The organism is Leisingera sp. S132, assembly GCF_025144465.1.
In the GTDB taxonomy this organism is placed as follows: Bacteria; Pseudomonadota; Alphaproteobacteria; order Rhodobacterales; family Rhodobacteraceae; genus Leisingera.
The window spans coordinates 3,652,287-3,706,976 of record NZ_CP083553.1 but is presented as its reverse complement, the minus strand read 5'-3'; the positions used below and the strand labels follow the sequence as shown (position 1 = coordinate 3,706,976).

The window sequence follows — 54,690 nt, the reverse complement described above, 5'->3', positions numbered from 1 at the left end:
AGGCCGAGGACCACATCAGGGCAAAGGCAAGCCCCATGGCAATTGCGCGTGCATCCATTGTCCCAACCCTTTCTGCTGAGGCGGACCTTCGGGGAAGCGGGCGGCGGGATCAAGCCCCGTTATTCAAGCCCTGTCAGCTGAGGCGGGCTGCAAAGATCTGCCAGCTGGCAGCGCCAAAGGCGGCGGCAAACAGGGCTTCGAACACGCGGCGCAGGCGGATGTAGACGCGGCTGGCGGCGGCGCTGGAAAACAGGAGCGCATAGCCATGGAAGACCAGCGTGCTTTGCACCGCGATGGCGGCAATCACCACCAGCAGCGCTGAGGGCGCGGTGCCGGGCGGAATGCCAATGGCGTAGAGCGAGCCGAAGAACAGGATCGCCTTGGGATTGGTCAGATGCAGTGCCAGCCCCTTGGCATAGGCGGTGCGCAGCGAGTGTGCGGAGGAGGGGCGCAGTTCCGGGGCGCCGGAGCGCAGGGCAGAGCGGGCGGAGCGGACCGCCAGATACATCAGGTAGGCGGCGCCGAAGTAGCGGACCACCTCGAACATCCAGGCATTCGCCAGCATCACCGCGCCTAGGCCAAATGCGGCAGAGACCGACCAGATCAGCGAACCGCTGCTGACGCCGGCTGCCAGTGACAGCCCGGCGGCGCGGCCGCGCTGCATGGCGGTGCCGGCGATGGTCAGGGTGGCGGGGCCGGGGCTGGCGCCGGCCAGCAAAGCGGCACCCAGGATCAGCAGCAGATTTACGTTCTCCATGGTGCAGGCTCCCTTGTGCGTTGGCCTCAGCCTGCGCCGCCGGGACCGGCTTTGCAATCAGCAACGCTGCGGCGGCGGGCGAACTGTCGGCTGTATGTGCAGTGCAAAAGAAAAGGGCCGCCCGCAGCGGGCAGCCCTCAAACCGTCCGTATCACATCCGGTATCAGCCGTTCACGCTGTCCTTCAGCGCTTTGGCGATGGTCATTTTCACCACCTTGTCGGCTTCCTTGGTGAACTTCTCACCGGTAGCCGGGTTGCGCACTTCGCGCTCGGGACGCTCGCGGCAGTAGATTTTGCCGACGCCCGGCAGGGTCACGGCACCGCCGCCCGACACTTCGCGGGTGATCAGCGAGCAGACCGCTTCCAGTGCGGAGCCTGCGACTTTCTTGTCGCTGCCCATTTCCTCTGCCAGAGCGGCAACAAGCTGGGTTTTGGTCATCGGTTTGGACATTCTTCGTCTCCTTAAACTGCCCGAACTGTGGGGCCTCATCGCGTGACATTATCGTTATGTTGTATGATAACACAACTTCTTGTGTGCTCCGCGCAGGCCAAAATGGGCATTTTTTCTAGGAAAACTGCAAAAAACCGCCTTAGAGGAAGGCTGTTTCGTCGAACGAGCGCAATTTCCGGCTGTGCAGACGCTCCAAAGGCATGCCGCGCAGGCGTTCCATAGCTCTTATGCCGATTTGCAGATGGCGCGCAACCTGGGTCTGATAAAAGTCCGACGCCATGCCCGGCAGCTTCAACTCACCATGCAGCGGCTTGTCCGAAACACAGAGCAGCGTGCCGTAGGGCACCCTGAACCGGTAGCCGTTGGCGGCGATGGTGGCGCTTTCCATGTCCAGCGCGACGGCGCGCGACTGGGACAGGCGCTGGACCGGACCGGACTGGTCGCGCAGCTCCCAGTTGCGGTTGTCGATGGTGGCGACGGTGCCGGTGCGCATGATCCGCTTGAGATCGAAGCCCTCGTACTCGGTGATCTCGGCCACCGCCTCCTCCAGCGCGACTTGGATTTCCGCAAGCGCCGGGATCGGGGTCCAGATCGGCAGGTCGTCGTCCAGCACATGATCCTCGCGCAGGTAGCCGTGGGCCAGCACGAAATCCCCCAGCGCCTGAGTGTTCCGGAGGCCCGCGCAATGGCCGACCATCAGCCACGCATGCGGGCGCAGCACCGCGATGTGGTCGGTTGCGGTCTTGGCGTTGGAGGGGCCGACACCGATGTTGACCAGGGTGATGCCGTTGCCGTCCTCGCGCTTCAGGTGGTAGGTGGGCATTTGCGGCAGCTTGCCTGCTTCGGGGATCACCTCGTCAGGGCCGGTGATCTCGTGATCGCCGGTGCTGACAAAGCTGGAGTAGCCGCTGTCCGGGTCGGCCAGCCGGGTGCGGGCATAGGCTTCGAACTCCGCCACATAGAACTGGTAGTTGGTGAACAGCACGTGGTTCTGAAAATGCTCGGCACTGGTGGCGGTGTAATGGCTGAGCCGCGCCAGCGAGTAATCGACGCGTTGGGCTGTGAACAGCGCCAGCGGGCCGGTGCCGTTGGCTGGCTGGTATGTGCCGTTGACGATGTCGTCATTGGTGGTCGACAGATCCGGAACGTCAAACACATCCCGCAGGGTGAAGCCCGCCGCACCCTCCTGCGGCACCGTCAGGTCCGGGCGTGAGGCCACTGCGAAATGCACCGGGATTGGGGTGTCCGAGACGCTGATGGTGACCGGCTGGCCGTGGTTCCGGATCAGCAGGCCAATCTGCTGGATCAGGTAATTGCGGAACAGGTCCGGCCGGGTCACCGTGGTGGCATAGGTGCCGGGCGATGAGACATGGCCGAAGCTGAGGCGGCTGTCCACCTGGGCGAAGGTCAAGGTGGAGAACCGGATCTCCGGGTAATAGGCGCGGATGCGCTGGTTGTCAGGCGCGCCGTCGGCCATCGCGCGGATGAACTCATCGCACAGGAACCCGGTGGCCTGATTATAAAGCAGCTCCAGCCGGTTCACGGCCTCGGTTGCGTCATTGAAGCTTTCGTCCGGCGGATGGCCGGGGTGTTTTGTTGTTATCATTGGGCAGGCTCGATTACCGGGATTTTCTGGAATGTGCGCACGTCGACAAGGCCCAGGTCAGAAATCCTCAGTTCCGGGATCACCACCAGCGCCAGAAGCGAGTGCTGCATGTAGGCATTGTTGAGCGCGCAGCCGCAGGCCTGCATCGCCTCCATCATCACCTGTGCCTTGGCGGCAACCTCGGTGGCGGGGCTGTCGGACATAAGGCCGGCAATCGGCAGCTCGACCAGCGCCAGCTCCTGCCCGTCTTTATAAAGTGTGATGCCGCCGCCAACCTGCGCCAGCCGATTGGCCGCCAGCGCCATCTGCACGCGGTCGGTGCCGACAACAATCATGTGGTGGCTGTCATGCGCCACGGTGGAGGCCATCGCCATTTTACCGCTGTAGCCGAAACCCGAGACAAAGGCGTTGGTGACGCCGCCGGTGGCCCGGTGGCGTTCGACCAGGGCGATCTGGCAGACCTCATTGGTGCCCTCGACCAGACCATCCACCACCGGCAACTCCGCCTGCAGCGCCTTGGTCGGGGCCTGGTTTTCGACCACGCCGATCACATTGGCAGTGACCGCATTGGCGCCTTCCGGCGCGGCCAGTTCGAAATCCTGCTCTGTCATTTCATGACCCAGATGCACAGTGCCGCGGGCGCTGGCGGGCCAGTCGTAGTGCGGGCAATCCACTTTGATAGAGCCGGATTCTGCCACGATCTGCCCTCGGGCGATCACCACCTCAATCGGTAGTTCGCGCAAATCGGAGGTCAGGATCACATCGGCGCGGCGGCCCGGAGTAATGGAGCCGATCTCCCGCTCCAGCCCGAAATGGGTAGCGGTGTTGATGGTCGCCATCTGCAATGCAATCACCGGGTCGCAGCCGCAGGCAATCGCATGGCGCACCACCCGGTTCATGTGGCCGTCGTTGACCAGCGTGCCGGAATGGCAGTCATCGGTGCAGAGGATGAAGTTGCGCGGATCCAGCCCCTTCTCGGTGACGGCGGTGATCTGGTTTTCGACATCATACCAGGCAGAACCAAGCCGCATCATCGACCGCATCCCCTGGCGCACCCGGGCGATGGCATCCGCCTCGCATGTACCCTCGTGATCGTCCGCCGGGCCGCCGGCCACGTAGGCCGCGAAATCCGGGCCAAGGTCGGGGGAGGCATAGTGGCCGCCCACGGTCTTGCCTGCGCGCTGGGTGGCGGCGATTTCGGCCAGCATCTTGGGGTCGGCATTGGCCACCCCGGGGAAGTTCATCATCTCGCCCAGACCGATGACGCCGGGCCAGCTCATCGCCTCTGCCACATCTTCGGCGGAGATTTCATAGCCGGTGGTCTCCAGTCCTGGTGCCGAGGGCGCGCAGCTGGGCATCTGAGTGAAGATGTTGACGGGCTGCATCAGCGCCTCGTCATGCATATAGCGCACCCCGTCCAGACCCAGAACATTGGCAATCTCATGCGGGTCGGTGAACATCGAGGTGGTGCCATGCGGGATCACTGCACGCGCGAATTCCGCCGGCGTCAGCATGCCGCTCTCGATATGCATGTGGGCGTCGCATAGGCCCGGGATCATGTAACGTCCGTTTGCATCGATGATCCGCGTCTCCGGCCCGGTGCAATAGGAGGCATCCGGCCCGACATAGGCGATACGCCCGGCCTTGATCGCAATATCATGGCCCGGCAGCTGTTCGCGGGTGTGGACATTGACCCAGATGCCCTGCCGGATCACCGTGTCGGCAGGCGCGCGGCCCGCGGCTACTTCGATCAATTGCGGGGCGGTGTCGGGCCAGCTCGGAAAAATGTTTTCTGACATAATCCAATTGTTCCGATTGCGGGCGGGAAGGCAAGCGGATTGCCGGCTTTGCCATCAAAGCTTCATGCGGATGGTGAAAAGGCGCCGAAGGCTGACGCATTTGGCGTTGCCTGGCGGGCGGCTTCCGGGGAAGACTGTGGAATATGGATTACGAAAAAACAGATGCCGACAGTTTCGGCCGCTCCCTGCGTGGGATCGGGATCAACCTGCTGGTGCGGGATGTGCCAGCAGAAATTGCCTTCTTAGAGACTGTTTTCGCCATGAAAGGCCATCAGGTGACACAGGATTTTGCCATTGTCACCTATGACGCTCAGGTGTTTCAGCTGCACAGTGACGGCACATATGCGGAAAATCCGCTGCTGGGGCTGCTGCCGGAAAACCCGCCGCGCGGGGCCGGGATCGAGATCCGGCTTTACGACACCGATCCGGATGCGGCCGTGGCCCGGGCGGAGGCAGCAGGGTTCACCATCCTTCAAGCGCCCAAGGACAAGCCGCATGGCCTGAGAGAGGCCTACATCCTGTGTGAAAACGGCTATGCCTGGGTGCCGAGCCGTCCCAAGGGGTAAGGGCTGGGAAATCCTCCCCTTTCCCCTTGGCGAAGGCCGGTCCATGTTGCGCTGAACTGTTAGGATGCTGCGAGGGACCGCTGATGCACGCCATTGCTGATACAACTGCCCTGGTTGAAGAGGGGGTGCTGACCCCGGATCAGGCCCGCACCATCGAGGCGCGTTCGCGCGAGGTGATGGTATCGCTGGCGGTGAACGCGATCCTGTGTTTCGGGATCATCGCCGCCACCGCCGGGTTCATCTTCTGGCTGGCGGATCCGCTCGCGGTGGCGGTCACCGGCATTCTGATGCTAGGCGGCGGGCTGGCTGTTCTGGCGCGCAGCAGCGATACGCTGCGGATGTTCGGCAACTCCGCCACGCTGATCGGCGCGGGCATGCTGATGGGCGGCGCCTCGATCGAGCTGGTCGACAAATACGAGGACATCGCCGGCTGGGTGATGCTGCCTGCCGGCGCGCTGGTGGCGCTGATCTGCAGCTGGCGCTGGCGGCACGGGGCCTGGTCCGCGGGCTTTGTGCTGGGGGCGGTCCTGCTGATGGGGCTGGCGATGCATCTGGGCGGCATCGAGCTGCTGCTGCAGCAATATGAAATCGGCTCGCCGGTTCGCAACGTGGCGCTGCTTTATTATGCCGCCGCGCTGGCTGCTGCCGGCTGGCTGGTCGATGTGCGCTTTGTCACCGCGCTGGCAATCGCGCCCTTTGCGCAGATGCTGGAGACCGGCACCAGCTATTTCCACGCGGCCTATGTGTTCTATTCGCCGGAATCGACGCTGACGATCCTGCAGATGGTGCTGCTGATCGTGCTCTGCCTCTGGGGTGCAGCCAAGCTGGCCGAGCGTGACGCTAGGCACCTGCGCATTCTGGCGATCCTGGGGTTTGTGGTCTCAAACCTTTGCGCGCTGGTTGGATCGCTCTGGGGTGATGTGGTTGGCGAAACCGTGTGGGGACCGGGCCGCTACTACGGCAGCGAGTACGACGATTGGGACAGTTTCCATGCCGCACGCGATACCTTCCGCGACAGCGCGCTGTTTATCTCCGAGCATGTATATTCCGTCCTCTGGGCAGCGGTGCTGGCGGCAGTGATCTTCTGGGCAGCGCAGCGGCACCAGCGCGGGTTGTTCAACTCGGCGCTGACCTTTGCCGCGATCCACGCCTATACCCAGATGTTCGAATCCTTTGCCGATGAGCCGCTGGCTTATGTGATTGGAGGTCTGGCGGCGATCCCGCTGGCCTGGGGATTGTGGCGGCTGAACCAATGGATGGCGGCCAAACAGGCCTAGCCGCTGCTGCGCAGGCTGCGCGGGGTGGTTCCGAACTCTGCCTTGAAGGCCCGGGTCAGCGCGCTCGGGTCGTCATAGCCGCAGCGCAGGGCAATCTCGGAAACGCTCAGAACAGTCTCCAGCACGAGCTTTCTGGCCTGTATCAGACGCAGCCGCCGGTAAACGGCCTGCGGCGTTGCACCCAGTTCCCCCTTCATCCGCGCCTCCAGATCCTTCTGGCTGCGGCCGGCTTTCCTGGCCACGGCAGCAATCGGCAGGGGCGTTTCCAGATTGGCCTGCATCACCGCAACCGCGCGGGCAACCGATTTGCTGCGCACCAGGATCGGGTCCTGTGTTTCGGTTGCCTCAGGCGCCATGAACAGTGCGGCAACCTCCAGCCGCAGCGCGGCGCCATGCTGATCGCCGATCAGCTCCATCATGGTGTCAAAGGCGGCCAGCGCGCCAGTGCATGTGATGCGGTCGCCGTCCCGGACCAGCCGTGCACGCTCGGCCTGAACCTCGGGGAATGCCTCGGTGAAACGGCCCAGCTCTTCCCAGTGGATGGTCGCCTGCCGCCCGTCCAGCAGCCCGGCCTGCGCCAGCAGCCAGGCACCGGTGTCAAAGCCTGCCAGTCTCTTGTAGCGGCGGGAGGCGGATTTCAGCGCGCGGGCGGTGGCCACGCTGGCATGGCGAAGGAAGTCATAAGACGGCATTGCAATCAGCAGATCGCCGCTGCAATCGCCGAGCTTGCCATGCGCCCGCACCTCCATGCCCGATGACGACACCGCCGGTTCGCCGTCCAGCGTCAGGAACCGCCAGGCATAAACCTGCCGCCCGGCAAAGGTGTTGGCTGCGCGCAGCGGTTCCACCGTGTTGGCCAGGCAATGGGCCGAAAAGGCATCAAACAGCAGCACATCCAATTGCTGCGCCGCAGCGGCAACTTTTGTCCAACTTCGCATGATTATTTCTAACCTTGCATGATGAGTGCCTGCAAGCGGCGTAGTCTGATGTGCAACAGATTTGCCGAAGGAAGACCGCCATGCAGTTCGGGATGACCGAAGAACAGTCGATGATCGTTGAGACCACCCGCGCCTTTGTGGAAAAGGAGCTCTATCCGCATGAGGCGGAGATTGAGCGCACCGGCCACCTGGACATGGATGTGATCCGTGAGGTGCAGAAGAAGGCGATGGAAGCGGGGCTTTATGCTGCCAACATGCCCGAGGAAGTGGGCGGTGCCGGCCTCGATACCCTGACCTGGCTGATGTATGAAAAGGAATTGGGCCGCGCCAATTACGCGCTGCACTGGACCGGCGTTGCGCGGCCGTCGAACATCCTGCTGGCAGGCACTGAGGAGCAGAAAGAAAAGTACCTGTTCCCCTGCATGAAGGGCGAGAAATGGGATTGCCTGGCGATGACCGAGCCGGACGCGGGTTCCGACCTGCGCGGCATGAAAGCCACCGCGCGCCAGGACGGCGATGACTGGATCCTGAACGGCACCAAGCATTTCATCAGCCACGCGGACATCGCTGATTTCGCCATCTGCTTCATGGCAACCGGGGTGGAGGACACGCCGCGCGGGCCGAAAAAGAAGATCACCGCCTTCTTTGTCGATAAGGGCACGCCCGGGTTTGAGGTGCGCGACGGCTACGGCAACGTCAGCCACCGCGGCTACACCAATGCGGTGCTGGAATTCGACGACTGCCGCCTGCCCTCCTCGGCCATTCTGGGCGAGGTCGACAAGGGGTTTGAGGTTGCCAACACCTGGCTGGGCGCCACCCGCTTGCAAGTGGCCGCTACCTGCCTGGGCCGCGCGGAACGGGCGCTGGAACACTCGATCAGCTACGCAGCTGAGCGCAAGCAGTTCGGCCAGCAGATCGGCAAGTTCCAGGGTATTTCCTTCAAGCTGGCCGACATGGCGCTGGAGCTGAAGGCGGCGAACCTGCTGACCTGGGAAGCCGGCTGGAAATTCGACCAGGGCACCGTCACCGAGAGCGACATGTCGATGGCCAAGCTGAAGGCGACCGAGATGCTGGCGATGGTAGCCGATGAGGCGATCCAGATTCACGGCGGCATGGGCCTGATGGACGAGCTGCCGCTGGAACGCATCTGGCGCGACGCGCGGGTCGAGCGTATCTGGGAAGGCACCAGTGAAATCCAGCGGCACATCATCAGCCGCGAAATGCTGCGCGCCGTCGGAGGCTGATCCATGACCCAAACCGGGAAACCCATTGTTACTATTACCTACTGCATCGGCTGCAACTGGCTGCTGCGGGCGGGCTGGATGGCGCAGGAGCTGCTGCAGACCTTCCAGGACCAATTGGGCGGGGTGACACTGGTTCCCGGAGATTTGGGCGGGATCTTTGAGATCCATGTTGATAAGGAGCTGGTCTGGGAACGCAAACGGGACGGCGGCTTTCCTTATGTGAAAGAGCTGAAGACCCGCGTGCGCAACCGGATCAACCCTGAACAAGACCTCGGCCACCTGGACCGCGGCAAGACCGGTGAATAAGATCAAATGCACTCTCTAAAAAGGCTTTTCCGCCCGAAAACCATTGCTGTGATCGGCGGCGGCGCATGGTGCCGTTTGGTGATCGAGCAATGCCAGAAGATGGGGTTCGAGGGCACCATCTGGCCCGTCCACCCCAAAGCCGAAGAGGTCGCGGGCATGCGTGCCTTCAAGGATGCGGACAGCCTGCCGGAGGCACCTGACGCAGCCTTCATAGGGGTCAACCGCTTTGCCACGATCGAGGTGGTGCGGGCGCTGTCCGCCCGCGGCGCGGGCGGGGCCGTGTGCTTTGCGTCCGGCTTCCTGGAGGCTGCGGCCGAGGACGCCGAAGGCGCGGACCTGCAGGCGCAGCTTCTGCAGGCGGCGGGGGATATGCCCTTCCTTGGCCCCAATTGCTACGGCTTCATCAACTACCTTGACGGCGCCCTGCTGTGGCCGGATCAGCATGGCGGCGCTCGGGCAGAGAAAGGCGTGGCGCTTGTCACCCAAAGCTCCAATATCGCCATCAACCTGACCATGCAGAAACGCGGCCTGCCGCTGGCCTATGTGGTGACGGCGGGCAATCAGGCGCAGTCGGGCATTGCGGCGATTGGCGAGGCGCTGCTGGAGGATGACCGGGTGACCGCGCTGGGTCTGCACATCGAGGGCTTCGGCGATCTGCGCGCTTTTGAGGCGCTGGCCGCGCGGGCGCGGGAACTGGGCAAGCCGGTCATTGCGCTGAAAGTCGGCAAATCGGCCGAGGCCCAGGCCGCAACTGTTTCTCATACCGCCTCGCTTGCGGGCGGTGACGCGGGTGCGGGGGCTTTGCTCTCACGCCTTGGCATTCCGCGTCTGGAAGACCTGCCGTCCTTTCTGGAGACGCTGAAGCTGCTGCATGTGGCAGGGCGGCTGCCCTCGAACCGCATCGCAACCATCAGCTGCTCCGGCGGGGAGGCAAGCCTGGCCGCGGATACCGGCCATGCGCGCAACGTTGAATTTCCGCCTTTGAACGACCGCCAGAAAACGGACCTGCGTGACGCGCTGGGCCCGATGGTTGCGCTGGCAAATCCGCTCGACTATCACACCTATATCTGGCGCGACACCGAGGCGATGACCAAGGCGTTCTCGGCGATGATGGATCCGCAGCTGGCGATGACCATGCTGATCGTGGATTTCCCGCGTGACGACCGCTGCGATGCCTCGGACTGGGAATGCACCATTCAGGCCGCTATCGGCTCGCGAGAGCGGACCGGCGCCAACGTCGGTCTGGTGGCAACCCTGCCAGAGCTGCTGCCGGAGGATGTGGCGGCCCGGCTGATGGACGCAGGCGTGGTGCCGTTCTGCGGTCTCAGCGAAGCGATTGCCGCTTGCGAGGCGGCCAGCCTGCCGCTGCCGGAAGCGCCTGCGCCGCTGCTGCTGCCAACCCCGGTTGTGGAGCCTGATCTGGTGCCGGAAGCCGAAGCGAAATGGCAGCTTTCCAGCTATGGGCTGCGCACGCCGCGCTCCAAACGGGCGGCGTCGGCCACCAATGCCCGCGCGGTGGCGGTGGATGTCGGCTTCCCGGTTGTGCTGAAGGGCGAAGGCGTCGCGCATAAGACCGAGGCGGGGGCAGTGGTTTTGAACCTGAACTCAGGCCAGGAGGTGAGCGATGCCGCGTTCAACATGCCTGCGGAGCGTTTCCTGGTGGAGGAGATGGTCACCGGCGCGGTGGCGGAGCTGCTGATCGGTGTGGTGAAAGATCCTGCGCATGGCTTTGTCATGACGCTGGCGGCGGGCGGCACCTTGACCGAACTGATGGCGGACAGCGCGTCCTTCCTGCTGCCGGCCTCGGATGCGGAGATTGAGGCGGGGCTGAAATCCTTGCGGGTTTCCAAGGTTCTGGATGGCTACCGCGGTGCCTCGGCGGCAGACCGCGAGGCGATCCTGCGCGCCATCCGTGCAGTTGAGGCCTATGTGGTGGAGAACGCGCTGGGGCTGGAGGAGATCGAGATCAACCCGCTTCTTTGCACGCCAACGGATGCTGTGGCAGCGGATGCGCTGATGCGACGGAAATACTAGGGCTGCGGCCCTGAGACAGGAACGGCATGCCAGATGCCAGGAGGAGTTGAGATGAGCGACAGCACCGAAAACAGCCCAGTGAAAACCCGCCGCGACGGCGCCATTCTGGAAGTCACGCTGGACCGGCCCAAGGCCAATGCCATTGACCTGGCCACCAGCCGGGTGATGGGGGAGGTATTCCGCGGCTTCCGGGATGATCCGGAACTGCGGGTGGCGATCCTGACCGGCGGCGGCGGGAAGTTCTTTTGCCCGGGCTGGGATTTGAAGGCTGCGGCTGACGGCGATGCGGTGGATGGCGACTACGGTGTCGGCGGCTTTGGCGGGCTGCAGGAACTGCGCGACATGAACAAGCCGGTGATTGCGGCGGTGAACGGCATCGCCTGCGGCGGCGGGCTGGAGCTGGCGCTGTCGGCGGATATGATCATCGCTGCTGGTCACGCGACCTTTGCACTGCCGGAAATCCGCTCCGGCACCGTGGCGGACGCCGCCAGCGTGAAGCTGCCCAAGCGCATCCCCTACCATATCGCCATGGAACTGCTGCTGACCGGGCGCTGGTTTGATGCCGAAGAAGCCAACCGTTGGGGCCTGGTGAATGAGATCGTTCCTGCGGATCAGCTGATGGACCGCGCCAGGGAGCTGGCGAGGCTCTTGGCCTCCGGCCCGCCGCTGGTTTATGCGGCGATCAAGGAAATTGTGCGCGATGCCGAGGACAGCAAGTTTCAGGATGCGATGAACCGCATCACCCAGCGCCAGCTCAAGACGGTGGATGTGCTTTACGGCTCCGAGGACAACCTGGAAGGCGCCCGCGCCTTTGCCGAAAAACGCGATCCGGTCTGGAAAGGCCGCTGACGATGTTCTCCCGCCTGCTGCGGGACATCTGAAGATGCCCCTGCACAGTTGGGCCGAGCGCTGCGCTTTGCGCGGCGTTTTCTTCGCGCTGATAAGCTCTTGAGGAGCAGGTCTGCTCCTCAAGAAGCCAGGCCGATTGTATGCCCCGCCATCGCCGCCTCAAGGGCAAGCCGCGCGTGCCGCGCGGAGGCTGCGCCTCCCTTGACCCGGCGAAAGCGGAACAGTGCTACACCTTCTGGAACAGAGCAATCAGCGCGGTGTCGTCCTTGTGCGCGCCGGTGGCCCGGGCGCCATAGATGCGCAGCTCCGGCAGGGTGAGGCCCTTGATCCATTGACCGCTGAGCAGCCGGTCAAAGGCCGCGGCAAATCCTGCTTTTTCGTAGAACCCGGCATTCACTGACAGTGCAAACCAGGCACCGTGCGCAGCCGCGCGCAGCAGGGCGGGCAGCACTTCGGGGCCTAGGTGGCCGTGGGTGAATGTGCCGGAGGAAACCACCCCGCGGTAAGAGCCGCGCGGCACCGGGATGCCTTCCAGCAGGTCGGCCTCTATCACGTCGCGGTAGGCATCCTTGCGCAGCGCCTCGGCCAGCATGGCGGCGCTGATATCGGTGGCGTCCACAGGCTCAACCCCAAGCGCCCGCAACGCCTGGCCGCAGAGACCGGTGCCCGCGCCTGCATCCAGGACCGGGCCCGATCCCCCGGCGGCGGCAAAAGCCTTGGCCGTTAATCCGGGCAGAAGGTAGTCCTGCCCGGCGGCAAAATCCTGATCGTAGGTGCCGGCCCAGTCCGCATAAAGCCGCCGCGAATCCTCAGGCGTGCTCAGTTCATAGGCATCGGCCAATCCGGGTGTCTGCTTTTTCATCGGGCCATCAAAGCCGCGCACAGGATTCGAATCAACCCTTGCACCCCGGCCGCGGCCAACGCATCTAGGAGGCATGAGAAAAACGCTGCTTTGTCTTGGATTTGGCTATACCGCCCGGGCGCTTGCCCCGCGTCTGCTGGCGCAGGGCTGGCGTGTCATCGGCACCTCGCGCGAGGTGGCGGCGGGGGATGGCGTGGAGATGATCACCTGGCCCGGGCAGGACGTTCTGCTGGACGGGGTGACGCATGTGCTGAACTCGATCAGCCCCAATGCGGATGGCGATCCGGTGCTGGCAGCCATGGGGGACCGGATAGCCGCCGCGCCGGATCTGGAGTGGGCAGGCTACCTGTCAACCACCGCGGTCTACGGCCACCATAATGGAGCCTGGGTGGATGAGGGCACGCCGGTGACGCCCTCCAGCCAGCGCGGCGACTGGCGCGCCTTGGCAGAAGCGCAATGGCAGGCGATCCCCGGCCTGCCGCTGCACATCTTCCGGCTGGCCGGCATTTATGGGCCCGGCCGCGGCCCCTTTGCCAAGCTGATGGCGGGCAAGGCGCGGCGGATCATCAAGCCGGGGCAGGTGTTTTCCCGCATCCATGTGGACGATATCGCCCAGGTGCTGGCGGCCTCCATTGCGCAGCCGCGCCCGGGCGCCATCTACAACGTCTGCGACGACGACCCGGCGCCGCCGCAGGATGTGCTGGGCCATGCCGCGGAACTGCTGGGCCTGCCGATGCCGGCCGAGGTGCCCTTTGACGAGGCCGGCATGACCCCGATGGCGCGCAGCTTTTATGGCGAGAACAAGCGGGTCAGGAACCGCCGGATCAAGGATGAGCTGGGGGTGGAGCTGCTCTATCCCACTTACCGCGAGGGTCTGCGGGCGGTGCTGGAAGCCGAGGATATGGAGAGCTTTGTACCGCCGGCGGAGCCGCCGGGGGTGTAACTGACCTTTAGCCGGAGCTGCCAAGGCAGGCTCAACCCTTGTGCTGGCCCAGGTTACGCCCGTTTCTCGCCGATCGTTGCAACACCCAAAACCTCCAGCACCTTGGCCTCGATCTGCGGGGCGTTCATCGCGGCCACCTCGTACATATCCGCCGGGCTGGCCTGGTCGATGAAGGTGTCGGGCAGCACCATCGAGCGGTACTTGAGGCCGCTGTCGAATACGCCTTCCTCGGCCAGGAGCTGCGCCACGTGGGAGCCGAAGCCGCCCACCGCGCCTTCCTCGATGGTGATCAGCGCCTCGTGGTCCGCGGCCAGTTGCAGGATCAGATCGCGGTCCAGCGGCTTGGCAAAGCGGGCGTCGGCAATCGTCGGTGAGATGCCCTTGGCCGCGAGCGCCTCGGCGGCTTTGCGGACCTCACCCAGACGGGTGCCGAAGGACAGTAGAGCGACGCGTTTGCCGGATTGAATCATCCGGCCCTTGCCAATTTCAAGCACCTCCGGGGTTTCCGGCATCTCGACGCCTTCGCCTTCGCCGCGCGGGTAGCGGAAGGCGATGGGGCCGTCGTCATGGGCGGCCGCGGTGGCGACCATGTGCACCAGTTCTGCCTCGTCGGCGGCGGCCATTACCACCATGCCGGGCAGGTTGGCCATGAAGCCAATGTCGAAACTGCCGGCATGGGTGGCCCCGTCGGCCCCGACCAGTCCGGCACGGTCGATGGCAAAGCGCACCGGCAGGCGCTGGATCGCCACGTCGTGCACGACCTGGTCATAGCCGCGCTGCAAGAAGGTGGAATACATCGCGCAGAAGGGTTTCATGCCGCCGGCCGCTAGCGCCGCTGCAAAGGTGACGCCGTGCTGTTCGGCAATGCCGACGTCGAAGCAGCGCGAGGGGTAGCGTTCGGCCATCAGGCTGAGGCCGGTGCCATCGGGCATTGCCGCAGTGACGGCGCAGATCTTGTCGTCCTTGGCGGCCAGTTTCACCAGTTCATTGCCGAAAACAGACGTGTAGGAGGGCGCGTTGGAGGGCGCCTTCTTCTGCTCGCCGGTCACCATGTCGAACTTGGCGGTGGCGTGGCCCTTGTCGCGGGCGCGCTCAGCGGGGCCGTAGCCCTTGCCCTTTTTGGTAAGGACATGGACCAGGATCGGGCCGGTGGCGCGGGCCTTGACCGTGCGCAGGACCGGCAGCAGCTGGTCCATGTCGTGGCCGTCGATGGGGCCCAGGTAGGAGAAGCCAAGCGCCTCGAACATGGTGCCGCCGACGGCCATGCCCTTGAGCATGTCCTTGGCGCGTTTGGCGCCTTCGCGGAAGGGTTCGGGCAGCAGCGAGACCGCGCCCTTGGCAGCGGCTTTCAATTCCTGGAACGGCTCACCTGCATAAAGGCGGGAGAGGTAGGAGGACAGCGCGCCGACCGGCGGGGCGATCGACATTTCATTGTCGTTCAGGATCACGAACAGCCGCTTGCCCAGGTGGCCTGCGTTGTTCATCGCTTCAAAGGCCATGCCTGCCGACATCGAGCCGTCGCCGATCACTGCGATGGCGTCGCCGTTGCCCTCGGGGATCACACCGCCGAGATCGCGGGCGACTGCAAACCCCAATGCGGCACTGATCGAGGTTGAGCTGTGGGCGGCACCGAACGGGTCATAAGGCGACTCAGTGCGTTTGGTGAAACCGCTGAGCCCGTCCTTCATCCGCAGGGTGCGGATACGGTCGCGGCGCCCGGTCAGGATCTTGTGCGGGTAGCACTGGTGGGAAACGTCCCAGATCACCTTGTCGCGCGGGGTGTCGAAGACCGCGTGCAGGGCGGTGGTCAGCTCCACCACGCCGAGGCCTGCGCCCAGATGGCCGCCGGTGACGGAGACGGCAGAAATCGTTTCCTGCCGCAGCTCATGGGCCACCTGCACCAGCTGCGCATCCGTCAGCCCCTTCAGATCTGCAGGGCGCGTGATCTGATCCAGAAGCGGGGTTTTGGGCCGGTCGGACATGGTGTCTCCTTGGGCTGCGCCTTTTAGCGGCGTGGCGCGGGGTTAGCTGTCGCGCGCAATAACGAAACGCGCGGCAGCCTTCAAGGTTGCGGCGTCTTCACCATAAGGCGCCAGCGCGGCGCAGGCATCCTCGCAAAGCGCCTGTGCGCGGGCTTTTGCCTCTGCCAGTCCCAGCAATGAGACAAAGGTCGCCTTGCCGGCATCTGCGTCCTTGCGCACTGCCTTGCCGACCTTGGCGGCATCGCCTTCCACATCCAAGATGTCGTCGGCGATCTGGAAAGCAAGGCCGAGGGTGCGTGCGTATTGCCGCAGCGGAGCCGCGTCGCCGCCCGCCAGCACGGCACCGGCGGTGGCGGACCATTCGATCAGGCAGCCGGTCTTGCGGCTTTGCAGTTTGGTAATTTGTTCGAGAGTGAGCGGCGTGCCGGCGGTTTCCGCCGCAATATCCAGCATCTGGCCAGAGACCATGCCGTCCTTGCCGGAGGACTGCGCCAGACCGCGGATCAGCTCCAGAGCGTTGGCTCCGGCCTTCGGGCTTGCCAGCAATTCAAAGGCAAAGGTCTGCAGGCTGTCGCCCGCCAGAACCGCCATCGCCTCATCCCATTTCTTGTGCACGGTGGGCTGGCCGCGGCGCAGGTCGTCGTCGTCCATGCAGGGCAGGTCGTCGTGCACCAGGGAGTAGGCGTGGATGCATTCAATCGCCAGCGCAGCGTCAAGTGCGGCCTCGGCCGGAACCCCGTGCAGACGGGCGCTTTCCAGCACCAGGAAGCCGCGCAGCATCTTGCCGCCGGTGATGGCATAGCGCATCGCGGCGTGCAGTTCGTCACTGCCCGCCAGCCGCAGTTCCATATGCGCAGTGATTTGGCCTTGCGCGTTCTTCAGCGCCTCCGCGAAGGGGCGTGTTTGGGTGTCTGCGGCGGTCATGGTTCAGCCAGCGTCCAGCGGCTGGGTGCCCTTGGGGGTGCCGTTGGCGTCCAGGGTGATCGCGGCCACCTTTTCCTCGGCGCGTTTCAGCTCGTCTTCGCAGCGTTTCTTCAGCGCGGCGCCGCGTTCATAAAGCGCAATCGAGGCATCCAGCGCCACGTCGCCGCGCTCCAGCTGGTCCACCACGCCTTCCAGCTCGCGCATCGCCTGTTCAAAGCTCATCTGGTCTACGGGGGTCTCAGTCATGCCGGTGCCTTCATCAATTCTTCAACATGCGCGCGGGTAGCCGCGGACAGCGCGTTCAGATCATATCCGCCTTCCAAAGTCGAGACGATACGGCCCTGGCACAGCTCACTGGCAAGTTTGCACAGTTCGGCGGTGATCCAGGCGAAATCGGCGGTGGCCCAGTTGAGGCTGGCGAGCGGGTCGTCCTGATGGGCGTCAAAGCCGGCCGAGATGATGATCAGCTCCGGCTTGAAGCCGCGCAGACGGGGGAAGGCCTGGGTTTCATAGGCCGCCTGCATTTCTGCCCGGCCCGATTCTGGCGGCAGCGGCATGTTGAGGATCTGGCCATGGGCGCCGTCCTCATCCGGTCGGCCAGAGCCGGGCCAGAGCGGCATCTGCTGGCTGGTGATGACCAGCGCGCGCGGCTCATCCCATAGCAGGTCCTGGGTGCCATTGCCGTGATGGACGTCGAAATCCACCACCGCGACACGGCTGAGCCCGTGGTGATCAAGCGCGTGCTTGGCTGCCAGTGCGGCATTGCCGAACAGGCAAAAGCCCATTGCAGTGTCTGTTTCGGCGTGATGCCCCGGCGGGCGCACGGCGGCAAAAGCATTCTGCACTTCGCCTCCCAGCACCATGTCCACTCCGCGCACTACGGCTCCGGCTGCGCGGAAGGCGGCATCCAGCGAACCGGGGGACAGGAAGGTGTCGCCGTCGATCTGCGCCCAGCCCTCCGGCGGGGAGGATTTGCGCAGGTCCGACAGGTAGCCGGCCGGGTGGATGCGCAGAATGTCATCCTCGGCGGCCATCGGGGCCGTCACCCGCTTCAGATCCAAGGATTCCAGCGCGTGCAGGATGTGTTCCAGCCGCGCAACCCGCTCCGGGTGGCCCTCAGGTGTGACGTGATTGAGGCAATCCGCGTGGGTGATCAGGGCGGTGGTCATGGGCGCGTTCCTCCGGCTGCGGGACTTGGCGCGACACTAGGTGGGGGCGGTGTCCGGCTGCAAGGGAAAACCGGGGGTGACATGCGTGCACCGGGTGTGCACCCCCTGTGCACCGGCCTGGCAGTATTTAGGCGAAAAGGGAGGGATGCCGGCCCGTCACCGCCGGAGCGGGCCGCCCCCCCCGCCGGGATATTTTCAGCCAGATGAAGAGGCGGGAAGGGTCTCAGTCCGGCGCCAGCATGTAGCCCGCGCCGCGGACGGTTTGCAGGTATTGCGGCTGTTTCGGGTTCGGCTCGATCTTGCGGCGCAAGCGGGTGATCTGCACATCCACCGCACGTTCCTGCGCCTGGCCGCGGTCACGGCCCAGGTCCTCCACCAGCTTGGTGCGGGAAACCGGCTCACCCGGCTGGGCGGAGAAGATCTTCATCAGCTGGCTTTCGGTGCCGGTCAGGCGGATCAGCTCGTCACCCTGCCACATCTCGCCGCGTTCGATGTCATAGCGGATGGCGCCCAGATGCAGCACCTTGGGTGCGGCCTCCTGCGCAACGGTGTCCGGCATCCGCCGCAGGATCGCGTTGACCCGCAGCAGCAGTTCCTTGGGCTCGAAGGGTTTTGACAGATAATCATCCGCCCCGGCCTCGAGCCCCGCGATCCGGTCCTCTGTCTCACCCTTGGCGGTCAGCAGCAGGATCGGGGTGGTCATGGTTTCGCGCAAGGAACGGGTCAGGGACACGCCGTCCTCACCGGGCATCATCACATCCATGATGATGAGGTCGAAATCCAACCCCGCCAGCACCCGGCGCGCATGGGCGGCGTCGCGCGCCGCCGTTACCAGAAAGCCGGAGCGCATCAGGAATTTCTTCAAGAGGCCGCGGATGCGTTCATCGTCATCGACGATCAGCAGATGGGCGTCGTGCGTGCTCATGGTGGTTTAGTCCCGCAGCTTGGCGTAGGCGCGGCGCATGTCCGCGTCCATCATTGCTTCAAGAACTGTCTTGAAACCCTGTACGGCCTCTGGGCCTGCGTCCTTGTAGGCGGCGCGCATCCGGGCGCGCTGGGCGTCCGACAGCGTCGCCTCCAGCGCCTGGCCCTGATCTGTCAGATAGAGGTGGCGTTCGCGCTTATCCAGCTCCCCCACCTTGGAGATCACTAGCCCGTCGCCGATCAGCGTGCGCAGCACCCGGTTCAGCGATTGTTTGGTGACACCCAGGATGCTGAGGAGATTGTTCACCGTCGTGCCCGGGGAGCGGTTGATGAAGTGAATGGCGCGGTGATGCGCCCGGCCATAGGACATTTCGGCCAGGATCCGGTCCGGATCGGCGGTAAAGCCGCGGTAGGCAAAGAACATTGCCTCGATTCCCTGGCGCAGCTGCTCATCTGTCAGAAACAGCAGGCTTTCGCCGCTGTATCCCTGCCCTGTCCGGCCTTCAGGCATGTGGTGCCCCCTCGTCTGTATTACCTGCCAGTTTATGTCAGTGTTGTTGACATTCCAAGGGTGAAGATGTATCGAATCGCAGCTTTGACGCAAGATTGTGTCCGCTTCGGCCTCAACTTGCGCAATAAATGAAAATCACCGCAGAAATCAGGAGGGTGCGGCATGGCTGGTTACGACGACCGCGACGGTGTGATCTGGATGGATGGGGAGCTGGTCGACTGGCGGGATGCCAAGGTGCATATCCTGACCCATGCGATGCACTACGCCTCCTCTGTTTTTGAGGGCGAGCGCGCCTATAACGGCAAGATCTTCAAGAGCCGCGAGCACTCCGAGCGTCTGATCGCGAGCGCAGAAGCGCTGGACATGCCGATGCCCTATACCGTCGATCAGATCGAGGCGGCAAAGGAAGAGACGCTGAAAGCCTCCGGCCTACAGGACGCCTATGTGCGGGCGCTGGTCTGGCGCGGCTCGGGCGAGGACATGGGCGTGGCGTCGGCCAAGAACCCGGTGCGCATGGCGGTCGCGGTCTGGGGCTGGGGCGCCTATTACGGCGACGCCAAGATGAAGGGCGCCAAGCTCGACATCGCGGAATGGAAGCGCCCAAGCCCGGAAACCATCCCGGTTCACGCCAAGGCGGCAGGCCTTTACATGATCTGCACCATCTCCAAGCACAAGGCGGAGGCCAAGGGCTGCTCGGATGCGCTGTTCATGGACTGGCGCGGCTATGTGGCGGAGGCGACCGGCGCCAACGTGTTCTTTGTGAAGGACGGTGAGGTCCACACCCCGCTGGCCGATTGCTTCCTCAATGGCATCACCCGGCAGACCGTGATCCAGATGCTGAAGGACAAGGGCATCACCGTGCACGAGCGCCGTATCAAGCCGGAAGAGATGGAAGGCTTCGAGCAGTGCTGGCTGACCGGCACCGCGGCCGAGGTCACCCCGGTCGGGCAGATCGGCGACTATACCTTTGAAGTTGGTGATCTGACCCGCGAGATCGCCGAGGATTATGAGAAGCTGGTGCGCGCCTGAGGCGGATCACGCCTTGAACATAAGATACGGGCGTCCCGATGCGGGGCGCCCGTTTTCGTTGCAGCCTGTCACGCGGTGACGATCACTTGCGCTTTCATCTTTGGATGAAAGGCGCAGAAGTAGGCATATGTCCCCGGTGTATCAAAGGAGAGAGTGGCAGACCCGTTCCTTTCCAGTTCGCCTGTGTCCCACAGATGATTATCTTCGGTCGCCGTATGCGGGGCTAAGTCCTCATTGACCCACTCGATACGTTCACCAGCCTTGATAGAGACTGTTTCCGGGTCAAAGGCGAACTTCCGGATCCGTACCCGGACTGGTGGTGCGGCCGCTGCGGGCAAAGCTGCTGCAGCCGCAGCCAGCCCGGCCGCTGCGATCAGCCGCCGCCGTGTCAGCCGCATTGCAGATTGCTGACCATTTGTTCCGCATGGCCCTCATGCACCTTGAATGTCGCCAGGGCATCCGTCAGCAGCTCTTTGAGTGGCGCAACCGTGACCGCCGGGATAAAGCTCTCCTCGACGGTCGTGTTGACAACCTGATGGTAGCCCAGCTCATTCTGGGCATAGGCGCAGTCGAAGGCGTCGCCGGAGAGGCCCATCAGCTCTGCGCGCTTGTCTGCGGCCCCCTGCACCAGGGCGCGGCTGAGGTCGTTGTCCTGAGGCGTGACGTTCAATTCGGTGATCAGGTCAACCGCAGCTGCATTGACCGCAGAGTGGTCGCGGATCATGGTTTCAGCAAAGCTGCGCACGTCGGCATTTTCAGATACCGCCAGGGCGAGATGGGCATAGCGTATGTCCAGCTGGCCTGCAGTATAGGCGGTATGGGCGATTTCGAGGTCATTCATCGGCTCTGCGGCATGGGCCAGCTGAGCCAGGGCGCCGGCGAGAACGGCGGCGGAAAGCAAACGGAATGTCATTTAGCGACTCCTTGTTTTGTCGGTCCCACCTTGATCCGTGAAAACGCCGTGGCGTTGAATGTGAGATAGACCGAAAGATATTGCAGATCGTCCAGCACTCTGGACGCCTGGCGCCGAAGGGGTATCCTCCTGCCATGCTGGATCTGCTAAGCGACATTCTCACGCGGCTTTCCCTGAAGGGGACGCTCTATTTCCGCACCTCGTTCACGCCGCCGTGGGGGGTGCATGTGCCGTCTTTCCAGAATGTGGCGCGGTTCCATTTTGCCCATCGCGGCGAATGCCTGGTGCATCTGCCGCAATCCGGTGACACGATCCGGCTGGCACAGGGCGATCTGGTGGTGATTCCGCATGGGGCGGAACATATGCTGTTTTGCTCCACCACCGGCAAAGAGGCAGTCCTGACACTGGACCGGGTGCTGGAGCTGTCCGGATACCGGGGCGAAGGCGTGCTGGTTTACGGCGGCGATGAGGACGACCGGGATACGCAGCTGATTTGCGGGCATATTTCTTATGGTGCGCAGGGACATGCCGGTGCCGGGCATATGCTTTTGGACCGTTTGCCGCCCTATATGCATATTCAGGATTATGGCGAAGCCCGCGGTGCCTGGCTGGAGGCAACGTTGCGGGTCATTGCCGCCGAAGCCGGGCAGGCGCGCATGGGCGGCGACCTGATTGCGCTGAAGATGTCCGAGGCGATCTTTGCGCAGGCGATCCGGGTGCATCTGGAAAGCCTGACGTCGGATGACAGTGCCTTGGCCGGTTTTGCGGACCCCCGGCTCCACCGCGCCTTGACGGCGTTTCACAAGAATCCGGCAGCAAACTGGTCGGTAGAGGACCTGGCCCGGACGGCGGGAATGTCGCGGACCGGGTTTGCCCAAACCTTCACAGCCAAGATGGAGGTGACGCCGATGCAGTATCTAACGTCCTGGCGGATGCAAATTGCCTGCCAGGGGCTGGCGGAGCAGGGATTGAATGTCGCCGACGCGGCGGAACTGGCGGGCTACGCCTCTGAAGCTGCTTTCTCCAGGGTATTCCGCAAGCAGGTTGGCCTCTCTCCGGCGGCTTACCGGCAAAAGCATGCCAATGTGGATTTGCCTGAAGCGTCACACATGTGAACGATCTGCAAGGTTTCTTGTCTGAACTAGAGTTATTCGTTCCTGATTTTGACTCCATTCTGGGTTCATGGCCGCAACACCTGCGGCCCTGGCAACCAGAAAAGGACCTGACCCATGCCCCTCCGTTTTGTGACCCGCACCATCCACGCCTATCTCGACTACCCGGTGGCCATTGCCTTGATGGGGTTGCCGTTTCTGCTGGGCCTCGGCGAAAGCAATCCGCTGGCGCTGTGGCTGTCGGTGGCAACCGGTATTGCCGCCTTTGTCCTGACGGTGCTGACGGACCATCACCTCGGCCTGATCCGGGTGCTGCCCTACAAGCTGCATCTGACCGTTGACCTGATTGTTGGCCTCTGCTTTCTGGCAGCACCCTTCCTGTTCGGTTTCGCCGGGCTGGATGCGGCTTTCTATTGGCTGAACGGCGCCGCGGTGGTCGCGGTGATCTCGCTCAGCGCGCCGGAAGGGGCTGAGGCGGCCTCCGCCTGACCCTCATTGGCGCAGCAGCCAGTCCACCACCGTCTTGGCCCGGCCCTGCGCGCTGGGCCAAAGCACGTAAAAGCCCTGATCCCCCAGCCGCGGCGCCTGCCACAGCTCTGCCAGCGGCTGGCTGCCCAGGAAAATGCGGGGCACAAGGGCAATGCCCTGGCCGTTCATTGCCGCGTCCATCGCCAGTGCGGTCTGGTTGAATTGCAGGACCCGGCCCTTGGCCGTGAGGCCCTGCTGCCGCAGCAGAAGGTCCCAGTGACGGTGCCCGTCCTGGATCAGCGTGTGCTGCGCCAGATCCGCCAGTTCGTGTGAATCCTTTTTTGTTAGAGCCGAATCCTGGCGTGCCACGGCCACCAGATCCACCAGCGACAGCAGCGCAGAGTTCAGGCTGCTTGCCTGCGGTTTGCCGCCCTGGCGGATGGCGATGTCGATGCCGCCGCGCTTGAAATCCGTCAGGCTTTCCTCCGCCACCACCCGCAGGTCGTTGTCTGGATGCCGGGCCTCAAACTCCGGCAGGCGTGGCACAAGCCATTTCGAAGCAAAGGAGGGCGGCACCGACAGCGTCACCCGCTGCACCGCGGGTGCCAGCTGGTCTGTGGCCTCGCGGATCAGCATCAGCGCCTGCTGGACCGGCGCGTGGTACCTGCGCCCGGTGTCGGTCAGTGTCAGCCCGCGGGCGTGGCGGTGGAACAGCTTGTGCCCCAGATCCGCTTCCAGCCGCCGCACCTGCTGCGCCACGGCGCCTTGGGTCAGGTGCAGCTCCTCTGCCGCGCGGCCGAAATTCAGGTGGCGGGCGGCGGCGTCGAACATCCGCAAGGCGTTGAGGTTGGGCAGGCGCATCAGATCTCAGCCAGTAGTTTTGCTACAGTCTGGCGCGATGAGACATGATTGGTCAAGCGTGGCCCGGCCAGCCATCCTGGAGGCAAGCAAAGGAGTATGGATATGACCAAGGTTGCTCTCTTCACCGCCGCAGGCAGCGGCATGGGCGCGGATGCCGCCCGCCACCTTCATTCGCAGGGGTATGAGGTCGCGATCCTCTCTTCCTCGGGCAAGGGCGAGGCCCTGGCGCAGGAGCTGGGCGGGGTGGGCCATACAGGCTCTAACCTAGTGCATAGCGATCTGCAGGCGCTGGTGGACAAGGCAATGGACCGTTGGGGGCGGATCGACGTGCTGGTCAACTCGGCAGGCCACGGGCCCAAGGGCGACATCATGGAGATCAGTGATGAGGACTGGCATCTGGGGATGGAATACTACCTGATGAACGTGATCCGCCCGGCCCGGCTGGTGGCGCCTATCATGGCAGCTCAGGGCAAGGGATCGATCGTCAACATCTCCACCTTTGCGGTGTTTGAACCGGACCCGCTGTTCCCGACTTCCGGCGTGTTCCGGGCGGGGCTGGCAAGCTTCACCAAGCTGTTTGCCGACAAATTCGCGGCCCAGGGCGTGCGGATGAACAACGTGCTGCCGGGCTTCATTGACAGTCTGCCGGAGACCGAAGACCGCAAGGCCCGCATCCCGATGGGCCGCTATGGCTCTGCCCGTGAAGTGTCGGCGCTGATTGCCTATCTGGCCTCGGATGATGCGGCCTATACCACCGGGCAGAACATACGCGTGGATGGCGGTTTGACCTGCGCGATCTGAGCCGGGTTGATTGGGGCGCAGGCTCTACTTTCGTAGAGCCTGTTATCCGCCCTTTGGGTCGATCAGCGGCTTGGCCTTGCCGCGCCGCAGGCCCAGCCGGTGCTCGCGCCAGATCACCAGCACATTGCCGGCAATCACCAGCGCTGCGCCGGCCAGCATCACCAGCGTTGGCCATTCGTCGAACCAGATGTAGCCGATGACGATGGCAAAGATCATTGAGGCATAGTCATAGGGCGCCAGCATCGAGGCCGGCGCAAAGCGGTAGGAGGAGGTGACGAGGATCTGCGCCACCCCGCCGACCAGCCCGGCGCTGACCAGCAGCGCGGCGGTTTGCGCATCCGGCATCACCCAGCCGAAGGGGGCGGTCAGCAGCGCCAGGCCCGAAGCGGTCAGCGAGAAATAGAACACAATGGCCGCGGTATGTTCGGACTGCACCATGCGGCGGATGTGGATCTGCACAAAGCCGCGGGCGACGGTGGCGCCGACCACCAGCAGCACCCCCAGCATGGCGCCATCGCCCAGATCGCTACCCAGTCGCGGCCAGATCATGATCAGCACACCCAACAGGCCGATCGCCACCGCGCTGATCCGCACCAGCCGTATGGTTTCTCCTAGAAACAGTGCCGCAAGGATCAGCGTGAAGATTGGGGTGGCATAGCCGATGGCGGTGACCTCCGGCAGCGGCAGCAGCGCCAGCCCCATGAAGGTCATGCCCATCGCCGATGTGCCCACCAGTCCGCGCCACACGTGAAACATCGGCTTTTTGGTGATCAGCCCGTGCCGCAGCTCTCCGCGCGTTGCCAGCCAGATGACGATCACCGGAATGGCAAAGAAGGAGCGGAAAAACACTGCCTCGCCAGCGGGCACGGTTTCCGAGGTGGCCTTGATGATCCCGGACAGCGCGGTGAACAGCGCAATGGCGGTCACTTTCAAGAGGACCGCCAGCACAGGCCGATGCGATGTTAAGGATTTTGCCATGGCGCGACCCTGCGCCCAAGCGCCGCAAAGATCAATGGCTTGATTTCGGCACATCAAGCCGCGCAAATGGCGCCGTTTGATGAAGGAGCTGCCGATGTATGACGCCAACCACCTGATCCGCCAGCTGCGCGAGTCCTCCCTGGGGCGTGAGAACGAAGTGTTTGCCCGGCTGCCGGACGGCGGAACGGTCACCTTCGGCGCATTGTTTGCCGGGGCGGAGCGGATGGCGGCGGCTTTGGCGGCGCAGGGCGTGCAGCCCGGCGACCGGGTGGCGGTGCAGGTCGACAAAACCATTCAGGCGATTGAGCTGTACCTTGGCACCGTCATGGCCGGCGGCATCTTCCTGCCTTTGAACACGGCTTATACCGGGCCGGAGGTGGCGTACTTTGTCGGCGACGCGACGCCCCGGGTGGTGGTGTGCGACCCGGCGCGGCTGGAAGAGATCAGCGCGATCTCCGGCGCGGCCAAGGTGCTGACGCTGGATGCGGCGGGGCAGGGGAGCTTGCGCGATCTGGCGGATGGCCAGTCCGGGTTTGCACCCGTGTCACGGCAGGCGGATGATCTGGCAGCGATTCTCTATACCTCCGGCACCACGGGCCGGTCCAAGGGGGCGATGCTGAGCCATGAGAATCTGGCGTCGAACTCGCTGACCCTGCGCGACACTTGGCGGTTCACCCAGGACGACGTGCTGATCCATGCGCTGCCGATCTTCCACACCCACGGGCTGTTTGTGGCGACCAATGTGGCGCTGTTTGCGGGCGCCCAGGTGGTGTTCCTGCCGGGGTTCGATGCGGATGCAATCCTGAAGGCGATGCCAACGGCGACCGTGCTGATGGGGGTGCCGACGTTTTATACCCGGCTGCTGGCGGATGCGCGGCTGACCAAGGAACGCGCCGCCAATATGCGGCTTTTCATCTCCGGCTCCGCACCCTTGCTGGTGGATACCCATGAGCAATGGGAGGCCCGCACGGGCCACCGCATCCTGGAACGCTACGGGATGACCGAAACCAATATGAGCACGTCGAACCCCTATGAGGGCGAGCGTCGCGCGGGCACCGTCGGTTTCCCGCTGCCTGGCGTGGAGGCGCGGGTGATGCAGGACGGTGCCGAGGTGCCCGCCGGCGAAATCGGCGTGCTGGAGGTGCGCGGGGCCAATGTGTTCCAGGGCTATTGGCAGATGCCGGAGAAGACAGCGGAGGAGCTGCGGCCGGACGGCTGGTTCATCACCGGCGACATGGCGAAGATCGGCGCCGATGGCTATGTCACCATTGTCGGGCGCGAGAAGGATCTGATCATCACCGGCGGCTTCAACGTCTACCCCAAGGAGGTCGAGAGCCTGATCGACGACCTGCCCGGGGTCCTGGAAAGCGCGGTGATCGGCGTGCCGCATCCCGACTTTGGCGAGGGTGTGGTGGCCGTGGTTGTACCTCATGGGGATGGTACCAGTGCCGAGGCGATCAATGCGGCGCTCTCCGGCCAGCTTGCCAGGTTCAAGCAGCCGAAAGAAGTCATCCTGCTGGACGCGCTGCCGCGCAACACCATGGGCAAGGTGCAGAAGAAAGCCCTGCGCGAGGAATACGCAGGGCTGTTCAGCTAAAAAACACTCGCCCGGGCAGCGCCCGTCCGCCCCACGGGCGGGCGCTTCGCTTCCGCCCGCGGACGGTCACTGCCCTAGTGCTGGTGCGCCGCTGAATTAGCCTCTTCCTCGCGCCATTCCCGCACCGCCTGCACCAGGATTTGGAAGGCGGAGTTCAGGAACAGCCCGCCCATGATTCCGGCCACGATCAGGTCCGGCCAGCCGGTTGCGGTGCCCCAGACCCCCAGGGCTGCAATCATCACCGCCACGTTGCCGATGGCGTCATTGCGCGAACACAGCCAGACCGAGCGCACATTGGCGTCGCCGTCCTTGTAGCGGGCCAGCAGCATGACCGAGATCAGGTTGGCCGCCAGCGCCATGAAGCCGATAACTCCCATGATCTGAGCCTGCGGCACGCCCACGTAGAAAACCTGATAGACAGTGGAGCCAAAGACCCACATGCCCATCAAGAGCAGGCTGACGCCCTTGCCCAGGGCAGCCAGCGCACGGGTGCGCAGGGTGGCGCCGATCACCGCCAGTGAAATGCCATAGGTCAGCGCGTCGCCCAGAAAGTCCAAAGCGTCCGCTTTCAGCGCCTGGCTGCCGGACATCTGGCCCGCGCCCATTTCCACCGCGAACATGCCGGCGTTGATGGCGATCACCAGCCAAAGCCTGCGTTTGTAATCGTCCGATACCCCGTCAAACCGGGCGTTGTGATTGCAGCAGCCTGCCATTGCTCTTGTCCTCATTCCTGATTCGAGATCAATGTAGGGCCTCTAGTCACTAGAGCATCAAGAGGGTTTGCGCATGTTTTCCATCGGCCAGCTGTCCAAGGAGACCGGTGTCAAAGTGCCTACCATCCGATATTACGAGGAAATCGGCCTTCTGCCGGAGCCGGGCCGCAATGCCGGCAACCAGCGCCGCTACGGGCAGGACGGCATGGATGCGCTGGGCTTCATCAAGCATGCGCGTGACCTCGGGTTCCCGCTGGAGGACATCAAGGCGCTGATGGGGCTGGACGGGCATCTGGGTGATGACTGCGCAGAGGCCGACCGGATTGCCCGCAGCCAGCTGGCCAGTGTCCGGGACCGCATCCGCAAGCTGCAGCAGCTTGCGTCCGAGCTGGAGCGGATCAGCCACCTGTGCGACGGCGGCAGCGGCGGCTGCTGCAAGGTGCTGACGGCGCTGGGCGATCACAGCCAATGCGCGGGCGAGCACGGTTGAGCGAAGAAGAAAGGCGACGCCTGCATCAGCAAACCTCGCCTTTAGACTATTCAGAAAACCCCTTATTAGAGCCGGAAGGTCAGCCGAGACGGCCCTGGTTTTCGCCGATCTGACCGCGGTGCAGCAGCAGGTGGTCCAGGATCACGCAGGCCATCATCGCCTCGGCCACAGGCACTGCGCGGATGCCGACGCAGGGGTCGTGGCGGCCTTTGGTGATCACTTCCGTGGCAGAGCCGTCCTTGCGGATCGACTGGCGCGGGGTGAGGATCGAGGAGGTCGGTTTGACTGCAAAGCGCACCACCACCTCCTGCCCGGTGGAGATGCCGCCCAGAATGCCGCCGGCGTGGTTCGATGAATACTCCGGCCCGTTTTCGCCCATGAAGATCTCATCGGCGTTTTCAGAGCCCTTGAGGCGCGCGGCATTCATGCCTTCGCCGATCTCGACGCCCTTCACGGCGTTGATCGACATCATCGCGGCGGCCAGATCGGTGTCCAGCTTGCCATAAACCGGCGCGCCGATGCCTGCGGGGACACCCCTGGCCACAACCTCAACCACAGCGCCAACGGAATCATGCGCCTTACGCAGGCCCTGCAGATAGTCTTCCCATTCCTGCACCGCGCCTGCGTCTGGGATCCAGAAGTCATTCTGCTCGATCGCGTCCCAGTCAAAGCGGCTGCGGTCGATTTCCAGCTCGCCCATCCGGGTCATGTAGCCCTTGATCTCCAGCCCCGGCGCCAGCGCCTTGATTGCTTCACGTGCAACACCGCCCGCAGCAACCCGCGCCGCGGTTTCGCGCGCAGAGGACCGGCCGCCGCCGCGGTAGTCGCGGTTGCCGTATTTCTGGAAATAGGTGATGTCTGCGTGGCCCGGGCGGAAGGTCTGGGAAATCTCGCCGTAATCCCTGGACCGCTGGTCGGTGTTTTCGATCATCAGCTGGATCGGCGTGCCGGTGGACATGCCGTCAAACACGCCGGACAGGATTTTCACCGCATCCGGCTCATTGCGCTGGGTGGTGTTCTTGTTCTGGCCGGGGCGGCGTTTATCCAGCCACTGCTGCAGCATCTCCGGCTCCAGCGGCACATTCGGCGGGCAGCCGTCGACGGTGGCGCCAAGCGCGGGCCCGTGGCTCTCGCCCCAGGTGGTGACGCGGAAGAGGTGTCCAAAGCTGTTCATCGACATGAGGCGCGGTCTCCTTTGCGGGACGTGCTTAGCGGGCAGGGGGCTGTGCCTCAAGCGGATTCCTCTGCGGCGGATGGCACAGGGGGGGGGCAGGGGACCGGTACCGGCAGCGGTCCAGTTTGCCTGAAGCGTAGGTCCTGGCATGGCTTTGGCTTGTCTTTGTTGCGGCTGGGGCATAATGTCCGCGCCACCTCGGGGTGCGCTTCGGCGCTGAGATGACACCCGTTGAACCTGAACCGGATCACACCGGCGGAGGGAAGGTACTGGACAGCCTCCACCCTTGCCCAAAGCCGCAAAGGAGGATGGCATGAAACATCTTGCATTTGCAGCGGGACTGCTTGGCGCCTCGGCCGCTTTTGCCGAAACGCCCGAACTCACCGTTTATACCTATGACAGCTTTGTGTCCGACTGGGGCCCCGGCCCGGCGGTGGAAAAGGCGTTTGAAGAGGTCTGCGGCTGCGACCTGAAACTGGTGGGTGCTGGCGACGGCGCGGCGCTCTTGGCGCGGGTCAAGCTGGAGGGCGAACGCTCGGACGCGGACGTGGTGCTGGGCCTCGACACCAACCTGACCGCGGCGGCCAAGGAAACCGGGTTGTTTGCAGACCATTCCGTGAGCGCCGACTATGCGCTGCCGGTTGCATGGGACGACGCAACCTTTGTGCCCTATGACTGGGGCTACTTCGCCTTTGTCCACAACGCCGATGCTGCGGCACCTGCGGATTTCAAGGCGCTGGCCGCCAGCGACAAGAAGATTGTGATTCAGGACCCGCGGTCCTCGACCCCCGGTCTGGGATTGCTCTTGTGGGTCAAGGCCGCCTATGGCGACGAGGCGCCGGAAATCTGGAAAGGCCTTTCAGACAACGTGGTCACGGTGACCAAGGGCTGGTCCGAGGCCTATGGCATGTTCCTGGAAGGCGAGGCCGATATGGTGCTTTCCTACACCACCTCGCCTGCCTATCACCTGATTGCCGAGGAGGACGGCTCCAAGGCGGCAGCGGCCTTTGACGAGGGGCATTACATGCAGGTGGAAGTTGCCGGCAAGCTGGCAAACACCGATCAGCCAGAACTGGCGGACCAGTTCCTGGCCTTCATGGTGTCGGATGCGTTCCAGTCGATCATTCCGACCACCAACTGGATGTATCCGGCGGTGACCCCGGCGGCAGGCTTGCCGGAAGGGTTCGGCACCCTGATCGCGCCGGAGAAATCGCTGCTGCTAAGCGAGACTGAGGCCGCAGAGGTGCGCGATGCGGCGCTGGGCGAATGGCTGGACGCGCTCAGCCAGTAAGCGCTTACCCCGGTATCAGCGCGGCCCTTTTGGTGGCGGCGCTGATTCTGGGGACGCTGGGGGCTGTGGCCCTCAGGGCCGAGGCCGGCACCGGGTTTGGCGCCAGCGACTGGGCTGCGCTGCGGTTCACGCTGACCCAGGCAAGCCTGTCGGCGCTGCTGAGCGTCGGCCTGGCGGTGCCGGTAGCACGCGCGCTGGCCCGGCGGCGGTTTCCGGGGCGGAGCCTGCTGATTGCGCTTTTGGGCGCGCCCTTCATCCTTCCTGTCATTGTGGCCATCCTTGGCTTGCTGGCGGTTTTCGGCCGCGCCGGGTGGCTGAGCAGTCTGCTGTCGCTGTTCGGGCTGGAGCCGGTGCAGATTTACGGACTGCACGGGGTGGTGCTGGCCCATGTCTTCTTCAACCTGCCGCTGGCGACGCGTCTGATCCTGCAGGGCTGGCAGGAGATTCCCGCCGAACGCTTCCGCCTGGCGGCGCAGCTGGATGCCGGGCCGCTGGCGATGTGGCGGCTCTTGGAAGGGCCGATGCTGCGGCGGGTGGCGCCCGGCGCGCTGGCGGTTGTTTTCGCCATTTGCCTGTCAAGCTTTGCGGTGGCGCTGACCCTGGGCGGAGGGCCGCGGGCGACGACCATTGAACTCGCCATCTATCAGGCGTTCCGGTTTGATTTCGACCTGGGCCGTGCGGCGCTGCTGTCCGGCCTGCAACTGGTGCTGACCGGTGCCGCCGCGCTGGTGGCGCTGCGGGTGTCGGCGGGGGAGGGCTTTGGTGCAGGCCTCGACCGCGCTGTGCAGCGCTGGGACGGGCGGACTGCCCTGGCGCGCGGATTGGACGGGGTCTGGATTGTCCTGTCCGCCGCGTTTCTGCTGCTGCCTTTGGCGGCGATTGTGCTGGCGGGTCTGCCGGGTCTGGCGGGTTTGAAGGGCTCCGTCTGGCAGGCGGCAGGGAACTCCATTCTGGTGGCGATGCTCAGCACGGTGATCCTGCTGATGCTGGCCCTGCCGATGGCCGCTGCGGCGGCTGCCGGACGCAGCGGCATCACCGAACTGTCGGGTATCCTCGGCCTTGCGGCCTCGCCGCTGGTAATCGGCACCGGGCTGTTCATTTTGATCTACCCGATCGCGGACCCGTTTGCCCTGGCGCTGCCGGTGACGGCGCTGGTCAATGCGGTGATGGCGCTGCCCTTTGCCATGCGCATCCTGGTGCCGCGGGCGCGGGAGGTGCTGGGGCGCTATGGCCGCCTGTCGCTGTCGCTGGACATGCAGGGCTGGGCCTTTGTGCGCCGGGTTTACCTGCCGCGGATGCGGGCGCAGACGGGGTTTGCTGCAGGACTGGCGGTCGCCTTGTCGATGGGCGACCTTGGCGTGGTGGCGCTGTTTGCCGATCCGGATTTCGCAACGCTGCCCTTGCAGATCTACCGGCTGATGGGGGCCTACCGGATGGAGGCGGCGGCGGGTGCGGCGCTGCTTCTGCTGATGCTGTCGATGGGCGCATTCTGGATTTTGGACCGCGGGGGGCGCTGGCATGCTGAGGCTTGAGAATTGCCGGATCATGAACGGCGATTATGCGGTGGAGGCGGACCTGGAGATCGCGTCCGGTGCCTGCGTGGCAGTGATCGGCCCGTCCGGGGCCGGGAAATCCACACTGGTTGAGGCGATTGCGGGCTTCCTGCCGGTGACCCGCGGGCGCATCCGATGGAAGGGCGCGGAGCTGACCCGCCAGGCGCCGGGAAAGCGGCCGGTGGCGATGCTGTTTCAGGACGGTAACCTGTTCCCGCATCTGACCGTGGCGCAGAACGTGGCGCTGGGGCTGCAAGCAAACCTGCGGCTAAGCGCGGCGGAGTGGCGCCAGGTTGAGGCCGCGCTGGAGCGGGTTGGCCTTGGCGGTATGGATGCACGCAAGCCCGCTGCGCTGTCGGGCGGGCAGCAAAGCCGGGTGGCGCTGGCGCGGGTGCTGGTGCAGGGGCGCGACATTCTGCTGCTGGATGAGCCCTTTGCCGCGCTTGGCCCGGCGCTGAAGGCAGAGATGCTGGATCTGGTGGCGGAATTGGCGCGCGAAAGCGGTGCCACGGTGCTGATGGTCAGCCATGATCCGAACGACGCCCGCCGGATCGCGGACCAGGTGGTGCTGGTGGCGGACGGCAGGGCGCATGAGCCGCAGGCAACGGCGGAGCTTCTGGACAACCCGCCGCCTGCCTTGAAGGCGTATTTGGGATCTGCCTGATCCGCTGCCGAGGGCGGATGCGGCGGGGTGCAGGTGAAAAGGGGTTTCGCTGCGAAACCTCTATTATAAACAGATGGTTAATTCACTGTGCAGAGCTTCGTCCTGGATACCCGCCGCGGGTGCGGCGGGCTGGTGTATGGTGTAATGCACTGTAAGTGCTGCGATTATGCGGCCAGTGCGGCCTCCCGCGTCTTGGTGATCATCAGGGCTGCACTGGCGGCTTCGTTGCCTTTTTGCACGAAGTGCGCGCGGTAGATGGCCATGTGGTGCTCGGTTTCCTGGAAATGATGCGGGGTCAGCGAGACCGACAGCACCGGCACCCCGGTGTCCATGCCGGCGCGCATCAGCCCGTCGACCACGGCCTGGGCCACGAAATCATGCCGGTAGATACCGCCATCCACAACCAGCGCGGCGCAGGCCACGGCAGCGTATTTTCCGGTTTTTGCCAGCTCCTGCGCCAAGAGCGGCATTTCAAAGGCGCCGGGCACGTCGAACACGTCGACCTGCTCCGCCGGGATCAGCTGCAGGAAGCCTTCCAGCGCGCGGTCGACAATATCGGCATGCCATTGCGCCTTGATGAAGGCATAGCGGGTGTGTGTCATATCGTAATCTCCTTGTGCTTCTGACACGTCACCCAAGGCGATCACGAGCAGACGGGCGCACGTCGTCCGTGGCTCGTATGCACGTTCTCTTCCATCCGGACTGTGACCGTCGGCTCTGGAGTCGCACCAGATCTGCTGACACTTCCAAAACCTCGGAAGCCGCTCGCGGGCTTACGGGACTGGCCCGCTTACCGCCGGTGGGGAATTCCGCCCCGCCCTGAGAACACGCGGACATTGCCAAGCGGCGCAGCCGATTTCAAGATCGGAACGCCAGACGCGCGGCCGGGACGTGAAATTGGTATTGTTCCCGAGCAGGGAAGTGGCGCTTTCAAATTGCAAAGCCGGGTTCCATGGTGTGCGGGACGGGCAGGCACAGGAGAAAGAGCATGCATCCCAATCCGGTTTTCCATGACGCTGCGACGGCGCAGAACCTGGCGTATGCCCGTACGCGGGCCTTTGGCGTGCTGGCCGTGTCCACGAAGGAGGCGCCGCTGATCAGTCATGTGCCGTTCCTGATGTCCGACGACGGGGAATGGGCGGATCTGCATCTGGTGCGCTCCAATCCGATTGTGCGGTTGCTGAAGGAAGCGCGCCCGGCCAGGATCGCCGTCAGCGGGCCGGATGGCTATGTCTCGCCGGACTGGTACGGGGTGCCGGATCAGGTGCCGACCTGGAACTATGTCGCGGTGCATCTGACCGGCGTGCTGGAGCTGCGCCCGGAGGGGGAACTGCGCGGCCTGCTGGACCGGCAGTCGGCGTTTTATGAGGCGCGGCTGGCGCCGAAGCCGCCCTGGACAACGGCCAAGATGGACGCGGAGGCGCTGGCGCGGATGATGCGGATGATTGTGCCCGCCCGGATGCGGATCACGGGTACCGATGGCACCTGGAAGCTGAGCCAGAACAAGCCGGATGCTGCGCGCGCCGCAGCGGCAGAGGCCATAGCCGGCGGCATGGGTGCAGAGCTGGAGGAGCTGGCAGGGCTGATGCGGCAGGGGCCGGTCAGGTCCTAGCGTGCTGTCATGGCCTGCAGGGCTGCAATTGCCCCTTCCCCTCAGGCCCGCTTGCAGTAGGCTGCGGCCAAACAGCGGAGGATTTCCAATGAAGCTCACATATTCCCAATCATCCCCCTTTGCGCGCAAGGTTGTGGTGCTGCTGCATGAAACCGGGCAGCTGGAAGATGTCGAGATCCTCGACGTCACCACCACGCCCCTGAAGCCCAGCCCGGATGTGAAGGCCAGCAACCCGCTGGCCAAAATCCCGGCGCTGGAACGCAACGACGGGCCGGCGCTCTATGACAGCCGGGTGATTTGCGCCTATCTGGACGACCGCGCGGGCGGCAGGCTGTATGGCCGCGGCTGGGACAGCAAGGTGCTGGAGGCCACTGCAGACGGAATCATGGATGCGGCGGTGCTGATGTCTTATGAAAAACGGCTGCGTCCCGAAGAAAAACAATGGGACAACTGGCTGGAGGCGCAGCAGGGCAAGGTGCTGGGCGGCTGCGCAGCGCTGAATGCGCGCTGGATGAGCCATCTGCAGGGGCCGCTGGATATCGGCCAGATCGCGGTGGCCTGCGCACTGGCCTATGTGGATTTCCGCCACCCCGAAACCAACTGGCGCCAGGGCAATGAGGCGCTGGCGGACTGGTTCGCTGATTTCGAATCGCGCCCGGCGATGCAGGCGACAAAACCGCCCGCGGCCTGAGCACCGGCCCTTGAAACATGCATGTGCCGCACAGATATGGGTGCGGCACTGTCACTCAGGCGTGACAGAATTGCCGTCTGCGGCTTTCTGCGCGCCTATGACCGCTGGACGAAGCGGCTTCTCCCCGCTAGACACGCGCCTGAGTCACTGCGAGCAATCGCGGTGCATGCGCATGTTTGCCCTAAACGGGCGCTGGAATTGGAGAAAACCTCGTGTCCCACGCAGAAGACCACGAAGGAACCCGGAGAGATTTCCTCTACTACGCCACTGCCGGCGCCGGGGCAGTGACCGCGGGTGCCGCCGTATGGCCCCTGGTCAACCAGATGAACCCCTCCGCCGACGTGAAAGCGCTGTCCTCGATCCTGGTCGATGTCAGCGGCGTGGAAGTTGGCACGCAAATCTCGGTCATGTTCCTTGGCAAGCCGGTGTTCATCCGCCGCCGCACCCAGGAAGAGATCGAGGCCGCCCGTGCCGTGGAGCTGTCCGAACTGATCGACCCGCGGTCGGAAAACGCCAACAAGCCGGGCACCGACGCGGCTGACGTGAACCGTACCATGGACGACGCCGGTGAATGGCTGGTGATGATGGGTGTTTGCACCCACCTCGGCTGTGTGCCGCTGGGCGACGGTGCCGGCGAATTCAACGGCTGGTTCTGCCCCTGCCACGGCTCGCACTACGACACCGCAGGCCGCATCCGCAAAGGCCCGGCGCCGGAGAACCTGCACGTGCCGGTGGCTGAGTTCACCGACGCCAACACCATCAAGCTGGGATAAGGAAACGCGCTCATGTCCGGTATTCCGCACGACCATTACGAGCCGAAGACAGGCGCAGAAAAGTGGCTGCACAGCCGCCTGCCCATCGTCGGCCTGATCTATGACACCATCATGATCCCCACCCCCAAGAACCTGAACTGGTGGTGGATCTGGGGCATCGTCCTGGCGTTCTGCCTGGCGCTGCAAATCGTCACCGGTATCGTCCTGGTGATGCATTACACCCCGCACGTTGACTTGGCGTTCGCCTCTGTCGAACATATCATGCGCGACGTGAACGGCGGCCATATGCTGCGGTATCTGCACATGAACGGCGCCTCGCTGTTCTTTGTTGCCGTCTACATCCACATCTTCCGCGGCCTGTACTATGGCTCCTACAAGGCGCCCCGCGAAGTCACCTGGATCGTCGGCATGCTGATCTATCTGATGATGATGGGCACCGCCTTCATGGGCTACGTGCTGCCCTGGGGCCAGATGTCCTTCTGGGGGGCCACCGTTATCACCGGCCTGTTCGGCGCGATCCCGTTCATCGGCGAAGCGATCCAGACATGGCTGCTGGGCGGACCGGCGGTGGACAACGCCACCCTGAACCGCTTCTTCTCGCTGCACTACCTGCTGCCCTTCGTGATCGCAGCGCTGGTCATCGTGCACATCTGGGCCTTCCACACCACCGGCAACAACAACCCGACCGGTGTTGATGTCCGCAAAGGGTCCAAGGCGGAAGCCGAGAAAGACACCCTGCCGTTCTGGCCGTACTTCGTGATCAAGGACTTCCTGGGCCTGGCCGTTGTGCTGGTGATCTTCTGGGCCATCGTCGGCTTCATGCCGAACTACCTGGGCCACCCGGACAACTACATTGAAGCCAACCCGCTGGTGACGCCCGCGCACATCGTTCCGGAATGGTACTTCCTGCCGTTCTACGCGATCCTGCGTGCCTTCACCTCCGAGGTCTGGGTGGTGCAGTTCGCGTCCTTCGTGACCGGCGGCATCGTGGATGCGAAGTTCTTCGGCGTGATCGCCATGTTCGGCGCGATCCTGGCCATGGCGCTGGCACCCTGGCTGGACACCTCCAACGTGCGTTCGGGCCGTTACCGCCCGATGTTCAAATGGTGGTTTGCGCTGCTGGTTGTCGACTTCTTTGCCCTGATGTGGCTGGGCGCGATGCCGGCGGAAGAGCCCTATGCATCGTTCTCGCTGATCGCATCGGCCTACTGGTTCGGCTACTTCTTCGTGATCCTGCCGCTGCTGGGTGTGATCGAGAAGCCGCTGGCTCAGCCTGCAACCATCGAAGAGGATTTCGACGCCCACTACGGCAAGAAATCTTCTGCAGACGCCACTCCTGCCGAGTAAGAAGAAGGAACACCTAGCAATGTTCAAGAAACTGGCAACCGGTGCCGCCTTCGCTCTGGCCCTGATCCCTGCTGCGTCTTTCGCAGCAGGCGGGGCAGGCCATGTCGAAGATTACGACTTCTCGTTTGAGGGTCCCTTCGGCACCTACGACCGCAATCAGCTGCAGCGCGGCCTGCAGATCTACACCGAAGTCTGCGCAGCCTGCCACGGGCTGAAGCTGGTGCCGATCCGCACCCTGTCCGACGAGGGCGGCCCGCAGATGCCGGAAGATCAGGTGCGTGCCTATGCAGCTGACAACTTCAGTGTCTACGATCCGGAACTGGATGAGGACCGCCCGGCCAAACCGGTCGACTTCTTCCCGGAAAACAACAACGCAGGCGCTCCGGACCTCAGCATGATGGCCAAGGCGCGTGCGGGCTTCCACGGCCCCTATGGCCTGGGCATCAACCAGCTGTTCAAAGGCATGGGCGGTGCCGAGTACATCGCCTCGCTGCTGGCTGGCTACACCGGTGAGTCCAAGGAAGAAGCAGGCACCACCTTCTATGAAAACACCGCCTTCCCGGGCGGCTGGATCTCGATGGCGCCGCCGCTGTCGGATGAGCAGGTGGAATTCGCCGACGGCCACGCCAACGATGTGGACGCCATGTCGCAAGACGTCGCGGCCTTCCTGATGTGGACCGCAGAGCCCAAGATGATGGCGCGCAAGCAGGCCGGTTTTGTCGGCGTGCTGTTCCTGACCCTGCTGTCGGTGATGCTGTACCTGACCAACAAGCGCCTGTGGGCGCCGCATAAGGGCAAGCACTGATCCCTGGCGGCTGACCAAAGCTTGGAAACATCAAACCCCCGCAAGTGATGCTTGCGGGGGTTTCTCGTTATTGCGGGGTTATGCCAGCGGGCTGACCGTCAGATGCGGGAGGCCGTTGGAGGTTTTCTGCGGCGAGCGGTCGTCAGCATTGATCACCGCGGACACCCGCTGGCGCCAGGACGAGAAGCTGTCGAACCGGACCACGTCCACCGGCGCGTCGAACTGCAGCGTAATCCGCCGGTGGCCATTGCTGCCGCAGGCCGCCAGCCCGTGGACATAGCCGGTGAACGGCTGGCCCAGATAGCGCCCCTCGACCCGCATCCCCACCTGCAGCTCCGGCGCGTTGGAGGCGCGGGCGTGCAGCGTGTTCCAGTCGCGGAAACCGTAATACTGGGCGATACGCTCCAGGGCGGTGCTGTGGGGGATGGGCTGGCTCTGGGACTTGGAATGCTTGCGCAAGAGCCGGGCTTCGGCCTTGAGCTGCGCAACAGAAGGAAGGGCAGAGTTGGTCTGCATGGATGTACCTTTCGCAAAAGGGTGCATGTGCCGTTGCAGACAGGGCTCGCGTTGCTGTCCGGGCGTGCACCCAGGCGTCAGGATAAACCTTGTCCGGATTTCACCATGGCCAGAGGCCGCGAGCGGCAGGTATCCGGGACCTGTGCTGTGAGATTTAACGGGTAGGAGCGGGGAAAGCAATTCCCCCCATGTTCAGGCCACCAGTTGGCTGCCTGCCGCACCGGTAATGGCGGCGGTGACGATCTGGCCTTCTTCCTGAGGGATCGCAAATGCCACCTCGGTGAACTGCTCGGTGCGGCCCATATGCGGGTTTTCCATCAGGATGCGGTGGGTCTTGCCGATCTGCTCCGCCAGGTGGCGCTGCACCTGCGCATCGCCTGCGGCGCGCAGCCGGGCGGCGCGGTCCTTGATCACGGTGCCGTTCACCTGGTTCGGGATCTTCGCTGCCGGGGTGCCTTCGCGTTTGGAATAGGGAAAGACATGCAGCCAGGTCAGATCGCAGTCGGTGACCAGTTTCAGCGAGTTCTCGAAATGCGCATCGGACTCGGTCGGAAAACCAGCGATGATGTCGGCGCCGAAGGTCATCTCCGGGCGCAGGCGGCGGGCCTCCTCGCAAAACGCGATGGCGTCGTCGCGCAGGTGGCGGCGAGCCATACGTTTGAGGATCAGGTCGTCGCCATGCTGCAGCGACAGGTGCAGATGCGGCATCAGCCGCGGTTCGGTGGCAATCGCCTGCATCAGGTTCTCGTCCGCCTCGATCGAATCGATCGAGGAAATGCGCAGCCGCGGCAGGTCCGGCACCAGCTTCAGGATCCGCATCACCAGATCGCCCAGACGGGGCTGTGCGGGCAGGTCAGCCCCCCAGGAGGTGAGGTCCACGCCGGTCAGAACCACCTCGTTATAGCCTCTGTCCACCAGCCGTTTGATCTGGTCGATCACCACACCGGCAGGGACCGAGCGGGAGTTGCCGCGGCCATAAGGAATGATGCAGAAGGTGCAGCGGTGGTCGCAGCCGTTCTGCACCTGAACATAGGCCCGGGAGCGGGTGCCGAAACCGTCGATCAGGTGGCCTGCGGTCTCCGTCACCGACATGATGTCGTCAACCTGGACCTTTTCCGTGGTGCCGATGAAATCCGGGCCCTTGGCGATCTGCTGCCAGGTTTCGGGCTGCATCTTCTCGGTGTTGCCGATGACTCGGGTGACCTCTTCCATAGCGGCAAAGGTTTCCGGTTCTGTCTGGGCCGCGCAGCCGGTCACGATGATTGGCGCCTCCGGGTTATCCCGGCGCAAGCGGCGGATTTCCTGGCGCGCCTTTCGCACGGCCTCGGCGGTCACGGCGCAGGTGTTCACCACCACGGCGTTCTCCAGGCCCGCCTGCTGGCTCAGCTCCTTCATCGCCTCGGTCTCATAGGCATTCAGGCGGCAGCCGAGGGTGGTGAACTTGGGCACGCTCATGCCAGGCTCTCCAGGAATTCGCGGGTGAAGGTTCCGTCGAACACATGCATGGTCGGGCCGGTCATCCAGACGCCGTCCTCGGCCCAGTCGATCCACAGGGTGCCGCCGTCCAGGTCGATCTGCACCTTGCGGCCCGTCAGCCCGCGCCGTGCGGCTGCAACGGCTGTCGCGCAGGAGGAGGAGCCGGAAGCCAGTGTAACCCCCACGCCGCGCTCCCAGACGCGCATGCGGATGCGGTCGGGGCCGGTCACCTGGGCAACCTGCACGTTGGTGCGCTGCGGGTAAAGCGGGTGGTGCTCGTAGCGGGGGCCAAACTCCGCCAGCGGGATGACCTCTGCGTCCTCGACAAAGAAGGTGCAGTGCGGATTGCCCATGCCGGTGGCCGTGGGGCCGCCCTCGATCGGCAGCTCCAGCGTGTCCGCTTCCTCGGCCAGGGGAATATCCTGCCAGTCCAGCTGCGGCGCCCCCATGTTGACGGAGGTGAGGCCGTTGCCGGCGTCGCGGGCGTAAAGGTCGCCGCGGTCGGTGGTCAGGTGCAGCTCCGGCTTGCCGGTTTCCAGGATCAGGTGGCGGGCAATGCAGCGGGTGGCGTTGCCGCAGGCCGCGGAGGTGGAGCCGTCGGCATTGTAGAAGGTCAGATGCGCGTCGCCCGGCCCGCTGGAGATCACCGTCAGCTGGTCGAAGCCGGCACCGAACTGGCGGTGCGCTATTCCCTTGGCCATAGCCGGCGTAATGACGAAGTCATGCGCGCGCGCGTCGACGACGACGAAGTCGTTGCCCAGCCCGTGCATCTTCATGAAGGGGAGATTTGTGTCTGCCGAGGTGCTCATGGCGGGCATATAGACCCGGCGCGGAGATGAATCCAGCCTTCGGTGAGAAAAGTTGAAAAAAGGGGTTGACCCCCCGCCGCACTGGCCCTAGATACGCCGCCTATCGGGACAGCGTGACACACACCGCCACGCCGGACCAAAGCGAAATAAGTGCTTGAACCTTTTGGGAAAAACACTTAGACCGCGACGAAGAAGTGGGCCGTTAGCTCAGTTGGTAGAGCAACTGACTTTTAATCAGTGGGTCGCAGGTTCGAATCCTGCACGGCTCACCACTTCCTCCCTAAACCGCTGATGACTGAACAAATCAACCGCTACAGGTAGCCCTGGGCGCGGAAGCTGAGTTCGGCGGATTTTCCGATGATCAGATGATCGTGCAGGGTGATTCCCAGCGCCGTCAGGGCGGCCTGGATCTGGTCGGTCATGCCGATATCGCTGTCCGAGGGGGTGGGGTCGCCGGATGGGTGATTATGCACCAGAATCAAGGCGCTGGCGTTCAGTTCCAGGGCGCGTTTGGCGACCTCGCGGGGATATACGGGCACGTGGTCGACGGTGCCGCGGGCCTGCTCCTCGTCGGCGATCAGCACGTTCTTGCGGTCCAGGAACAGGATGCGGAACTGTTCGGTTTCGCGGTGCGCCATGGTGGTGTGGCAATAATCCAAAAGAGCGTCCCAGCTGGAGATCACCTGGCGTTGCATCACCCGGGCGCGGGCCATGCGGTGGGCGGCGGCCTCCAGCACCTTGAGGTCGGTGATGACCGCATCGCCGATGCCCTTCACTTGCGCCAGCCGTTCCGGCGGGGCCGTCACCACGCGGTTGAAATCGCCAAAGGTATCAAGCAGTTGCCGCGCCAAGGGTTTCACGTCGCGGCGCGGGATGGAGCGGAACAGGACCAGCTCCAGCAGCTCGTAATCGGGCACCGCCGCAGCGCCTCCGGTCATGAAACGCTCCCTCAGGCGGGCGCGGTGATCTTTGATGTAGGAGGGCAGACGGCCGGGGGAGAGCGGGGCCGCAGGGGCCTCCTCGCTGCCGGGAAACAGCGGCAGGGAGACGTCCTCGAATGCGGGGTCCTGTGCCATGGCGCCATGGTGCGGCCATCATGGTTGAGGAAGTGTTAATGGGCGCCGTGCGAGAGCGGCGGAGGGGCGGCAGCAGGGGGGTGACAGGCGTGCACCCCCTGTACACCCCCTGTGCACCGCCGCGGTGCGGCGTGGGGCGTCCGGGGCTTGGAGTTGCGTAGAGGATGCGCAAAAGAAAAGCGCCCCGGATTGGGGGCGCTTTCTGTGGCGTCGTTTGCGGCTGGTGGCCGGGGCTCCGCCCGTTCAGCCCTGAAATCGTCCACCGGACGGTTTCCTAGACGGACCTCACCCCTTCATGCCATCCCAGAAGCTTTTCACCGAAGAGAAGAAGCTGCGGGATTCGGGGTTGGTGTTTTCCTCGGAGATGTCCTCGAACTCGCGCAGAAGCTCCTTCTGGCGGGCAGTGAGGTTCATCGGGGTTTCCACCGCCAGCTCGATGAACATGTCGCCGGTGGCGCCGCCGCGAAGGGCCGGCATGCCCTTGCCGCGCAGGCGCATCTGGCGGCCGGACTGGCTGCCCTCGGGGATCTGCACCCGGCCGCGGCCGCCGTCGATGGTCGGCACCTCGATGGAGCCGCCAAGCGCAGCCTTGGCCATGCTGACCGGCACCCGGCAGTAGAGGTTGTTGCCGTCACGCTCAAACAGCTTGTGCGGGCCAACCTCGACAAAGATGTAGAGATCGCCCGGAGGGCCGCCGCGCAGGCCGGCTTCGCCTTCGCCCGCGAGGCGGATGCGGGTGCCGGTTTCGACGCCTGCCGGGATGTTCACCGACAGCGAGCGGTCCTTTTCGACGCGGCCGTGGCCGTGGCAGGACTTGCACGGGTTCTTGATGATCTGGCCCAAGCCCGAGCAGGTCGGGCAGGTGCGTTCAACGGTGAAGAAGCCCTGCTGCGCGCGGACCTTGCCCATGCCGGAGCAGGTCGGGCAGGTGGTGGGCTCGACGCCGCCTTCGGCCCCGGTGCCCTCGCAGGAGGTGCAGGAAACGGAGGCCGGGACTTTGATGGTCTTGTGCAGGCCAGCAAAGGCTTCCTCCAGCGAGACGCGCAGGTTGTAGCGCAGGTCTGCGCCGCGCGATGCACGCTGGCGTCCGCCGCCGCCGCCGCGCTGGCCGCCCATGAAATCGCCGAACAGGTCGTCGAACACGTCGGAGAAGGCGGAGGAGAAATCGCCGCCGCCAAAGCCCTGGCCGCCGCCGCCGCGCTGGCCGCCGCCCATGCCGTTTTCAAAGGCGGCATGGCCAAAGCGGTCATAGGCCGCCTTTTTCTCGGCGTCCTTGAGGACGTCGTAAGCCTCGTTGGCTTCCTTGAACTGCGCCTCGGCGTCCGGATTGTCGGAATTCCGGTCGGGGTGCAGTTCCTTGGCCTTCTTGCGAAAGCCTTTTTTGATTTCGTCTGCGGTGGCGCCTTTGGCGACGCCCAGAACGTCGTAATAGTCACGTTTTGACATCGGTTACCCCATCTGCCTCAACGAAAATGGGCCGGTCCGGGGTCGGACCGGCCCGCCTTGGCCTGAGTGGTCAGGCGTTAGCGCTTGTCGTTGTCCAGGTCTTCGAATTCGGCATCGACGATGTCGTCGTCACCGGGGCCTGCGGCTTGGTCAGCGGCTGCCGGCTCGTCGTCGGATTCTTCGGCCTGCGCCTTGTAGATCGCCTCGCCCAGTTTCATCGCGGCCTCAGTGACGTTCTGGATGCCGGATTTGATCTTCTCGGCGGTCGATTTCTCGTTTTCCAGATCGTCCTTCAGCGCGGCCACGGCCAGCTCGATCACTTCGACGGTGGAGGGATCGACCTTGTCGCCATGCTCTTCCACCGATTTCTCGGTCGAGTGGATCAGCGATTCGGCCTGGTTCTTGGCTTCGATCAGCTCGCGGCGCTCCTTGTCCGCCTCGGCGTTCTCCTCGGCGTCCTTGACCATCTTTTCGATGTCGTCGTCGGACAGGCCGCCGGATGCCTGGATGGTGATCTGCTGTTCCTTGCCGGTCGCCTTGTCCTTGGCGCCAACCGACACGATGCCGTTGGCGTCGATGTCAAAGGTCACCTCAATCTGCGGCATGCCGCGCGGTGCCGGCGGGATTTCCTCGAGGTTGAACTGGCCGAGCATCTTGTTGTCGGCCGCCATTTCACGCTCACCCTGGAACACGCGGATGGTCACGGCGTTCTGGTTGTCTTCCGCGGTCGAGAACACCTGCGACTTTTTGGTCGGGATGGTGGTGTTGCGGTCGATCAGGCGGGTGAAGACACCGCCCAGGGTTTCGATGCCCAAGCTCAGCGGGGTCACGTCGAGCAGCACCACGTCCTTGACGTCGCCCTGCAGAACGCCCGCCTGGATGGCAGCACCCATGGCAACCACTTCATCCGGGTTCACGCCCTTGTGCGGCTCCTTGCCGAAGAACTTGGAGACCTCTTCGATGACTTTCGGCATCCGGGTCATCCCGCCGACCAGAACCACCTCGTCAATGTCGGAGGCGGACAGGCCTGCGTCCTTGAGGGCCGCCTTGCACGGATCCATCGAACGCTTGATCAGGTCGTTGACCAGGCTTTCCAGCTTGGCGCGGGTCAGCTTCATCACCAGGTGCAGCGGCTGGCCCGAGGAGGGGTCCATCGAGATGAACGGCTGGTTGATCTCGGTCTGCGAGGTGGAGGACAGTTCGATCTTGGCTTTTTCAGCGGCTTCTTTCAGGCGCTGCAGGGCCATCTTGTCCTTGGACAGATCGACGCCGTTTTCCTTTTTGAACTCATCCGCCAGGTAGTTGACGATGCGCATATCGAAGTCTTCGCCGCCCAGGAAGGTGTCGCCGTTGGTCGACTTCACTTCGAACAGGCCGTCGTCGATTTCCAGGATGGTGACGTCGAAGGTGCCGCCGCCGAGGTCATAGACGGCGATGGTCTGGGTGTTTTCCTTGTCCAGGCCGTAGGCCAGCGCAGCCGCGGTCGGCTCGTTGATGATGCGCAGCACTTCGAGGCCCGCGATCTTGCCGGCGTCTTTGGTGGCCTGACGCTGGGCGTCGTTGAAGTAGGCGGGCACGGTGATCACCGCCTGGGTGACTTCCTCGCCCAGGTAGGATTCCGCGGTTTCCTTCATCTTGCCCAGGGTGAAGGCGGAGATTTGCGACGGGGAGTATTTCTCACCCTTGGCTTCGACCCAAGCGTCGCCGTTGCCGCCGTTGACGATGGAGAACGGCACCATTTTCTTGTCTTTTTCGACGGCGGGGTCGTCGAACCGGCGGCCGATCAGGCGCTTGACGCCGAACACGGTGTTGTCGGGGTTGGTGACGGCCTGGCGTTTGGCCGGCTGGCCGACCAGGCGCTCGTCGTCGGTGAAGGCAACAATCGACGGGGTGGTGCGCGCGCCCTCGGCGTTTTCAATCACGCGGGGCTGGGAGCCATCCATGATGGCCACGCAGGAGTTGGTGGTACCCAGGTCGATGCCGATAACTTTGCTCATTTGCGATCCCTTTTTACTACTCAAGGCGATTACCCGAGGCCTGAACCCGTTGCGGCATCCTGGCCCCGATGGAAGTTGCGGTTTGGTCTGCACCTTGCCGCGTCCCGGCGTATATAGGGGCGTGAAAACGGCCCTGCAAGCGCCAGTGCACGCCTGGAGGCGTGAATCAATGCGGTTTTTTGCACGGGTCATGGTTAAGGATGGATGAACGGCAATGACCCTGCTGCGGGTGCGCGGATTTGATGTTCACAAGGGGTTTTTGAGCCCGTCGCGGCAGGCGGCGCTGATTGAGGCGCTGCGGCCGGTGCTGAAGGCGGCGCCCTTGTTTTCCCCCACGGTGCCCGGCGGCGGGCAGATGTCGGTGCGGATGACCTCGGCCGGGCGGTTCGGGTGGTATTCGGATGCCAAGGGGTACCGCTATGCGGAACAGCACCCGGCGGGGCGCGGCTGGCCGGCAGTCCCGGCGGAGGTGCTGCAGATCTGGGCAGAGCTGACCAGGCTGGAGCGGCAGCCGGAATGCTGCCTGCTGAACTACTATGGAGAGGGAGCCCGGATGGGGCTGCACCAGGACAGGGATGAAGCGGATTTCTCCTTTCCGGTTGTCTCAATTTCCCTGGGCGATGACGGGCTGTTCCGGATCGGCAACCGGACGCGGGGCGGCAAGACGGAATCACTCTGGCTGAGCTCGGGCGATGTGGTTGTGATGGGGGGCGAGGCGCGGCTGGCCTATCACGGTGTGGACCGGATCCGGTTCAAGTCGTCGCGGCTCTTGCCCAAGGGCGGGCGGATCAACCTGACCCTCAGGGTGGTGACGTGAGGCCGGCGGAGCGCAAAAGTTTTGAGAAAAAACTTTTGCCAAGACTTTTTCTGAAAAGTCTTGGGGGTGGCGGCTAGGGCGCCAGCGAGCAGCAGCCGGTCAGGACGTCCAGCTGACCGGCCTTTCGAAACTGAAGCAAGTCGATGGAGATGCCGTAGGCCCTGTCTGACATGCCGTCCGTGCAGAGCTGGCCAGTGAGCGTGCCGGAAAGGCTGCGGATGTCTGGAATGGATAAGGCGCTGTCTATCCGGCTGACTGCATGGAAGCCGGATTTGCCGCGGTGGCCTGCTGCCGGTTGCCGCGCCATGAGCACAAAGGGGATGGCAGGCTCGTCCTGTGTCCTCAGATAAGATGCCTCATCCAGGGACAGGGACCAGAAGGGCTCGGTGCCGAAGCATTCCAGAGCCTGGTCCGGCTGCTCGTGCCAATTGCTGGTAGAGACACGGTCCAGATACCGCAGGGCGGCCCAGCCGGATTGCTCGCTGCTGTTGATCAGGCCCCATTTGCCGCTGCCGTCCGCCAGGATCACTTCCACCCCGGTTTGATCCGGCGCCAGGGTTCCGATGATTGCAGCGCTGGCAGAGGGGGCGCTGCGGATGTTCAGCACATCATCAGCTGCAACACCGGTGACACTGTGGAGCGCGGGATACTGCTGCGCAGCGGCGGGCAGAGCCAGGAGTGCCAGGCAGAGGACGGCTGCGGCGCGCAGCCCCGTCACCGCCGCGCGTTCCAGCTGAGGGAGACATGGCGGCGGGTATAGAATTCGCCCATCAGGCCGATCACGATCAGTACCAGCGCCACCCAGGCCGCATACTGCCAGGAGCTGAAATGCGGGTTGTAGTTGATGAAAACAAAGCCGCGGGCCTGGTCAATGCAGTGAAACAGCGGGTTCCAGTCGAACATCGCCAGCATGAAGCTGGGCAGCGTGTTGGCGAGGAACATCTTGCCCGAGGCAATCATGTTGGCGCGCTGGTAGATCATCATCAGGATGCTGACAAAGCTTGGCGCCCAGGGTTTCAGCACCAGAAACACCAGCCCGACGCTGAACCCGGTGATCCAGGACAGCAGCACCATGCCGAATGCAGGAATGGGTTCCTCGATGTGCACGGGCGTGTAGGCGACGTGGTAGGCAAACAGGATGATGATCAGCGAAAGAACCTGAATATATAGCGCGCCAATGGCGGCGGACAGCAGGGCCACCATCGTGTTCATCGGCGCGTGCTGCATCATCGGGCTGCTGGGGCCCTCGGCGCCGGCAACGGCGCTGACAGTCTTGGTGTGGACCATGAACAGATAGACGCCAGACATCACATAGAGCAGGAAATCGCCGCGGATGGCCGCGCCCCTCAGGCCCAGAACTGCAAACATGACATAGAAGGCCAGCACGAACAAAATCGTCTGCAGCAGGTTCAGGCCAAGCGCGATGAAAGCATTGTTGTGCTTGGAGCGGACACTGCGCACGATGGAATGAAACACCACCTCGCACAAGGCGAAGAAGCCGGACATCCAGGAAGGCTGTGTGCGCTGCTGAAACATGAACCTGCGTTCTCTGCTCTTATCTGATGCGGCTGCTTGCCGTTCTGCTGTCTGCGGATCATAAGGGGCAAGAGGCAAATTTTCAATTAAACCCGTATCAGGGAGACCCGCGTGACCTATGAAGACCTGGTGCCCGTGATCCGCAAGCTGGCCATCGAGGCCGGTGCGAAGATCATGGAGATCTACAATTCCGACGATTTCGACGTGAAGGTGAAATCCGACGACAGCCCCGTGACCGAAGCGGATGAGGCAGCGGATGCACTGATCTCGGAAGGGCTGCGGGCAGCGTTTCCGGACATGATGCTGGTCACCGAGGAGCAGGCGGCCTCGCACAAGGAGCGCGGCGATACCTTCCTGATCGTCGATCCGCTGGACGGCACCAAGGAATTCATCCACCGCCGCGGCGATTTCACCGTCAACATCGCGCTGGTGGAACAGGGCGTGCCGACCCGTGGCGTGGTCTATGCGCCGGCACGGCAGCGGATGTTCTTCACTCTGGCCGATGGCGGCGCGGTCGAGGAGACCGGCGCCTTTGATCCGGAGACGATTGGCGAAACCCGCCCCATCCGGGTCGCCGACAGCGACAATTCGGCGCTGATGGTGGTGGCATCAAAGTCGCACCGCGATCAGGCTACGGATGACTACATCGGCAAGTACAATGTGAAGGACAGCAAAAGCGCCGGTTCCTCGCTGAAGTTCTGCCTGGTGGCCACCGGCGAGGCGGACATCTACCCGCGCGTCGGCCGCACCATGGAGTGGGACACTGCCGCGGGCCATGCGGTGCTGGCGGGTGCGGGCGGCAGGGTGGTGCGTTTTGACGATCATTCCCCGCTGAAATACGGTAAAGAGGGCTATGCGAACCCGTTCTTCATCGCCTATGCACCAGCTGTGGAACTGAAGGAAGCCTGATGTCCGTTCTGATCGTCATCCCCGCCCGCTACGCCTCCACCCGCTATCCCGGCAAGCCGCTGGTGCCGCTGACCGGTGCCACCGGTGAGGCCCGCACGCTGGTGGAACGCTCCTGGCGGGCGGCCTGTTCGGTGCAAGGCGTGGACCGGGTGGTGGTGGCGACTGATGATGATCGCATCAGGCAGGCAGCCGAAGCCTTTGGCGCCGAAGTGGTGATGACTTCGGAGACCTGCGGCAATGGCACTGAACGCTGCGCCGAGGCGCATGCAGCGCTGGGCGGCGGTTATGAGATTGTGGTGAATCTGCAAGGGGACGCGCCGCTGACCCCGCATTGGTTTGTCGAGGATCTGGTGGCCGGGCTTCGGGCGGCTCCGGGCATGGGTCTGGCCACACCGGTGCTGCGCTGCAACGGTGAGACGCTGAACAGCCTGCTGGCCGACCGCAAGGCCGGCCGCGTCGGCGGCACCACGTCAGTATTTGCCGCGGACCATAGTGCGCTCTATTTCTCCAAGGAGGTGGTGCCTTATTGCGGTCAGACATATGGCGATGGCGAAAATACGCCGGTCTTTCACCATGTCGGCGTCTATGCCTACCGTCCGGATGCCTTGGCGGCGTATCCTGATTGGGAAACAGGGCCGCTGGAACGGCTCGAAGGGCTGGAGCAGCTGCGGTTTCTGGAGAACGGGCGCAAGGTGCTGTGTGTTGAGGTGGAGGCGCGCGGCCGCGAGTTCTGGGAACTGAACAACCCGGAAGATGTGCCGCGGCTGGAAGCCATGATGAAGAAGATGGGGCTCGAGTGAGTGCTGAATGGTAATGAGAAACGGAACAAACGCAACGCTGCCCCGGAACGGCAGCAAGGGGCAGCGGGCAGTTGCTTTACATTATTTTGGAGACAGCCGGGTATGATGCGCGTCAGCTTTGCTGCGTCTGATGCAGGCGCAGGCGTCCAGTCCGGAATTTGAGTATAGAGAGAACATCATGCGTAAAAAAGTAACCAAGGCGATTTTTCCGGTTGCGGGCCTGGGCACCAGATTCCTGCCTGCAACCAAATCCGTTCCCAAGGAGATCATGACACTGGTCGACCGGCCGCTGGTGCAATATGCCATCGACGAGGCGCGCGCTGCCGGGATCAAGGAGTTCATCTTTGTCACCTCGCGCGGCAAGGGCGCGCTGGAGGACTACTTTGACCACTCGCCGGTTCTGGAACAGGAACTGCGCAAGAAGGGCAAGGATGACCTGCTGGAAATCCTCAAGAGCACCGACATGGAATCCGGTGCGATTGCCTATATCCGCCAGCACAAGGCGCTGGGCCTGGGCCATGCGGTCTGGTGCGCCCGCCGCCTGATCGCCAATGAGCCCTTTGCGGTGATCCTGCCGGATGACGTGATCGCGGCAGAGAAGCCCTGCCTGCAGCAGATGGTCGAGGCCTATGAGGAAACCGGTGGCAACATGGTTGCCGCGATGGAGGTTCCGCCGGAGAAGACCTCGTCCTACGGGGTGCTCGACGTGAAGGACGACATGGGCCAGGTGGTTGCCGCCAACGGCATGGTCGAGAAGCCCAAGATGGAAGATGCGCCGTCCAACCTGGCGGTGATCGGCCGCTATATCCTGGCGCCGTCGGTTCTGAAGAACCTCAACAAGATGAAGCAGGGCGCAGGCGGCGAGATCCAGCTGACCGACGCCATTGCCGAAGACATTGCCCAGGATGTGCCGGTCTACGGCTACCGCTTCCGCGGCCAGCGCTTCGACTGCGGCTCCAAGGCGGGCTTTTTGCAGGCTACCGTGGCTTTTGCGCTGGCGCGCGATGAGCTGCGGGACGATCTGATGAACTACATCACCGAGATAGCGCAGGTCGGCAAGGCCGCGCAGTAACCTCACGGGCCGCCCTTCGGGGCGGCTTTGTTTGCATGGGGCAGAGACAGTGACCAATATTCTCGTGACCGGCGGCGCCGGATATATCGGCTCGCATGCCTGCAAGGCGCTGAAGGCGGCGGGCTATACACCTGTGACTTATGACAATCTGGTAACCGGCTGGCAGGACGCGGTCAAATTCGGTCCGTTCGAAAAGGGCGACCTGAGCGACCGGGCGCGGCTGGACGAGGTGTTTGCCAAGTACCAGCCGGCTGCAGTGATGCATTTCGCCGCGCTGAGCCAGGTGGGTGAGGCGATGAGCGAGCCGGGCCGCTACTGGGCCAACAACACCGGCGGATCGCTCAACCTGATCGAGGCAGCGGTGGCTGCCGGGTGCCTGGATTTCGTGTTCTCCTCCACCTGTGCCACCTATGGCGAGCATGACAATGTGGTGCTGGATGAAAACACCCCGCAGCTGCCGCTCAATGCCTATGGCGCGTCCAAGCGCGCAGTGGAGGATATCCTGAAGGATTTCGGCGCCGCGCATGGGCTGCGGTCGGTGATTTTCCGCTATTTCAACGTGGCGGGCGCCGACCCCGACGCGGAGGTGGGCGAGTTCCACCGCCCGGAGACCCATCTGGTGCCGCTGGTGCTGGATGCGGTTGCGGGCAAGCGCGACGCGCTGACCATCTTTGGCACCGACTATGACACCCCGGATGGCACCTGCATCCGCGATTATGTGCATGTCTGCGATCTGGTGGACGCGCATGTGCTGGGCCTGAAGTGGCTGGAGGACGGCAAGGGCAGCCGGGTGTTCAACCTGGGCACCGGCAGCGGGTTCTCGGTGCGCGAGGTGATGGATAAGGCGGAGGCTGTGACCGGCCAGACGGTGCCATGCACCACCGGCCCGCGCCGGGCGGGCGATTGCACCAAGCTCGTGTCCGGATCCACCCGTGCGGTGACCGATCTGGGCTGGGAGCCGTGCCGCTCTACCTTGGAGGTGATGATTGCCGACGCCTGGAAATGGCATAAGACAGGCCATTACGAGAGCTGAGAATGGCACAGACCGCCGCCCCTGATCTGCCGCCGCTGGGCCTTGCCGGGGCCTACAGGCTGCGGTGGAAGCGGCGGCGGCTGCTTTGGCGGGCCCTGCGCGCGCGCCATCAGTTGCAGAAAGCGGCAGACCGCACCCGGGAGATCCCCGGACAGGGTGTTCTGGTCTTTACCGTGCTGCGCAATGAGAGCACCCGGCTGCCCTATTTCCTGGAACACTACCGGCGGCTGGGCGCGGCGCATTTCCTGATGGTCGACAATGGCAGTGATGACGGCAGTGCAGAGCTGCTGGCGGCGCAGCCGGATGTTTCCCTGTGGCAAACCGAGGCCAGCTACCGGGACACGCGTTTTGGCCTGGACTGGCTAGGCTGGCTGCTGATCCGCCACGGCCACCGGCGCTGGTGCCTGACCGTGGATGCGGATGAGCTGCTGGTCTATTCCGGGATGGAGGCGCACGGCCTAGGCGGCCTGGCGCAGCGGCTTGAGCGGGACGGCCGTGAGGGGTTCGGCGCATTGATGCTGGACCTGTATCCCAAGGGGCCGCTGGACGGCCAGACCTATGCCCCGGGTCAGGACCCTTGCGCGGTGCTGCAATGGTTCGATGACGGCCCCTACCGGGCGGTGCGGCAGCAGCCAAAGGGCAACCTGTGGGTTCAGGGCGGGGCGCGTGAAAGAGTGTTTTTCCGCGATCAGCCGGACCACTCACCGACATTGAACAAGCTGCCTCTGGTGCACTGGAACCGGCGCTATGCATATGTCAATTCGACCCATTCCATGCTGCCGCCGCAGATGAATGCGCTGTACGCCGGGCCTGGCGGCACGGCGCCTTCCGGGGTGCTGCTGCACACGAAGTTCCTGCCGGAGATTGTTTCCAAATCGGCAACGGAAAAGCAGCGGCAGCAGCATTTCCATACGCCGCATCTGTTTGACGGCTACTATGACCGGATCACCGGGGCCCCGGATATGTGGCACGCCGGGGCGGTGCGGTATCGGGGGCCGGACCAGCTGGCCGCGCTGGGGCTGATGGCGCCAATTGACTGGTGACGCGAGGGACAGGAATTCCAGACTGTTGCAGCTGCGCCGTGCGCCTGCGTAACCGTTTCTAAATCCGTTGTTAATACACTGGCCGCGTGACATATTGAGCGGAAAGTTGCCAATGGCCAGAAGGCTGTGGCAGGCGGGTGCGCTCCTTGGAAAATGGTTTGGAGTAAACGTGGGGCTTTGGGATTCTTACCGGATGCGGTTGCGGCGCAAACGCCGGCTGGTCCGTGCGGTGCGCAAATCCGGTGAGCTGACCGCGCTGCAAGACCACACCCGGGCGATCCGGCCAAGGGATATCCTGCTGGTCTGCACCATGCGAAATGAGCAGATCCGGCTGCCCTATTTCCTGCAGTACTACCGCAGCATGGGAATCGATCATTTCCTGTTTGTGGACAATGACTCGACCGATGGCACGGCGGATTACCTGCGCGGAATGGAGGATGTCTCGCTGTGGCACACCGCTGCAAGCTACAAGCGCGCGGGCTTCGGTATCGACTGGATGAACTATTTGAAGCGCAAGTACGCGCACGGCCACTGGGTGCTGGTGGTCGATCCGGATGAGTTCTTCATCTACCCGTTCTGCGATACACGGCCGATCCGGGCGCTGACGGACTGGCTGGACAATTCAGCAATCCGCAGTTTTTCGGCGATGCTCTTGGATGTGTACCCCAAGGGCCGGATCGGTGATGTGCCGTATCAGCCCGGACAGAACCCGCTGGAGATCGCCCAGTGGTTCGACAGCGGCAATTATACCATCAGCCGCAACCCCGAGTACGGCAATCTGTGGATTCAGGGCGGGCCGCGGGCGCGGGTGTTCTTTGCTGATCAACCCGGCAGGGCGCCTGCGCTCAACAAGATCCCGCTGGTCAAATGGCACCGGCGCTATGCCTATGCCAGTTCCACCCATTCCCTGCTGCCGCGCGGATTGAACCAGGTGTATGAGACCGATGGCGGCGAAAAGGCCAGCGGCATGCTGCTGCACGCCAAGTTCCTGGACACCTTCACTGCCAAGGCCGAGGAGGAACTGGTGCGCGGCCAGCATTACGGCGGATCGGCGGAGTACAAGGCCTATGCCGCAAAACTGGCGGAGCAGCCGGAGCTGTGGTGCAAATGGAGCGAGAAATACATCAATTGGCGCCAGCTTGAGATCCTGGGGCTGATGTCCAAGGGGAACTGGGCATGACTTCGGCCGGTGTGGTCATGCTGGTGCACACGGCGCTGGACCGCGCGGCGCAGGTGGTGCGCCACTGGACCGCAGCAGGCTGCCCGGTGGTGCTGCACGTGGACCGCAATGTCAGCCGGGCGGTGTTTGACCGTTTCCGCCAATCGCTGGATGGCAATCCGCTGGTACGGTTCTCGGCCCGCCACCGCTGCGAATGGGGCACCTGGGGCATCGTCGCGGCCTCGCAGTCGGCGTCGGAGGTGATGCTGGCGGAGTTTCCGGAGGTGCGCCATGTCTATCTGGCCTCCGGCTCCTGCCTGCCGCTGAGGCCGGTGCAGGAACTGGCCGATTACCTGGCTGCGCGCCCGGACACTGATTTCATCGAAAGCGCCACCACCGCGGATGTGCCCTGGATCGTGGGGGGGCTCAGCCATGAGCGGTTCACGCTGCGGTTCCCGTTCTCCTGGAAAAAGCACCGCTACCTGTTCGACCGCTATGTCAGCCTGCAGCGCAAATTGCGGATGAGGCGGCGGATTCCGTCCGGGCTGGTGCCGCATATGGGCAGCCAGTGGTGGTGCCTGACGCGCAAGACGCTGGCGGCGATCCTGCAGGACCCGGAACGCCCGGCCTATGACAACTATTTCCGCAAGGTCTGGATCCCGGATGAAAGCTACTTCCAGACCCTGGCACGGCTGCACTCCAGCAACATCGAAAGCCGCTCTCTGACGCTGAGCAAGTTCGATTTCCAGGGCAAGCCGCATATTTTCTATGACGACCATCTGCAGCTCTTGCGCCGGTCTGACTGCTTTGTCGCGCGCAAGATCTGGCCGCATGCCGACCGGCTGTATCAGGCCTTCCTGAGCGATCAGGCCGGGGCAATGAAGCGGACGGAACCGAACCCCGGCAAGATCGACCGGATCTTTGCCAAGGCGGTGGAGCGGCGCACCCGCGGACGGCCCGGTCTCTATATGCAGAGCCGGTTTCCCG

57 protein-coding genes, 1 tRNA gene and 2 riboswitches (2 of these 60 running past the window's edge) are annotated in these 54,690 nt (G+C 63.9%); of the genes, 30 read left to right on the top strand and 28 right to left on the bottom strand.

Annotated features, from left to right (window positions below; translation table 11 throughout):
• The 5 genes from K3725_RS18280 to ade form a co-directional block, all read right to left on the bottom strand.
• Positions 1–58, bottom strand: partial view of a DMT family transporter gene (locus K3725_RS18280; protein WP_260016667.1) — the 5' end (the start) only. It extends 848 nt beyond the left edge of the window; 58 of the gene's 906 nt are visible here — the first part of the coding sequence; it begins with the start codon at positions 56–58; its stop codon lies off the left edge, out of view.
• A gap of 75 nt (positions 59–133) precedes the next feature.
• Positions 134–757: a LysE family transporter gene (locus tag K3725_RS18275; protein WP_260016666.1), complete on the bottom strand. Its 624-nt coding sequence runs from the start codon at positions 755–757 to the stop codon at positions 134–136.
• Between the two features lie 163 nt (positions 758–920).
• On the bottom strand, positions 921–1,208 hold the full coding sequence (locus K3725_RS18270; protein ID WP_019297532.1) for an HU family DNA-binding protein: 288 nt from the start codon (positions 1,206–1,208) through the stop codon (positions 921–923).
• A gap of 139 nt (positions 1,209–1,347) precedes the next feature.
• A complete protein-coding gene (locus K3725_RS18265) occupies positions 1,348–2,814 on the bottom strand; it encodes an AMP nucleosidase (RefSeq protein WP_260016665.1) in 1,467 nt (488 codons plus the stop codon).
• Positions 2,811–4,613 (bottom strand): adenine deaminase, encoded by a 1,803-nt coding sequence (gene ade / locus K3725_RS18260; RefSeq protein ID WP_260016664.1) that lies wholly within the window; start codon positions 4,611–4,613, stop codon positions 2,811–2,813. Before ade ends, K3725_RS18265 begins: the two co-directional genes overlap by 4 nt.
• A 143-nt stretch (positions 4,614–4,756) precedes the next feature.
• On the opposite strand from ade, the gene K3725_RS18255 reads away from it, so the two are divergent.
• Both K3725_RS18255 and K3725_RS18250 read left to right on the top strand, forming a co-directional pair.
• Positions 4,757–5,179 carry a VOC family protein gene (locus K3725_RS18255; protein WP_260016663.1) on the top strand — a complete coding sequence of 141 codons (423 nt, stop codon included), beginning with the start codon at positions 4,757–4,759 and terminating at the stop codon, positions 5,177–5,179.
• Positions 5,180–5,262: 83 nt separating this feature from the next.
• Complete coding sequence (locus tag K3725_RS18250; protein WP_260016662.1) at positions 5,263–6,456, top strand: hypothetical protein; 1,194 nt, start codon at positions 5,263–5,265, stop codon at positions 6,454–6,456.
• Here K3725_RS18250 and K3725_RS18245 read toward each other — a convergent pair.
• A complete protein-coding gene (locus tag K3725_RS18245; RefSeq protein ID WP_260016661.1) occupies positions 6,453–7,394 on the bottom strand; it encodes a GlxA family transcriptional regulator in 942 nt (313 codons plus the stop codon). The genes K3725_RS18250 and K3725_RS18245 overlap by 4 nt on opposite strands.
• 80 nt (positions 7,395–7,474) lie before the next feature.
• Between K3725_RS18245 and K3725_RS18240 the strand changes: the two genes are divergently transcribed.
• Genes K3725_RS18240 through K3725_RS18225 form a run of 4 tightly spaced genes read left to right on the top strand, consistent with a single transcriptional unit; the run spans position 7,475 to position 11,827 of the window.
• On the top strand, positions 7,475–8,638 hold the full coding sequence (locus tag K3725_RS18240; protein WP_260016660.1) for an acyl-CoA dehydrogenase family protein: 1,164 nt from the start codon (positions 7,475–7,477) through the stop codon (positions 8,636–8,638).
• Between the two features lie 3 nt (positions 8,639–8,641).
• Positions 8,642–8,944, top strand: coding sequence for a SelT/SelW/SelH family protein (locus K3725_RS18235; RefSeq protein ID WP_260016659.1), 303 nt, complete (start codon positions 8,642–8,644; stop codon positions 8,942–8,944).
• A gap of 6 nt (positions 8,945–8,950) precedes the next feature.
• Complete coding sequence (locus K3725_RS18230; RefSeq protein ID WP_260016658.1) at positions 8,951–10,978, top strand: acetate--CoA ligase family protein; 2,028 nt, start codon at positions 8,951–8,953, stop codon at positions 10,976–10,978.
• Positions 10,979–11,029: 51 nt separating this feature from the next.
• Positions 11,030–11,827, top strand: a complete 798-nt coding sequence (locus tag K3725_RS18225; RefSeq protein ID WP_260016657.1) for a carnitinyl-CoA dehydratase — start codon at positions 11,030–11,032, stop codon at positions 11,825–11,827.
• 226 nt (positions 11,828–12,053) lie between these two features.
• Here K3725_RS18225 and K3725_RS18220 read toward each other — a convergent pair whose 3' ends face one another.
• Entirely contained in the window at positions 12,054–12,689 is a 636-nt protein-coding gene (locus K3725_RS18220; protein WP_260016656.1) for a class I SAM-dependent methyltransferase, read from the bottom strand.
• A 73-nt stretch (positions 12,690–12,762) separates the two neighbouring features.
• Here K3725_RS18220 and K3725_RS18215 point away from each other — a divergent pair, with 73 nt between their 5' ends.
• A complete protein-coding gene (locus tag K3725_RS18215; protein WP_260016655.1) occupies positions 12,763–13,632 on the top strand; it encodes an SDR family oxidoreductase in 870 nt (289 codons plus the stop codon).
• 53 nt (positions 13,633–13,685) lie between these two features.
• On the opposite strand, the gene dxs is transcribed toward K3725_RS18215, so the two are convergent.
• The 6 genes from dxs to K3725_RS18185 all read right to left on the bottom strand — a co-directional run bounded on the left by dxs (position 13,686) and on the right by K3725_RS18185 (position 19,142).
• On the bottom strand, positions 13,686–15,614 hold the full coding sequence (gene dxs, locus K3725_RS18210; RefSeq protein ID WP_260016654.1) for a 1-deoxy-D-xylulose-5-phosphate synthase: 1,929 nt from the start codon (positions 15,612–15,614) through the stop codon (positions 13,686–13,688).
• A 42-nt stretch (positions 15,615–15,656) separates the two neighbouring features.
• Positions 15,657–16,538: a polyprenyl synthetase family protein gene (locus tag K3725_RS18205; protein WP_260016653.1), complete on the bottom strand. Its 882-nt coding sequence runs from the start codon at positions 16,536–16,538 to the stop codon at positions 15,657–15,659.
• A gap of 3 nt (positions 16,539–16,541) precedes the next feature.
• Positions 16,542–16,784 carry an exodeoxyribonuclease VII small subunit gene (locus K3725_RS18200; RefSeq protein ID WP_019297546.1) on the bottom strand — a complete coding sequence of 81 codons (243 nt, stop codon included), beginning with the start codon at positions 16,782–16,784 and terminating at the stop codon, positions 16,542–16,544.
• A complete protein-coding gene (locus K3725_RS18195) occupies positions 16,781–17,707 on the bottom strand; it encodes a histone deacetylase family protein (protein WP_260016652.1) in 927 nt (308 codons plus the stop codon). Before K3725_RS18195 ends, K3725_RS18200 begins: the two co-directional genes overlap by 4 nt.
• A 223-nt stretch (positions 17,708–17,930) precedes the next feature.
• The gene (locus tag K3725_RS18190) at positions 17,931–18,632 is read right to left on the bottom strand and encodes a response regulator (protein WP_260016651.1); all 702 of its coding nucleotides are present in this window, start codon (positions 18,630–18,632) and stop codon (positions 17,931–17,933) included.
• Positions 18,633–18,638: 6 nt separating this feature from the next.
• Complete coding sequence (locus K3725_RS18185; protein ID WP_260016650.1) at positions 18,639–19,142, bottom strand: MarR family winged helix-turn-helix transcriptional regulator; 504 nt, start codon at positions 19,140–19,142, stop codon at positions 18,639–18,641.
• A gap of 162 nt (positions 19,143–19,304) precedes the next feature.
• Here K3725_RS18185 and K3725_RS18180 point away from each other — a divergent pair, with 162 nt between their 5' ends.
• On the top strand, positions 19,305–20,171 hold the full coding sequence (locus K3725_RS18180; protein WP_260016649.1) for a branched-chain amino acid aminotransferase: 867 nt from the start codon (positions 19,305–19,307) through the stop codon (positions 20,169–20,171).
• Positions 20,172–20,239: 68 nt separating this feature from the next.
• On the opposite strand, the gene K3725_RS18175 is transcribed toward K3725_RS18180, so the two are convergent.
• Both K3725_RS18175 and K3725_RS18170 read right to left on the bottom strand, forming a co-directional pair.
• Positions 20,240–20,569 (bottom strand): cupredoxin family copper-binding protein, encoded by a 330-nt coding sequence (locus K3725_RS18175; protein ID WP_260016648.1) that lies wholly within the window; start codon positions 20,567–20,569, stop codon positions 20,240–20,242.
• Complete coding sequence (locus tag K3725_RS18170) at positions 20,560–21,084, bottom strand: DUF4142 domain-containing protein (RefSeq protein WP_260016647.1); 525 nt, start codon at positions 21,082–21,084, stop codon at positions 20,560–20,562. The genes K3725_RS18175 and K3725_RS18170 overlap by 10 nt, the downstream gene beginning before the upstream one ends.
• A gap of 134 nt (positions 21,085–21,218) precedes the next feature.
• On the opposite strand from K3725_RS18170, the gene K3725_RS18165 reads away from it, so the two are divergent.
• A complete protein-coding gene (locus tag K3725_RS18165; RefSeq protein WP_260016646.1) occupies positions 21,219–22,199 on the top strand; it encodes an AraC family transcriptional regulator in 981 nt (326 codons plus the stop codon).
• A gap of 114 nt (positions 22,200–22,313) precedes the next feature.
• Positions 22,314–22,685 (top strand): hypothetical protein, encoded by a 372-nt coding sequence (locus tag K3725_RS18160; protein ID WP_260016645.1) that lies wholly within the window; start codon positions 22,314–22,316, stop codon positions 22,683–22,685.
• A gap of 3 nt (positions 22,686–22,688) precedes the next feature.
• On the opposite strand, the gene K3725_RS18155 is transcribed toward K3725_RS18160, so the two are convergent.
• The gene (locus K3725_RS18155; protein WP_260016644.1) at positions 22,689–23,525 is read right to left on the bottom strand and encodes a LysR substrate-binding domain-containing protein; all 837 of its coding nucleotides are present in this window, start codon (positions 23,523–23,525) and stop codon (positions 22,689–22,691) included.
• 96 nt (positions 23,526–23,621) lie between these two features.
• Between K3725_RS18155 and K3725_RS18150 the strand changes: the two genes are divergently transcribed.
• Positions 23,622–24,326 (top strand): SDR family oxidoreductase, encoded by a 705-nt coding sequence (locus tag K3725_RS18150; RefSeq protein WP_260016643.1) that lies wholly within the window; start codon positions 23,622–23,624, stop codon positions 24,324–24,326.
• A gap of 42 nt (positions 24,327–24,368) precedes the next feature.
• Here the strand turns inward: K3725_RS18150 and K3725_RS18145 are convergent, their stop codons facing one another.
• A complete protein-coding gene (locus tag K3725_RS18145; protein WP_260016642.1) occupies positions 24,369–25,304 on the bottom strand; it encodes a DMT family transporter in 936 nt (311 codons plus the stop codon).
• Positions 25,305–25,398: 94 nt separating this feature from the next.
• Here K3725_RS18145 and K3725_RS18140 point away from each other — a divergent pair, with 94 nt between their 5' ends.
• Entirely contained in the window at positions 25,399–26,901 is a 1,503-nt protein-coding gene (locus K3725_RS18140; protein ID WP_260018636.1) for a malonyl-CoA synthase, read from the top strand.
• Positions 26,902–26,975: 74 nt separating this feature from the next.
• Here K3725_RS18140 and K3725_RS18135 read toward each other — a convergent pair whose 3' ends face one another.
• Positions 26,976–27,614, bottom strand: coding sequence for a cation transporter (locus tag K3725_RS18135; RefSeq protein ID WP_260016641.1), 639 nt, complete (start codon positions 27,612–27,614; stop codon positions 26,976–26,978).
• 73 nt (positions 27,615–27,687) lie between these two features.
• Here K3725_RS18135 and K3725_RS18130 point away from each other — a divergent pair, with 73 nt between their 5' ends.
• Positions 27,688–28,104 (top strand): helix-turn-helix domain-containing protein, encoded by a 417-nt coding sequence (locus K3725_RS18130; protein ID WP_260016640.1) that lies wholly within the window; start codon positions 27,688–27,690, stop codon positions 28,102–28,104.
• A 79-nt stretch (positions 28,105–28,183) separates the two neighbouring features.
• On the opposite strand, the gene aroC is transcribed toward K3725_RS18130, so the two are convergent.
• On the bottom strand, positions 28,184–29,284 hold the full coding sequence (gene aroC, locus K3725_RS18125; protein ID WP_260016639.1) for a chorismate synthase: 1,101 nt from the start codon (positions 29,282–29,284) through the stop codon (positions 28,184–28,186).
• Between the two features lie 183 nt (positions 29,285–29,467).
• A riboswitch (TPP riboswitch) is annotated at positions 29,468–29,559 on the top strand.
• Between the two features lie 32 nt (positions 29,560–29,591).
• Here aroC and thiB point away from each other — a divergent pair.
• From thiB to K3725_RS18110, 3 genes are read left to right on the top strand one after another with little or no spacing between them, the layout of a single operon-like run.
• Positions 29,592–30,569, top strand: coding sequence for a thiamine ABC transporter substrate binding subunit (thiB, locus tag K3725_RS18120; protein WP_260016638.1), 978 nt, complete (start codon positions 29,592–29,594; stop codon positions 30,567–30,569).
• The gene (locus tag K3725_RS18115) at positions 30,545–32,101 is read left to right on the top strand and encodes a thiamine/thiamine pyrophosphate ABC transporter permease ThiP (RefSeq protein ID WP_260016637.1); all 1,557 of its coding nucleotides are present in this window, start codon (positions 30,545–30,547) and stop codon (positions 32,099–32,101) included. Before thiB ends, K3725_RS18115 begins: the two co-directional genes overlap by 25 nt.
• Positions 32,088–32,786: an ATP-binding cassette domain-containing protein gene (locus tag K3725_RS18110; RefSeq protein ID WP_260016636.1), complete on the top strand. Its 699-nt coding sequence runs from the start codon at positions 32,088–32,090 to the stop codon at positions 32,784–32,786. The genes K3725_RS18115 and K3725_RS18110 overlap by 14 nt, the downstream gene beginning before the upstream one ends.
• 164 nt (positions 32,787–32,950) lie before the next feature.
• On the opposite strand, the gene K3725_RS18105 is transcribed toward K3725_RS18110, so the two are convergent.
• Complete coding sequence (locus K3725_RS18105) at positions 32,951–33,388, bottom strand: 6,7-dimethyl-8-ribityllumazine synthase (RefSeq protein ID WP_260016635.1); 438 nt, start codon at positions 33,386–33,388, stop codon at positions 32,951–32,953.
• 79 nt (positions 33,389–33,467) lie between these two features.
• Positions 33,468–33,617, bottom strand: a riboswitch (FMN riboswitch).
• Positions 33,618–33,774: 157 nt separating this feature from the next.
• On the opposite strand from K3725_RS18105, the gene K3725_RS18100 reads away from it, so the two are divergent.
• The 5 genes from K3725_RS18100 to K3725_RS18080 all read left to right on the top strand — a co-directional run bounded on the left by K3725_RS18100 (position 33,775) and on the right by K3725_RS18080 (position 38,014).
• The gene (locus tag K3725_RS18100) at positions 33,775–34,398 is read left to right on the top strand and encodes an FMN-binding negative transcriptional regulator (RefSeq protein ID WP_260016634.1); all 624 of its coding nucleotides are present in this window, start codon (positions 33,775–33,777) and stop codon (positions 34,396–34,398) included.
• 88 nt (positions 34,399–34,486) lie between these two features.
• Complete coding sequence (locus K3725_RS18095; RefSeq protein ID WP_260016633.1) at positions 34,487–35,089, top strand: glutathione S-transferase; 603 nt, start codon at positions 34,487–34,489, stop codon at positions 35,087–35,089.
• 212 nt (positions 35,090–35,301) lie between these two features.
• Positions 35,302–35,862 carry a ubiquinol-cytochrome c reductase iron-sulfur subunit gene (petA, locus tag K3725_RS18090; RefSeq protein WP_039147478.1) on the top strand — a complete coding sequence of 187 codons (561 nt, stop codon included), beginning with the start codon at positions 35,302–35,304 and terminating at the stop codon, positions 35,860–35,862.
• A gap of 12 nt (positions 35,863–35,874) precedes the next feature.
• Positions 35,875–37,209, top strand: coding sequence for a cytochrome b (gene petB / locus K3725_RS18085; RefSeq protein ID WP_039184890.1), 1,335 nt, complete (start codon positions 35,875–35,877; stop codon positions 37,207–37,209).
• A 19-nt stretch (positions 37,210–37,228) separates the two neighbouring features.
• Positions 37,229–38,014 carry a cytochrome c1 gene (locus tag K3725_RS18080; RefSeq protein WP_260016632.1) on the top strand — a complete coding sequence of 262 codons (786 nt, stop codon included), beginning with the start codon at positions 37,229–37,231 and terminating at the stop codon, positions 38,012–38,014.
• Positions 38,015–38,092: 78 nt separating this feature from the next.
• Here K3725_RS18080 and K3725_RS18075 read toward each other — a convergent pair whose 3' ends face one another.
• The 3 genes from K3725_RS18075 to dapF all read right to left on the bottom strand — a co-directional run bounded on the left by K3725_RS18075 (position 38,093) and on the right by dapF (position 40,824).
• A complete protein-coding gene (locus K3725_RS18075; RefSeq protein WP_260016631.1) occupies positions 38,093–38,530 on the bottom strand; it encodes a glyoxalase superfamily protein in 438 nt (145 codons plus the stop codon).
• 192 nt (positions 38,531–38,722) lie between these two features.
• Entirely contained in the window at positions 38,723–39,985 is a 1,263-nt protein-coding gene (gene mtaB / locus K3725_RS18070; protein WP_260016630.1) for a tRNA (N(6)-L-threonylcarbamoyladenosine(37)-C(2))-methylthiotransferase MtaB, read from the bottom strand.
• Positions 39,982–40,824 carry a diaminopimelate epimerase gene (gene dapF / locus K3725_RS18065; protein ID WP_260016629.1) on the bottom strand — a complete coding sequence of 281 codons (843 nt, stop codon included), beginning with the start codon at positions 40,822–40,824 and terminating at the stop codon, positions 39,982–39,984. Before dapF ends, mtaB begins: the two co-directional genes overlap by 4 nt.
• A gap of 187 nt (positions 40,825–41,011) precedes the next feature.
• Here dapF and K3725_RS18060 point away from each other — a divergent pair.
• A tRNA-Lys gene (locus K3725_RS18060) sits at positions 41,012–41,087 on the top strand.
• Positions 41,088–41,126: 39 nt separating this feature from the next.
• Here K3725_RS18060 and radC read toward each other — a convergent pair.
• The 3 genes from radC to dnaK all read right to left on the bottom strand — a co-directional run bounded on the left by radC (position 41,127) and on the right by dnaK (position 45,334).
• Entirely contained in the window at positions 41,127–41,891 is a 765-nt protein-coding gene (radC, locus tag K3725_RS18055) for a RadC family protein (protein ID WP_260016628.1), read from the bottom strand.
• A gap of 285 nt (positions 41,892–42,176) precedes the next feature.
• The gene (gene dnaJ / locus K3725_RS18050) at positions 42,177–43,337 is read right to left on the bottom strand and encodes a molecular chaperone DnaJ (protein ID WP_260016627.1); all 1,161 of its coding nucleotides are present in this window, start codon (positions 43,335–43,337) and stop codon (positions 42,177–42,179) included.
• A gap of 77 nt (positions 43,338–43,414) precedes the next feature.
• Entirely contained in the window at positions 43,415–45,334 is a 1,920-nt protein-coding gene (gene dnaK, locus K3725_RS18045) for a molecular chaperone DnaK (protein ID WP_260016626.1), read from the bottom strand.
• Between the two features lie 214 nt (positions 45,335–45,548).
• On the opposite strand from dnaK, the gene K3725_RS18040 reads away from it, so the two are divergent.
• Positions 45,549–46,151 (top strand): alpha-ketoglutarate-dependent dioxygenase AlkB, encoded by a 603-nt coding sequence (locus K3725_RS18040; RefSeq protein WP_260016625.1) that lies wholly within the window; start codon positions 45,549–45,551, stop codon positions 46,149–46,151.
• 73 nt (positions 46,152–46,224) lie between these two features.
• Here K3725_RS18040 and K3725_RS18035 read toward each other — a convergent pair whose 3' ends face one another.
• Positions 46,225–46,869, bottom strand: coding sequence for an SH3 domain-containing protein (locus tag K3725_RS18035; RefSeq protein WP_260016624.1), 645 nt, complete (start codon positions 46,867–46,869; stop codon positions 46,225–46,227).
• Positions 46,866–47,687, bottom strand: a complete 822-nt coding sequence (locus tag K3725_RS18030; RefSeq protein ID WP_260016623.1) for an ABC transporter permease — start codon at positions 47,685–47,687, stop codon at positions 46,866–46,868. The genes K3725_RS18035 and K3725_RS18030 overlap by 4 nt, the downstream gene beginning before the upstream one ends.
• A 111-nt stretch (positions 47,688–47,798) precedes the next feature.
• On the opposite strand from K3725_RS18030, the gene cysQ reads away from it, so the two are divergent.
• The 7 genes from cysQ to K3725_RS17995 form a co-directional block, all read left to right on the top strand.
• Complete coding sequence (cysQ, locus tag K3725_RS18025) at positions 47,799–48,596, top strand: 3'(2'),5'-bisphosphate nucleotidase CysQ (protein ID WP_260016622.1); 798 nt, start codon at positions 47,799–47,801, stop codon at positions 48,594–48,596.
• Positions 48,596–49,396, top strand: a complete 801-nt coding sequence (locus tag K3725_RS18020) for a 3-deoxy-manno-octulosonate cytidylyltransferase (RefSeq protein WP_260016621.1) — start codon at positions 48,596–48,598, stop codon at positions 49,394–49,396. Before cysQ ends, K3725_RS18020 begins: the two co-directional genes overlap by 1 nt.
• Before the next feature lie 178 nt (positions 49,397–49,574).
• Positions 49,575–50,468 carry a UTP--glucose-1-phosphate uridylyltransferase GalU gene (gene galU, locus K3725_RS18015; RefSeq protein ID WP_065268142.1) on the top strand — a complete coding sequence of 298 codons (894 nt, stop codon included), beginning with the start codon at positions 49,575–49,577 and terminating at the stop codon, positions 50,466–50,468.
• Positions 50,469–50,517: 49 nt separating this feature from the next.
• Positions 50,518–51,501, top strand: coding sequence for a UDP-glucose 4-epimerase GalE (gene galE, locus K3725_RS18010; RefSeq protein WP_260016620.1), 984 nt, complete (start codon positions 50,518–50,520; stop codon positions 51,499–51,501).
• Positions 51,502–51,503: 2 nt separating this feature from the next.
• Positions 51,504–52,544 carry a glycosyltransferase family 2 protein gene (locus tag K3725_RS18005; protein WP_260016619.1) on the top strand — a complete coding sequence of 347 codons (1,041 nt, stop codon included), beginning with the start codon at positions 51,504–51,506 and terminating at the stop codon, positions 52,542–52,544.
• Between the two features lie 193 nt (positions 52,545–52,737).
• Positions 52,738–53,724, top strand: coding sequence for a glycosyltransferase family 2 protein (locus K3725_RS18000; RefSeq protein ID WP_260016618.1), 987 nt, complete (start codon positions 52,738–52,740; stop codon positions 53,722–53,724).
• A protein-coding gene (locus tag K3725_RS17995; RefSeq protein WP_260016617.1) for a beta-1,6-N-acetylglucosaminyltransferase crosses the window boundary here: on the top strand, positions 53,721–54,690 show its 5' portion. Its footprint extends 731 nt past the window's final position; the window shows 970 of its 1,701 coding nt (coding positions 1–970); the start codon lies at positions 53,721–53,723; the stop codon falls past the right edge of the window. The genes K3725_RS18000 and K3725_RS17995 overlap by 4 nt, the downstream gene beginning before the upstream one ends.

Coding starts and splice junctions, on each gene's coding strand:
- K3725_RS18190 (WP_260016651.1), bottom strand. CDS start 18,632: ATGAGCACGCACGACGCCCATCTGCTGATCGTCGATGACGATGAACGC.
- K3725_RS18040 (WP_260016625.1), top strand. CDS start 45,549: ATGACCCTGCTGCGGGTGCGCGGATTTGATGTTCACAAGGGGTTTTTG.
- K3725_RS18225 (WP_260016657.1), top strand. CDS start 11,030: ATGAGCGACAGCACCGAAAACAGCCCAGTGAAAACCCGCCGCGACGGC.
- K3725_RS18155 (WP_260016644.1), bottom strand. CDS start 23,525: ATGCGCCTGCCCAACCTCAACGCCTTGCGGATGTTCGACGCCGCCGCC.
- K3725_RS18135 (WP_260016641.1), bottom strand. CDS start 27,614: ATGGCAGGCTGCTGCAATCACAACGCCCGGTTTGACGGGGTATCGGAC.
- K3725_RS18195 (WP_260016652.1), bottom strand. CDS start 17,707: ATGACCACCGCCCTGATCACCCACGCGGATTGCCTCAATCACGTCACA.
- K3725_RS18205 (WP_260016653.1), bottom strand. CDS start 16,538: ATGACCGCCGCAGACACCCAAACACGCCCCTTCGCGGAGGCGCTGAAG.
- ade (WP_260016664.1), bottom strand. CDS start 4,613: ATGTCAGAAAACATTTTTCCGAGCTGGCCCGACACCGCCCCGCAATTG.
- K3725_RS18215 (WP_260016655.1), top strand. CDS start 12,763: ATGAGAAAAACGCTGCTTTGTCTTGGATTTGGCTATACCGCCCGGGCG.
- K3725_RS18170 (WP_260016647.1), bottom strand. CDS start 21,084: ATGACATTCCGTTTGCTTTCCGCCGCCGTTCTCGCCGGCGCCCTGGCT.
- K3725_RS18200 (WP_019297546.1), bottom strand. CDS start 16,784: ATGACTGAGACCCCCGTAGACCAGATGAGCTTTGAACAGGCGATGCGC.
- K3725_RS18160 (WP_260016645.1), top strand. CDS start 22,314: ATGCCCCTCCGTTTTGTGACCCGCACCATCCACGCCTATCTCGACTAC.
- K3725_RS18255 (WP_260016663.1), top strand. CDS start 4,757: ATGGATTACGAAAAAACAGATGCCGACAGTTTCGGCCGCTCCCTGCGT.
- K3725_RS18105 (WP_260016635.1), bottom strand. CDS start 33,388: ATGACACACACCCGCTATGCCTTCATCAAGGCGCAATGGCATGCCGAT.
- dnaJ (WP_260016627.1), bottom strand. CDS start 43,337: ATGTCAAAACGTGACTATTACGACGTTCTGGGCGTCGCCAAAGGCGCC.
- thiB (WP_260016638.1), top strand. CDS start 29,592: ATGAAACATCTTGCATTTGCAGCGGGACTGCTTGGCGCCTCGGCCGCT.
- K3725_RS18270 (WP_019297532.1), bottom strand. CDS start 1,208: ATGTCCAAACCGATGACCAAAACCCAGCTTGTTGCCGCTCTGGCAGAG.
- K3725_RS18075 (WP_260016631.1), bottom strand. CDS start 38,530: ATGCAGACCAACTCTGCCCTTCCTTCTGTTGCGCAGCTCAAGGCCGAA.
- K3725_RS18180 (WP_260016649.1), top strand. CDS start 19,305: ATGGCTGGTTACGACGACCGCGACGGTGTGATCTGGATGGATGGGGAG.
- K3725_RS18250 (WP_260016662.1), top strand. CDS start 5,263: ATGCACGCCATTGCTGATACAACTGCCCTGGTTGAAGAGGGGGTGCTG.
- K3725_RS18100 (WP_260016634.1), top strand. CDS start 33,775: ATGCATCCCAATCCGGTTTTCCATGACGCTGCGACGGCGCAGAACCTG.
- K3725_RS18110 (WP_260016636.1), top strand. CDS start 32,088: ATGCTGAGGCTTGAGAATTGCCGGATCATGAACGGCGATTATGCGGTG.
- K3725_RS18220 (WP_260016656.1), bottom strand. CDS start 12,689: ATGAAAAAGCAGACACCCGGATTGGCCGATGCCTATGAACTGAGCACG.
- dapF (WP_260016629.1), bottom strand. CDS start 40,824: ATGCCCGCCATGAGCACCTCGGCAGACACAAATCTCCCCTTCATGAAG.
- K3725_RS18165 (WP_260016646.1), top strand. CDS start 21,219: ATGCTGGATCTGCTAAGCGACATTCTCACGCGGCTTTCCCTGAAGGGG.
- radC (WP_260016628.1), bottom strand. CDS start 41,891: ATGGCACAGGACCCCGCATTCGAGGACGTCTCCCTGCCGCTGTTTCCC.
- K3725_RS18150 (WP_260016643.1), top strand. CDS start 23,622: ATGGATATGACCAAGGTTGCTCTCTTCACCGCCGCAGGCAGCGGCATG.
- K3725_RS18175 (WP_260016648.1), bottom strand. CDS start 20,569: ATGCGGCTGACACGGCGGCGGCTGATCGCAGCGGCCGGGCTGGCTGCG.
- petB (WP_039184890.1), top strand. CDS start 35,875: ATGTCCGGTATTCCGCACGACCATTACGAGCCGAAGACAGGCGCAGAA.
- K3725_RS18245 (WP_260016661.1), bottom strand. CDS start 7,394: ATGCGAAGTTGGACAAAAGTTGCCGCTGCGGCGCAGCAATTGGATGTG.
- K3725_RS18030 (WP_260016623.1), bottom strand. CDS start 47,687: ATGTTTCAGCAGCGCACACAGCCTTCCTGGATGTCCGGCTTCTTCGCC.
- dnaK (WP_260016626.1), bottom strand. CDS start 45,334: ATGAGCAAAGTTATCGGCATCGACCTGGGTACCACCAACTCCTGCGTG.
- K3725_RS18020 (WP_260016621.1), top strand. CDS start 48,596: ATGTCCGTTCTGATCGTCATCCCCGCCCGCTACGCCTCCACCCGCTAT.
- dxs (WP_260016654.1), bottom strand. CDS start 15,614: ATGTCCGACCGGCCCAAAACCCCGCTTCTGGATCAGATCACGCGCCCT.
- mtaB (WP_260016630.1), bottom strand. CDS start 39,985: ATGAGCGTGCCCAAGTTCACCACCCTCGGCTGCCGCCTGAATGCCTAT.
- K3725_RS18115 (WP_260016637.1), top strand. CDS start 30,545: ATGGCTGGACGCGCTCAGCCAGTAAGCGCTTACCCCGGTATCAGCGCG.
- K3725_RS18130 (WP_260016640.1), top strand. CDS start 27,688: ATGTTTTCCATCGGCCAGCTGTCCAAGGAGACCGGTGTCAAAGTGCCT.
- K3725_RS18230 (WP_260016658.1), top strand. CDS start 8,951: ATGCACTCTCTAAAAAGGCTTTTCCGCCCGAAAACCATTGCTGTGATC.
- aroC (WP_260016639.1), bottom strand. CDS start 29,284: ATGTCGATGAACAGCTTTGGACACCTCTTCCGCGTCACCACCTGGGGC.
- K3725_RS18240 (WP_260016660.1), top strand. CDS start 7,475: ATGCAGTTCGGGATGACCGAAGAACAGTCGATGATCGTTGAGACCACC.
- K3725_RS18000 (WP_260016618.1), top strand. CDS start 52,738: ATGCGGTTGCGGCGCAAACGCCGGCTGGTCCGTGCGGTGCGCAAATCC.
- galU (WP_065268142.1), top strand. CDS start 49,575: ATGCGTAAAAAAGTAACCAAGGCGATTTTTCCGGTTGCGGGCCTGGGC.
- K3725_RS18235 (WP_260016659.1), top strand. CDS start 8,642: ATGACCCAAACCGGGAAACCCATTGTTACTATTACCTACTGCATCGGC.
- K3725_RS18265 (WP_260016665.1), bottom strand. CDS start 2,814: ATGATAACAACAAAACACCCCGGCCATCCGCCGGACGAAAGCTTCAAT.
- K3725_RS18140 (WP_260018636.1), top strand. CDS start 25,399: ATGTATGACGCCAACCACCTGATCCGCCAGCTGCGCGAGTCCTCCCTG.
- K3725_RS18005 (WP_260016619.1), top strand. CDS start 51,504: ATGGCACAGACCGCCGCCCCTGATCTGCCGCCGCTGGGCCTTGCCGGG.
- K3725_RS18095 (WP_260016633.1), top strand. CDS start 34,487: ATGAAGCTCACATATTCCCAATCATCCCCCTTTGCGCGCAAGGTTGTG.
- K3725_RS18275 (WP_260016666.1), bottom strand. CDS start 757: ATGGAGAACGTAAATCTGCTGCTGATCCTGGGTGCCGCTTTGCTGGCC.
- K3725_RS18145 (WP_260016642.1), bottom strand. CDS start 25,304: ATGGCAAAATCCTTAACATCGCATCGGCCTGTGCTGGCGGTCCTCTTG.
- K3725_RS18080 (WP_260016632.1), top strand. CDS start 37,229: ATGTTCAAGAAACTGGCAACCGGTGCCGCCTTCGCTCTGGCCCTGATC.
- K3725_RS18185 (WP_260016650.1), bottom strand. CDS start 19,142: ATGCCTGAAGGCCGGACAGGGCAGGGATACAGCGGCGAAAGCCTGCTG.